This window comes from Kitasatospora sp. CMC57 (assembly GCF_045866025.2).
GTDB lineage: Bacteria > Actinomycetota > Actinomycetes > Streptomycetales > Streptomycetaceae > Kitasatospora.
This window is the reverse complement of sequence record NZ_AP035881.2, coordinates 2,739,951-2,796,679: the sequence shown is the minus strand read 5'-3', so window position 1 is coordinate 2,796,679 and position 56,729 is coordinate 2,739,951. Positions and strand designations below refer to the sequence as shown.

49 protein-coding genes (1 of these 49 only partly in view) are annotated in these 56,729 nt (G+C 71.5%); 20 read left to right on the top strand and 29 right to left on the bottom strand.

Features of this window, described 5'->3' with window-relative positions; translation table 11 throughout:
- The 3 genes from ACKUU6_RS12255 to ACKUU6_RS12245 form a co-directional block, all read left to right on the top strand.
- Window positions 1-1,207 carry the 3' portion of an extracellular solute-binding protein gene (locus tag ACKUU6_RS12255; protein ID WP_407988533.1) on the top strand. Its footprint begins 107 nt before the window's first position, so the window shows 1,207 of its 1,314 coding nt (coding positions 108-1,314); the start codon falls outside the window, past its left edge; its stop codon occupies window positions 1,205-1,207.
- Window positions 1,208-1,351: 144 nt separating this feature from the next.
- Window positions 1,352-2,410: an SIS domain-containing protein gene (locus ACKUU6_RS12250; protein WP_407988532.1), complete on the top strand. Its 1,059-nt coding sequence runs from the start codon at window positions 1,352-1,354 to the stop codon at window positions 2,408-2,410.
- 441 nt (window positions 2,411-2,851) lie between these two features.
- Complete coding sequence (locus tag ACKUU6_RS12245; protein WP_407988531.1) at window positions 2,852-4,372, top strand: sensor histidine kinase; 1,521 nt, start codon at window positions 2,852-2,854, stop codon at window positions 4,370-4,372.
- A gap of 267 nt (window positions 4,373-4,639) precedes the next feature.
- Here the strand turns inward: ACKUU6_RS12245 and ACKUU6_RS12240 are convergent, their stop codons facing one another.
- Complete coding sequence (locus ACKUU6_RS12240; protein WP_014138019.1) at window positions 4,640-4,891, bottom strand: WhiB family transcriptional regulator; 252 nt, start codon at window positions 4,889-4,891, stop codon at window positions 4,640-4,642.
- A 350-nt stretch (window positions 4,892-5,241) separates the two neighbouring features.
- Complete coding sequence (locus ACKUU6_RS12235) at window positions 5,242-6,210, bottom strand: diacylglycerol/lipid kinase family protein (protein ID WP_407988530.1); 969 nt, start codon at window positions 6,208-6,210, stop codon at window positions 5,242-5,244.
- Between the two features lie 50 nt (window positions 6,211-6,260).
- Here ACKUU6_RS12235 and ACKUU6_RS12230 point away from each other — a divergent pair, with 50 nt between their 5' ends.
- Window positions 6,261-6,677, top strand: coding sequence for a hypothetical protein (locus tag ACKUU6_RS12230; RefSeq protein WP_407988529.1), 417 nt, complete (start codon window positions 6,261-6,263; stop codon window positions 6,675-6,677).
- A gap of 231 nt (window positions 6,678-6,908) precedes the next feature.
- On the opposite strand, the gene ACKUU6_RS12225 is transcribed toward ACKUU6_RS12230, so the two are convergent.
- From ACKUU6_RS12225 to sodN, 4 genes are all read right to left on the bottom strand, one after another.
- Window positions 6,909-7,919 carry an RNA polymerase sigma factor SigF gene (locus tag ACKUU6_RS12225; protein WP_407988528.1) on the bottom strand — a complete coding sequence of 337 codons (1,011 nt, stop codon included), beginning with the start codon at window positions 7,917-7,919 and terminating at the stop codon, window positions 6,909-6,911.
- A 130-nt stretch (window positions 7,920-8,049) separates the two neighbouring features.
- Window positions 8,050-8,463: an anti-sigma regulatory factor gene (locus ACKUU6_RS12220; RefSeq protein WP_407988527.1), complete on the bottom strand. Its 414-nt coding sequence runs from the start codon at window positions 8,461-8,463 to the stop codon at window positions 8,050-8,052.
- A gap of 248 nt (window positions 8,464-8,711) precedes the next feature.
- Window positions 8,712-9,188 (bottom strand): GNAT family N-acetyltransferase, encoded by a 477-nt coding sequence (locus ACKUU6_RS12215; protein ID WP_407988526.1) that lies wholly within the window; start codon window positions 9,186-9,188, stop codon window positions 8,712-8,714.
- A gap of 105 nt (window positions 9,189-9,293) precedes the next feature.
- On the bottom strand, window positions 9,294-9,689 hold the full coding sequence (sodN, locus tag ACKUU6_RS12210) for a superoxide dismutase, Ni (protein WP_184914387.1): 396 nt from the start codon (window positions 9,687-9,689) through the stop codon (window positions 9,294-9,296).
- Window positions 9,690-9,772: 83 nt separating this feature from the next.
- On the opposite strand from sodN, the gene sodX reads away from it, so the two are divergent.
- The gene (gene sodX, locus ACKUU6_RS12205; RefSeq protein WP_407988525.1) at window positions 9,773-10,135 is read left to right on the top strand and encodes a nickel-type superoxide dismutase maturation protease; all 363 of its coding nucleotides are present in this window, start codon (window positions 9,773-9,775) and stop codon (window positions 10,133-10,135) included.
- Window positions 10,136-10,142: 7 nt separating this feature from the next.
- Here sodX and ACKUU6_RS12200 read toward each other — a convergent pair whose 3' ends face one another.
- The 5 genes from ACKUU6_RS12200 to ACKUU6_RS12180 all read right to left on the bottom strand — a co-directional run bounded on the left by ACKUU6_RS12200 (window position 10,143) and on the right by ACKUU6_RS12180 (window position 14,758).
- Entirely contained in the window at window positions 10,143-10,727 is a 585-nt protein-coding gene (locus ACKUU6_RS12200; protein ID WP_407988524.1) for a CGNR zinc finger domain-containing protein, read from the bottom strand.
- A 115-nt stretch (window positions 10,728-10,842) separates the two neighbouring features.
- On the bottom strand, window positions 10,843-11,595 hold the full coding sequence (locus ACKUU6_RS12195; RefSeq protein ID WP_407992103.1) for an amino acid ABC transporter ATP-binding protein: 753 nt from the start codon (window positions 11,593-11,595) through the stop codon (window positions 10,843-10,845).
- 35 nt (window positions 11,596-11,630) lie between these two features.
- Complete coding sequence (locus ACKUU6_RS12190; RefSeq protein WP_407988523.1) at window positions 11,631-12,590, bottom strand: amino acid ABC transporter permease; 960 nt, start codon at window positions 12,588-12,590, stop codon at window positions 11,631-11,633.
- 59 nt (window positions 12,591-12,649) lie between these two features.
- Window positions 12,650-13,579 carry an ABC transporter substrate-binding protein gene (locus ACKUU6_RS12185; protein WP_407988522.1) on the bottom strand — a complete coding sequence of 310 codons (930 nt, stop codon included), beginning with the start codon at window positions 13,577-13,579 and terminating at the stop codon, window positions 12,650-12,652.
- A gap of 261 nt (window positions 13,580-13,840) precedes the next feature.
- Window positions 13,841-14,758 carry an ABC transporter substrate-binding protein gene (locus tag ACKUU6_RS12180; RefSeq protein ID WP_407988521.1) on the bottom strand — a complete coding sequence of 306 codons (918 nt, stop codon included), beginning with the start codon at window positions 14,756-14,758 and terminating at the stop codon, window positions 13,841-13,843.
- Between the two features lie 662 nt (window positions 14,759-15,420).
- On the opposite strand from ACKUU6_RS12180, the gene ACKUU6_RS12175 reads away from it, so the two are divergent.
- Together ACKUU6_RS12175 and ACKUU6_RS12170 are read left to right on the top strand one after the other, a co-directional pair.
- Complete coding sequence (locus ACKUU6_RS12175; RefSeq protein WP_407988520.1) at window positions 15,421-16,617, top strand: NAD(P)-dependent malic enzyme; 1,197 nt, start codon at window positions 15,421-15,423, stop codon at window positions 16,615-16,617.
- A gap of 137 nt (window positions 16,618-16,754) precedes the next feature.
- The gene (locus tag ACKUU6_RS12170; protein WP_407988519.1) at window positions 16,755-17,717 is read left to right on the top strand and encodes a zinc-binding dehydrogenase; all 963 of its coding nucleotides are present in this window, start codon (window positions 16,755-16,757) and stop codon (window positions 17,715-17,717) included.
- A 97-nt stretch (window positions 17,718-17,814) separates the two neighbouring features.
- Here ACKUU6_RS12170 and ACKUU6_RS12165 read toward each other — a convergent pair whose 3' ends face one another.
- From ACKUU6_RS12165 to ACKUU6_RS12140, 6 genes are all read right to left on the bottom strand, one after another.
- Window positions 17,815-18,861 (bottom strand): helix-turn-helix transcriptional regulator, encoded by a 1,047-nt coding sequence (locus tag ACKUU6_RS12165; RefSeq protein ID WP_407988518.1) that lies wholly within the window; start codon window positions 18,859-18,861, stop codon window positions 17,815-17,817.
- 1 nt (window position 18,862) lies between these two features.
- Complete coding sequence (locus tag ACKUU6_RS12160; protein ID WP_407988517.1) at window positions 18,863-19,765, bottom strand: DUF4097 family beta strand repeat-containing protein; 903 nt, start codon at window positions 19,763-19,765, stop codon at window positions 18,863-18,865.
- A gap of 181 nt (window positions 19,766-19,946) precedes the next feature.
- Window positions 19,947-20,126, bottom strand: a complete 180-nt coding sequence (locus ACKUU6_RS12155) for a DUF6104 family protein (RefSeq protein ID WP_057226968.1) — start codon at window positions 20,124-20,126, stop codon at window positions 19,947-19,949.
- 176 nt (window positions 20,127-20,302) lie between these two features.
- Window positions 20,303-24,052: a multifunctional oxoglutarate decarboxylase/oxoglutarate dehydrogenase thiamine pyrophosphate-binding subunit/dihydrolipoyllysine-residue succinyltransferase subunit gene (locus tag ACKUU6_RS12150; protein WP_407988516.1), complete on the bottom strand. Its 3,750-nt coding sequence runs from the start codon at window positions 24,050-24,052 to the stop codon at window positions 20,303-20,305.
- A gap of 223 nt (window positions 24,053-24,275) precedes the next feature.
- Entirely contained in the window at window positions 24,276-25,490 is a 1,215-nt protein-coding gene (locus tag ACKUU6_RS12145) for a sensor histidine kinase (RefSeq protein ID WP_407988515.1), read from the bottom strand.
- 83 nt (window positions 25,491-25,573) lie between these two features.
- Window positions 25,574-26,311: a response regulator transcription factor gene (locus tag ACKUU6_RS12140; RefSeq protein WP_184914369.1), complete on the bottom strand. Its 738-nt coding sequence runs from the start codon at window positions 26,309-26,311 to the stop codon at window positions 25,574-25,576.
- Window positions 26,312-26,852: 541 nt separating this feature from the next.
- Here ACKUU6_RS12140 and ACKUU6_RS12135 point away from each other — a divergent pair.
- The 3 genes from ACKUU6_RS12135 to ACKUU6_RS12125 all read left to right on the top strand — a co-directional run bounded on the left by ACKUU6_RS12135 (window position 26,853) and on the right by ACKUU6_RS12125 (window position 30,645).
- Entirely contained in the window at window positions 26,853-27,488 is a 636-nt protein-coding gene (locus ACKUU6_RS12135) for a rhomboid-like protein (protein ID WP_407988514.1), read from the top strand.
- Between the two features lie 109 nt (window positions 27,489-27,597).
- Window positions 27,598-29,994, top strand: a complete 2,397-nt coding sequence (lon, locus tag ACKUU6_RS12130) for an endopeptidase La (RefSeq protein WP_407988513.1) — start codon at window positions 27,598-27,600, stop codon at window positions 29,992-29,994.
- Window positions 29,995-30,123: 129 nt separating this feature from the next.
- Window positions 30,124-30,645 carry a GtrA family protein gene (locus ACKUU6_RS12125; protein ID WP_407988512.1) on the top strand — a complete coding sequence of 174 codons (522 nt, stop codon included), beginning with the start codon at window positions 30,124-30,126 and terminating at the stop codon, window positions 30,643-30,645.
- A 7-nt stretch (window positions 30,646-30,652) separates the two neighbouring features.
- On the opposite strand, the gene xylA is transcribed toward ACKUU6_RS12125, so the two are convergent.
- Window positions 30,653-31,840, bottom strand: coding sequence for a xylose isomerase (gene xylA, locus ACKUU6_RS12120; protein WP_407988511.1), 1,188 nt, complete (start codon window positions 31,838-31,840; stop codon window positions 30,653-30,655).
- A gap of 71 nt (window positions 31,841-31,911) precedes the next feature.
- On the opposite strand from xylA, the gene xylB reads away from it, so the two are divergent.
- The gene (gene xylB, locus ACKUU6_RS12115) at window positions 31,912-33,342 is read left to right on the top strand and encodes a xylulokinase (RefSeq protein WP_407988510.1); all 1,431 of its coding nucleotides are present in this window, start codon (window positions 31,912-31,914) and stop codon (window positions 33,340-33,342) included.
- A 108-nt stretch (window positions 33,343-33,450) separates the two neighbouring features.
- A complete protein-coding gene (locus tag ACKUU6_RS12110; RefSeq protein ID WP_407988509.1) occupies window positions 33,451-34,620 on the top strand; it encodes an ROK family protein in 1,170 nt (389 codons plus the stop codon).
- A 4-nt stretch (window positions 34,621-34,624) separates the two neighbouring features.
- Here the strand turns inward: ACKUU6_RS12110 and ACKUU6_RS12105 are convergent, their stop codons facing one another.
- Window positions 34,625-35,659, bottom strand: coding sequence for a DUF3533 domain-containing protein (locus ACKUU6_RS12105; protein WP_407988508.1), 1,035 nt, complete (start codon window positions 35,657-35,659; stop codon window positions 34,625-34,627).
- Between the two features lie 97 nt (window positions 35,660-35,756).
- On the opposite strand from ACKUU6_RS12105, the gene ACKUU6_RS12100 reads away from it, so the two are divergent.
- Entirely contained in the window at window positions 35,757-36,230 is a 474-nt protein-coding gene (locus tag ACKUU6_RS12100) for a MarR family winged helix-turn-helix transcriptional regulator (RefSeq protein WP_407988507.1), read from the top strand.
- A gap of 109 nt (window positions 36,231-36,339) precedes the next feature.
- Window positions 36,340-37,866, top strand: a complete 1,527-nt coding sequence (locus ACKUU6_RS12095) for an MDR family MFS transporter (protein WP_407988506.1) — start codon at window positions 36,340-36,342, stop codon at window positions 37,864-37,866.
- 63 nt (window positions 37,867-37,929) lie between these two features.
- Here the strand turns inward: ACKUU6_RS12095 and ACKUU6_RS12090 are convergent, their stop codons facing one another.
- Together ACKUU6_RS12090 and ACKUU6_RS12085 are read right to left on the bottom strand one after the other, a co-directional pair.
- Entirely contained in the window at window positions 37,930-38,178 is a 249-nt protein-coding gene (locus tag ACKUU6_RS12090; protein ID WP_407988505.1) for a hypothetical protein, read from the bottom strand.
- A 19-nt stretch (window positions 38,179-38,197) separates the two neighbouring features.
- Window positions 38,198-39,367 (bottom strand): inorganic phosphate transporter, encoded by a 1,170-nt coding sequence (locus ACKUU6_RS12085; RefSeq protein WP_407988504.1) that lies wholly within the window; start codon window positions 39,365-39,367, stop codon window positions 38,198-38,200.
- 363 nt (window positions 39,368-39,730) lie between these two features.
- Between ACKUU6_RS12085 and ACKUU6_RS12080 the strand changes: the two genes are divergently transcribed.
- Window positions 39,731-41,218: a C40 family peptidase gene (locus tag ACKUU6_RS12080; RefSeq protein ID WP_407988503.1), complete on the top strand. Its 1,488-nt coding sequence runs from the start codon at window positions 39,731-39,733 to the stop codon at window positions 41,216-41,218.
- Between the two features lie 272 nt (window positions 41,219-41,490).
- Here ACKUU6_RS12080 and ACKUU6_RS12075 read toward each other — a convergent pair whose 3' ends face one another.
- Window positions 41,491-43,773 carry an FdhF/YdeP family oxidoreductase gene (locus ACKUU6_RS12075; RefSeq protein WP_407988502.1) on the bottom strand — a complete coding sequence of 761 codons (2,283 nt, stop codon included), beginning with the start codon at window positions 43,771-43,773 and terminating at the stop codon, window positions 41,491-41,493.
- 120 nt (window positions 43,774-43,893) lie between these two features.
- Window positions 43,894-44,271 carry a nuclear transport factor 2 family protein gene (locus ACKUU6_RS12070; RefSeq protein ID WP_407988501.1) on the bottom strand — a complete coding sequence of 126 codons (378 nt, stop codon included), beginning with the start codon at window positions 44,269-44,271 and terminating at the stop codon, window positions 43,894-43,896.
- Between the two features lie 159 nt (window positions 44,272-44,430).
- Here ACKUU6_RS12070 and ACKUU6_RS12065 point away from each other — a divergent pair, with 159 nt between their 5' ends.
- Complete coding sequence (locus ACKUU6_RS12065; RefSeq protein ID WP_407988500.1) at window positions 44,431-45,594, top strand: serine/threonine-protein kinase; 1,164 nt, start codon at window positions 44,431-44,433, stop codon at window positions 45,592-45,594.
- On the opposite strand, the gene ACKUU6_RS12060 is transcribed toward ACKUU6_RS12065, so the two are convergent.
- From ACKUU6_RS12060 to ACKUU6_RS12040, 5 genes are read right to left on the bottom strand one after another with little or no spacing between them, the layout of a single operon-like run.
- Entirely contained in the window at window positions 45,563-46,462 is a 900-nt protein-coding gene (locus tag ACKUU6_RS12060; RefSeq protein WP_407988499.1) for an STM4011 family radical SAM protein, read from the bottom strand. The two genes, ACKUU6_RS12065 and ACKUU6_RS12060, sit on opposite strands and share 32 nt — an antisense overlap.
- A complete protein-coding gene (locus tag ACKUU6_RS12055) occupies window positions 46,459-47,757 on the bottom strand; it encodes an STM4012 family radical SAM protein (RefSeq protein WP_407988498.1) in 1,299 nt (432 codons plus the stop codon). The genes ACKUU6_RS12060 and ACKUU6_RS12055 overlap by 4 nt, the downstream gene beginning before the upstream one ends.
- A complete protein-coding gene (locus tag ACKUU6_RS12050; RefSeq protein ID WP_407992102.1) occupies window positions 47,754-48,578 on the bottom strand; it encodes an STM4013/SEN3800 family hydrolase in 825 nt (274 codons plus the stop codon). Before ACKUU6_RS12050 ends, ACKUU6_RS12055 begins: the two co-directional genes overlap by 4 nt.
- 14 nt (window positions 48,579-48,592) lie before the next feature.
- Window positions 48,593-49,699 carry an STM4014 family protein gene (locus ACKUU6_RS12045; RefSeq protein ID WP_407988497.1) on the bottom strand — a complete coding sequence of 369 codons (1,107 nt, stop codon included), beginning with the start codon at window positions 49,697-49,699 and terminating at the stop codon, window positions 48,593-48,595.
- A complete protein-coding gene (locus ACKUU6_RS12040; protein ID WP_407988496.1) occupies window positions 49,696-50,640 on the bottom strand; it encodes an STM4015 family protein in 945 nt (314 codons plus the stop codon). The genes ACKUU6_RS12045 and ACKUU6_RS12040 overlap by 4 nt, the downstream gene beginning before the upstream one ends.
- 223 nt (window positions 50,641-50,863) lie before the next feature.
- Between ACKUU6_RS12040 and ACKUU6_RS12035 the strand changes: the two genes are divergently transcribed.
- On the top strand, window positions 50,864-51,715 hold the full coding sequence (locus tag ACKUU6_RS12035; RefSeq protein WP_407988495.1) for a fumarylacetoacetate hydrolase family protein: 852 nt from the start codon (window positions 50,864-50,866) through the stop codon (window positions 51,713-51,715).
- 27 nt (window positions 51,716-51,742) lie between these two features.
- Here ACKUU6_RS12035 and ACKUU6_RS12030 read toward each other — a convergent pair whose 3' ends face one another.
- Window positions 51,743-52,477 carry a TetR/AcrR family transcriptional regulator gene (locus ACKUU6_RS12030; protein ID WP_407988494.1) on the bottom strand — a complete coding sequence of 245 codons (735 nt, stop codon included), beginning with the start codon at window positions 52,475-52,477 and terminating at the stop codon, window positions 51,743-51,745.
- 116 nt (window positions 52,478-52,593) lie between these two features.
- On the opposite strand from ACKUU6_RS12030, the gene ACKUU6_RS12025 reads away from it, so the two are divergent.
- The 3 genes from ACKUU6_RS12025 to ACKUU6_RS12015 all read left to right on the top strand — a co-directional run bounded on the left by ACKUU6_RS12025 (window position 52,594) and on the right by ACKUU6_RS12015 (window position 56,700).
- Window positions 52,594-53,289, top strand: coding sequence for a rhomboid-like protein (locus ACKUU6_RS12025; RefSeq protein WP_407988493.1), 696 nt, complete (start codon window positions 52,594-52,596; stop codon window positions 53,287-53,289).
- 81 nt (window positions 53,290-53,370) lie between these two features.
- A complete protein-coding gene (locus ACKUU6_RS12020) occupies window positions 53,371-55,086 on the top strand; it encodes a DUF885 domain-containing protein (RefSeq protein WP_407988492.1) in 1,716 nt (571 codons plus the stop codon).
- A 123-nt stretch (window positions 55,087-55,209) separates the two neighbouring features.
- On the top strand, window positions 55,210-56,700 hold the full coding sequence (locus ACKUU6_RS12015; RefSeq protein WP_407988491.1) for an MFS transporter: 1,491 nt from the start codon (window positions 55,210-55,212) through the stop codon (window positions 56,698-56,700).
- Window positions 56,701-56,729 lie beyond the last annotated feature (29 nt).

The window sequence follows — 56,729 nt, the reverse complement described above, 5'->3', positions numbered from 1 at the left end:
CACCGACCCGAAGGCGGTCACCGGCTCGGTCACCATCTGGTTGATGAACGACGCGCAGGCGAACTGGCCCGAACTGGTCCAGCAGGTCAACGACGAGTTCGCCGCGAAGTACCCGAAGGTCGACCTCAAGCTCAGCTACCAGACCTGGGCCGACAAGATCGCCAAGCTGGACGCGGCGCTGGACGGCGGCACCGCTCCCGACGTGATCGAGCTCGGCAACACCGAGACCATGAAGTACATCCTGAACGGTTCGCTGGCACCGGTCGACAAGGCCGGCTTCGAGAACTCGGACACCTGGATCCCTGGCCTGGTCAACACCTGCAAGTACCAGGAGAAGCTCTACTGCGTGCCGTACTACGCGGGTGCCCGGGTCGCCATCTACAACGCCCCGGCCTTCCAGGAGGCCACCGGAAGCGCCGAGTTCCCGAAGACCGAGGACGAGCTGCGGGCCGCGCTCGACAAGGTGGCGGCCAGGCACAAGGGCGACAAGAGCTACTCCGCGCTCTACCTCCCCGGCCCGTACTGGTACGCCGCGATGTCGTACGTGACGGCTTACGGCGGTGCGATCGCCCGCTTCGACAGCACCGGCAAGTGGCACGGCACCCTGCACGACGCCAAGTCCCAGCAGGGCGTCCAGCACTTCGTCGAGCTGGTGAAGACGTACAACAAGGGCGACCTGGCGGTGAACGAGCTCAACCAGGCTGCCGTGCTGGGCCGTTCGAGGACCGCGATGCTCTACGGCAACGGCTGGGAGATCGGCACCGCGACCGCGCCGGTCGGTGGCGACCCCAAGCTCAAGGAGGCCCTGAAGGTGGTCGGCATGCCGGGTCCGAACGGCAAGCCGCTGCCCTCCTTCATCGGCGGCTCCGACCTCGCGGTGACCGCGAAGTCGCAGGCCCCGGAGGCGGCCAAGGACTGGATCAGGATGTTCACCAGCGCCAAGTCGCAGCAGGTGCTGGTCGACAAGGACACCCTGCCGAACAACCTCACCCAGCTCGACCCGCTGAAGTCCAAGCCCGCCACCGCCGCGGCCGCGAACGCCGTGCCGGACGCCTGGTTCACCCCGATCGCCCCCGGCTGGGGTGCGATCGAGAAGCAGAACGTGCTGGTGAACATGCTGAACGATGTCCTCAAGGGCAAGCCGGTCGACCAGGCCACCCAGGAGGCCGACGCGAGGATCGACGAACTGATCAACAACCCGTCCTGACGCCCTGTCGGCCGGTGCGCCGTCGGTCCTACCCGGACGGCGCACCGGAGGTGCCCGGCGGCGCACGTTGATCCGACGGGATCGCCCGGTCAGGGCCTAGCATCACGAATGGAGAGCGACCGTCCCGAGCGGAGGCACCGCCAGATGACCGACCCGCAGAACCCGCCGGCTCCCGGCCGGATCATGGCGGCGGAGATGGCCGAGCAGCCCGCCGTGCTGCGGCGCATCCTCGACCAGGGCGGCCCGAAGATCCGTGAGGTCGCCGCCGCCATCGCCGCCCGCAGGCCCCGTTTTGTGCTGCTGACCGCGCGCGGCACCTCGGACAACGCGGCGCTCTACGCCAAGTACCTGGTCGAGATCCTGCTCGGCAAGCCGGCCGGGCTCGCCTCGATGTCGACCACCACCGCGTACGGGGCGAGGCCCGACCTCACCGACGTGCTGGTGGTCACGGTCAGCCAGTCCGGCGGTTCGCCCGACCTGGTGGCCTCGACCAAGGCCGCCCGGGAGGCCGGCGCGGTCACCCTGGCGGTCACCAACAATGCCGACTCGCCGCTGGCCGAGGTCTCCGAGTTCCACATCGACCTGCTGGCCGGCCCGGAGAAGGCGCTGCCCGCCACCAAGACGTACACCGCCGAGTTGCTCGCGCTCTACCTGCTGGTCGAGGGGCTGCGCGGCGGGGACGGCGCGGCGGCGGAGGTGCTGCCCGACCTGGCCGCGCAGGTGCTCGGGCGGCGGGGCGAGGTCAGGACGCTGGCGGAGCGGTACCGGTTCGCCCAGCGGCTGGTGCTCACCTCGCGCGGCTACGGCTACCCGACCGCGCGGGAGGCCGCGCTCAAGCTGATGGAGACCACCTACATCCCGGCTTCGCCGTTCTCCGGCGCGGACCTGCTGCACGGGCCGCTGGCGATGGTCGACAACGTCTCGCCGGTGATCGCGGTGGTGCCCGACGGCAAGGGCGGGGAGGCGCTGCAGCCGGTGCTCGACCGCCTGCGGGGCCGCGGGGCCGACCTGATGGTGATCGGGCAGCAGGAGCAGGTGGACGCGGCCTCCGCGGGCTTCGCGCTGCCGCCCGGGGTCCCCGAGGAGGTCCAGCCGGTCCTGGAGATCCTGCCGCTCCAGCAACTCGCGTACGAGGTCGCCATCGCCCGCGGCCAGGACCCCGACGCCCCCCGCGCCCTCGCCAAGGTCACCGAGACGCACTGACCCTTTTGGCAGGCGCCAAGGCATCTACGGTCAGGGGCCCGGGGAACTGCGGAGCCGACCTCAGGAGCGTTCAACGCGCGTGCAGGGTCAGGCGCCTTGCATTGTGCCCGAGTGCCGGACAGCCGCACCGCCAAGGGCTGGACGCAGTCCGGAAAGCACTACGGGCCACGGCGCCGACACGGGACCCTCAACCCGTGCGGCACCGCAGCCCGGAGCTGTCGTCGGGCGCCGCTGCCGGCCGTCTGCTGTGCGGGGCAGGCGGGGTGTTGGGCGTCCCGACCGAGGAGCTGCCTCGCGCGGTCAGGGCAGGTGCGCGGGGACGGTTCCTTGGTGCTCCTTCATTGTGGACTAGACCAATCCGGCTTGTCCAGAGAGCTCCAGGGATTGGTCCGCGCCACAGCGGAGGAGCCGTCCCGGGCCCGCTGCGGATACGCTCGCCCTGTGCCCTCGCTGAACGAACTCGTCCGCCGCCACACCACCCTGACCGGTGCCGATGTGGAGTGGCTGCACATGCTGGTCTCGGAGTGGCAGCTGCTCTCCGACCTGTCCTTCGCCGACCTGGTGCTGTGGATCCCCACCTGGGACGGCATCAGGTACGTCTCGGTGGCGCAGATGCGGCCCAACACGGGCCCCACCTCGTACCAGGACGACATGGTCGGCCACCTGGTGCCGCGCGGCCGCCGGCCGCTGCTGGACGCGGCCTACGACGAGGGGCGGATCGTCCGGGAGGGCGATCCGGAGTGGCGGGAGGAGGTGCCGGTCCGGGTCGAGTCGATCCCGGTCCGGCGCGAGGGCAAGGTGCTCGGGGTGATCGCCCGGAACACCAACCTGCTCACCGTGCGGACCCCGAGCCGGCTGGAGCTCACGTACCTGCAGAGCGCCTCCGACCTGGCCCAGATGATCGCCGCGGGCACGTTCCCGTACCACGGGGTCGAGCAGACCGACATGGACGCCGCCCCCCGGGTCGGCGACGGTCTGATCAGGCTGGACGCGGACGGGGTGGTCACCTACGCCAGCCCGAACGCGCTGTCCGCCTACCACCGGATCGGTCTGACCACGGACCTGGTGGGCAGTCACCTCGGGCGCACCACAGCCGAGTTGGCGCCGCCGGCGCGGGCCGCGGTGCACGAGGCACTGGTCAAGCTGGCCAGCGGCTGGGCACCCCGGCAGACCGAGGTGGAGGCGCAGGGCGGGGTGGTGACGCTGCGGGCGATCCCGCTGAAGCCGAAGGGCACCCTGACGGGTTCGCTGGTGCTGGCCCGGGACGTCACCGAACTGCGCCGTCGTGACCGTGAGTTGATGACCAAGGACGCGACCATCCGGGAGATCCACCACCGGGTGAAGAACAACCTGCAGACGGTGGCCGCGCTGCTGAGGCTGCAGGCCCGCCGGATGGACTCGGTGGCCGGCCGGGCGGCGCTCGACGAGGCGGTCCGCCGGGTCGGTTCGATCGCCATCGTGCACGAGACGCTCTCGCAGACCCTGGACGAGCAGGTCGCCTTCGACGAGATCGCCGACCGGGTGCTGGCGATGGTGATGGAGCTGTCCCAGGACGGCAAGGTCGCCACCCGTCGGACCGGCAGCTTCGGCATCCTGTCGGCCGAGGTGGCCACCCCGCTGGCGATGGTGCTGACCGAGGTGCTGCAGAACGCGCTGGAACACGCCTTCGACCCGAAGGACGGCGGAAGCGTCGAGGTCAGCGCCCTGCGCGGGCGCGCTCCCGCGACCGGTACGGGCTGGTCGGAGAGCTGGAACGGCGGTGCCAAGCCGGAGGAGTACCTGCTGATCACGGTGCAGGACGACGGCAGGGGCGTGCCGGAGGGGTTCGACCCGCAGAGCTCGGGCAACCTCGGCCTGCAGATCGTCCGGACCCTGGCCACCAACGAGCTCGGCGGCAGCTTCGACATGGTGGCCAACCCGGAGGGCGGCACCAAGGTGGTCCTGGAGATCCCGGTGCCGTAGGCGTCCGGAGAGGCAACGAGGCCCTGTCGACCGGGGGGGTGGGTCGACAGGGCCTCTCAACCCGTTCCGGCCGTCGGGGGGAGTCGGCCGGAACGGGGGCTCTGTGGTGTCGCTCGACGCTCGCCTCACGTGTTGCACACGGTGAGCGTCACAGCTCCACGGTATTGCTCTCAGTGAACACTATCAAGTGTCCGTGCCGTGGAAGGCTCGGCCGAAAGTGCGGCCAAGCCTTTGATCATGTGTTGATCAGGCGTTGCTGACGGAATGTCAGGCGGTGCGGGCCCGGTTGCGGGCGGCGCGGCGCTTCATCGCACGACGCTCGTCCTCGCTCATGCCGCCCCAGACGCCGGCGTCCTGGCCGGTCTCCAGCGCCCACTGCAGGCACTGTTCCATGACGGGGCAGCGGCGGCACACGGCCTTGGCTTCCTCGATCTGCAGCAGAGCAGGACCGGTGTTCCCGATCGGGAAGAACAGCTCCGGGTCCTCTTCGCGACAGACAGCGCGGTGGCGCCAGTCCATGTTCGTCCAACTCCTCCGGTCGGCGGACTGTGGCCCGGCCGACGCAATCGTGGTGGCTTGTGAATGTGAACGCTTTCACGAATCCCGCAACAGCAAAAGGGACCAAAGGCCCATGAGGCCCGGGTGGTCTGTGCAGAAGTGGGGTTCGGGCGGATCAAGGGAACTGTCGCGGTATGTCCCGCTGCGACGTGTCCCGATCGCCATGTAGAGGTTCGCAAACCTCAGGCTCGGATACAACCCCCTTCGGCGAGGAATTTTTGATTCTTCGGTGTCGCCTAGCTCACAGCCCGTACTTCTATGGGGTGAAGGGGGCTTGTGCGTTCGAGAAGAAGGGTCATGGCCCCTTCTGGTCACACAATCACACGCAGTGCCCGCCGAACGCCTGTGAAACTGACGCGACTCCTGTCTCCAAGGTGGTCCCCGTCGACCTGAAACGGGGCAGGTTCCTGTGAAACCAAGGTGAAGTGCCGGACGTCGTGATAGGAGACGAGGTGCTTCCCGGTAGGGCCGACCGGCCCTGCGGCGCCGTCCGGAGGTGTGTGCGAACGCAGGATCTGACGGACCGTTCGAGCCGTGCCGAACGCGGTCATTCGAGTGATGCCGAAGATGTCGAGGTCGCTGTCGAAGGACGCCGCGGGCGACGGGAAGACCGGCCGGTTGCCCAGAAAGGTCCACGGCGAGGTGTTGGAGACTATGGCCAGCACCAGTCCTGGCACGGAATCCCGGCCGTTCAGCTCCAGCGTGATGGGGCCGTTCCTGCGGTGCTCACGCTCCGTCACGTAGTGTCTGAGCGCCTGGCTGACGTAAAGCCCGTGGGTGGACCTCCGTCCGGCCCTGCGCTGGGCCTCCACCCGCCCGACCACGCCCGCGTCGAAGCCCAGGCCGGCCGTGAAGGTGAACCAGCGGTCCGGCAGGCCCTCGGTCATCGCCTTGCCCAGGCTGACCGCCCGCTCGCGCCGGTGCTCCAGGGCGTCCAGGAGCGCGCCGGTCGCCTCCACCGGGTCGTTGGGCAGGCCCAGGGTGCGGGCGAACACGTTGGTCGAGCCGCCCGGGACGACGGCCAGCCGGGGCACCCGGTCCGACGGTCCGTGGGTGAGCAGCCCGTTGACGATCTCGTTCACCGTGCCGTCCCCGCCGAGCGAGACCACCAGGTCGAGCCCGCGTTCGGCGGCGTCCCTGGCCAGGTCACCGGCGTGGCCGCGGTACTCCGTGTGCACGACCTCCAGGGCCAGGTCACTGCGCAGCGCGTGGGTCAGCACGTCGCGGGTGCGTCCACTCGTGGTGGTCGCTTTCGGGTTCACGACCAGGAGAGCGCGCATGGCGTCAGCCTACGGGTCGGTGATCGGGAGACGGCGGCTACCCTGCTGGAGTGACCGCAGAATCCATCACCCCAAGCCCTGCCCGGCCCACCGCGCTGCTCGTCGGCGCCGCGATCACCGCGCTGCAGGGCGCGGCGCTGGCCGGCTGGGGTCTCTACGACATCGTGGCCGGCTTCCTCTGGGACGCCCCGGCGCAGGGCCGCAGCGAGCTCGGCGGGGTGATCCTGTTGCTGATGGGGGCGCTTCCGCTCCTGGCGGGGCGCGCGCTGCTCAAGGCGCGCCGGTGGGGGCGCAGCCCGGCGGTGCTGACCAACTCGATCTGCCTGCCGATCGCCTACTACATGTGGCAGAACGGCGGCGCGATGCAGGCCGCAGGGGTGGCCGTCGGCGTGCTGGGCCTGGTCGGGATCGGCTCGCTGCTCAACCCGAAGGTGACCGAGGCGCTCTACGGGACCACCGCCGAGTAGGCCCTGCCCGGGCGGTCTCGCCGGGCGGCTGACGCCGGACCATCCGGGCCGGACACGCGGGCCGGAACGCCCGACCAGGGCCCGGTACGAGGCCGTCGCGGGCGCAGGCCCGGCCGGACGCCCGACGCCCCGAGCCGACCAGGCCGGCCCGACACGCCCTGACAGCACAGCACAGCACGGCCCGGTCCGGGCACCCCGTCGAACGGGGGCCGGACCGGGCCGTGGGCGTTTCTACTCCTCGACCAGCAGCTTCTCCCGGAGCTGGGCCAGCGTCCGGGCCAGCAGCCGGGAGACGTGCATCTGGGAGATGCCGACCTCGGCCGCGATCTGCGACTGGGTCATGTTCCTGAAGAACCTGAGCACCAGGATCTTCTGCTCCCGGGGCGGGAGTTGGGCCAGCAGCGGCTTCAGCGACTCCCGGTACTCCACGCCCTCCAGCGCCTCGTCGGTGGCGCCCAGGGTGTCCGCGACGGCCGGCGACTCGTCGTCGCTGTCCGGGACGTCCAGCGAGAGCGTGGAGTAGGCGTTGGCCGACTCCAGGCCCTCCAGCACGTCCTCCTCCGAGATGCCCAGGTGCTCGGCCAGCTCGTGCACGGTGGGGGAGCGGCCGTGCCGCTGGGAGAGCTCGCTGGTCGCGGTGGTGAGCGAGAGCCGCAGCTCCTGGAGACGGCGCGGTACCCGGACCGCCCAGCCCTTGTCCCGGAAGTGCCGCTTGATCTCGCCGACGATGGTCGGGGTCGCGTACGTGGAGAACTCGACCCCGCGCTCGTGGTCGAAGCGGTCCACCGACTTGATCAGGCCGATGGTGGCGACCTGGGTCAGGTCGTCCAGCGGCTCACCGCGGTTGCGGAACCGCCGGGCCAGGTGCTCGACCAGTGGGATGTGCATCCGGACCAGCTGGTTGCGCAGCTCGACCCGCTCCGGCGAACCCTCGGGCAGCCCCGCCAGTTTGACGAACAGCGCCCGCGCGGCCTCCCGGTCCGGCGCGCCGGAGCGGTGCACCTGGACGGGAACCACCGGGCGCACCTCCTCGGCGCCGGCCGAGGCCGGCTGTTCCGGCGTCGGCGACGGATCGGTCGGCGGATCGGTCGGCTGGCTCATCCGATGGGTGTCCTTCGGGTGCACGTCGGCTGTGTCGGTTCGGGCAGGCTGCGGGGGGACGCCACCCACCTGGGGCGGCAGCGTCACGTCGGCGGTGGCGGCCGGGCTTCCGGCAACGCCTGTGCGGTCGAGATCACTCACGGCGGTCACCCGTTCCGTTCCGGGAGCACTTCACATGGGGTGTACCGCGGTGCGGTACGGGGGAGCCGTACGCGCGGCACCTGGAGTGCCGGGCGTACGGCTGCGCGGGTGGGCCTCACAGCGGCGGCTGTCACACCGGTGCCGGTGCTCCGCCGCGCTTCTTGTGCAGGCTGATGCTCACCGTCTTGTCGGCGCCGACCGAGGACTCCACCTCGCCGGCCAGCGCGGAGAGCACCGTCCAGGCGAAGGTGTCCCGTTCGGGGGCCCGGCCGTCCGTGGTCGGGGCCGCCACGGTGACCCGCAGCGAGTCGCCCACCAGGCGGAACTCGCAGCACAGCACGGAGCCCGGGACCGCCTGCTGGAGCAGGATGGCGCAGGCCTCGTCCACCGCGATCCGCAGGTCCTCGATCTCGTCCAGGGTGAAGTCCAAGCGGGCCGCGAGACCGGCGGTCGCCGTTCGCAGCACCGAGAGGTACGCGCCTGCCGCGGGCAGCCGGACTTCGACGAAGTCCTTCACTCCGGGATCGCCGTCGATCTGGGACACCCCCACCTCCTGGGTGACGCACGGTGCTTGCGGCTCGCGAGCCGCGGCACTTCCTGTTGCTCGGTTCAACTGCTTCGCCCCAACTGTCCAGAGGGGTGGTGCGGTACGTACCGGTCATACCCATACCGGAGAGGTCGGAACGCCACGCATCCGCCCGTGACGTTACCGCTATCGACCGACGCTTGTCGCGATCCGGGACCGTCATCACGGGAACGAGCTAACCTGTTCGAACTCCGGTGGGCCGTGCGCTACTCGGCGCCGAGCGTGGTGAGGGCCCCGTCGGTCAGCCGGAAGACCGACCAGCCGTCCATCGGGACCGCGCCGAGCGACCGGTAGAAGCCGATCGAGGGCTCGTTCCAGTCCAGCACGGACCACTCCAGCCGGGAGTATCCGTTGCGCACGCAGATCCTGGCCAGCTCGGTCAGCAGGGCCTTGCCGTGGCCGCCGCCGCGCGCGTCCGGCCGGACGTAGAGGTCCTCCAGGTAAACGCCGTGGGTGCCGCGCCAGGTGGAGAAGTTCCGGAACCAGAGCGCGAAGCCGACCGCCTCGCCGCTCGCGTCGTCCTCGGCGATCAGGCCGAAGACGGCGGGGTTCGCCCCGAACAGCGCCTCGTTCAACTGTTCCGCGGTGGCGACGGCCTCCTGCGGTTCCTTCTCGTACTCGGCCAGCTCGCGGATCAGGTCGAGGATCAGGGGGACGTCGGTGGCTACGGCGGTGCGGATCATACGGCGAGCGTACTCGGCGGACCGGCCGGTCGGGCAAGGAGTTCCGAAGCACGCGTGCCCGGCCGCTCGGAAGAGCGGCCGGGCACAGGAGCGTGGGCTCCGGGATCAGGCGGCGGCCTTCTTGGTCTCCCAGAAGATGCTGTCGATCTCGGCGATCAGGTCCAGCAGCGCCTGGCCGGAGGCCGGGTCGGTGGACGCCTTGGCGGCCGAGGCCGCCTTGCCCGCGTTGTTGAACAGCTCGTGCAGCTGCGGGTACTTCTCGAAGTGCGGGGCCTTGAAGTAGTCGGTGTGCAGCACCGAGAGGTGGTGCTTGACCAGCTCGGCCCGCTCCTCCTTGATGACGATGGCCCGGGCCCGGAAGACCGGGTCCTCGTTGGCCTGGTACTTCTCCTGAGTGGCCTTCACCGACTCGGCCTCGATGCGGGCCTGGGCCGGGTCGTACACGCCGCAGGGCAGGTCGCAGTGGGCGTGCGCGGTGACGCGCGAAGCAAACAGACGCATTGGGAGTCCTTCCTTAGATCGTCTTCCCGCGCCTGAGATTACCCTCAGGGAGTTGGTTTGGGTGTGCGGAGGGGGGAGTCGGGGTGACGGGGCGACAGCAGGGCGGCGGGCTGGTGCCGTTCGGGCTGGCCAGGGTGGCCGGGCCGTCGATGCGGCCCCGGCTGTGCGACGGCGATCTGGTGCTGGTCCGGTACGGGGCGCGGGTGCGGCCGGAGGCGGTGGTGCTGTTCCGGCACCCCCGGCGGCCGGAGCTGCTGGTGCTCAAGCGGGCCGCCGAGCGGCGCTCTGAGGGCTGGTGGATGCTCTCCGACAACCAGGGCGTGCGCAGCGACAGTCGCGAGTACGGGCCGGTGGCCGAGGCGTCGGTGCTCGGCCGGGTGGTCTGCCGGCTGTGGCCCCGGCCGGGGCGGCTCGGCCCGTACCGGCCGATCGACCTGGAGCTCTGACGCTCCCTCAGGCCGCCGGGGCGGCCCGGCGGGCCTCCTCGCGCTTGCGGGCTCGGTAGGCGGCGACGTTGGCGCGGGTGGCGCAGCGGTCGGAGCAGTACCGGCGGGAGCGGTTGGTGGAGGTGTCCAGGTACGCGTTCCGGCAGGGGGTGGCCTGGCAGATGCCGAGCCGGTCGGCGCCCAGCTCGGTGAGGTGGATGGCCAGGCCCATGCAGGCCACCGCGGTGAAGTTGGCGGCGGCGGTGGGCGCGTTGTCGGCCAGGTGGAGGTGCCAGCGCGGCCGCCCGGCGTCGTCCAGGTAATCGTGGCCGGAGACCAGCGGGCTGACCGGGTACTCGATCATCAGGCTGTTCAGCAGGTCGACGCCGCGGATCTCGTCGCCCTCGGCGGCCGCCTCGAACACCCCGCGCAGCCTGGTCCTGACCGCCCGCAGCCGGGGCAGGTCCGCCTCGTCCGCCAGCCTGGCGGCCTGCGACGAGGGCCCGAACAGCGTCCGGACCGCCTCGACCGAGGTGAGCGAGTCGGTGCCCCGCTCGGGCTCCTCGCTGTTCACCAGCCGAACGGCGAAGTTGGCGTACGCGGCGAGCTCCACGGGGGGTCCTTCCAGGGCCAGTAACGGGTGAGCTGCTCCCAGGGTATTACCTCCGGCGGAAACGCGGCAGGCGCCCGTGCGATCCGGGGGATCGTACGGGCGCCTGCGCGCCGGATCAGAGCACCTTGGAGAGGAAGGCTTTGGTCCGTTCGTGCTGCGGGTTGGTGAGCACCTCGCGCGGGTGGCCGGACTCGACCACCACGCCGCCGTCCATGAAGACCAGCGCGTCGCCGACCTCGCGGGCGAAGCCCATCTCGTGGGTGACCACGATCATCGTCATGCCCTCCCTGGCCAGGTCGCGCATGACGTCGAGGACGTCACCGACCAGCTCGGGGTCGAGCGCCGAGGTGGGCTCGTCGAAGAGCATCAGCTTGGGCTTCATGGCGAGCGCCCGGGCGATCGCCACCCGCTGCTGCTGGCCGCCGGAGAGCTGCGAGGGGTAGTTGTCGGCCTTGTCGGCCAGACCCACCCGCTCCAGCAGGGCCATCGCCCGCTCCTTGGCCTCGGTCCGGCTCTCGCCCTTGACCTGGACCGGCGCCTCGATGATGTTCTGCAGCGCGGTCATGTGCGGGAAGAGGTTGAAGCGCTGGAACACCATGCCGATGTCCCGCCGCTTGAGCGCGACCTCACGGTCCTTCAGCTCGTACAGCCGGTCACCCTTCTGCCGGTAGCCGACCAGTTCGCCGTCGACCGACAGGAAACCACCGTTGATCTTCTCCAGGTGGTTGATGCAGCGCAGGAAGGTGGACTTGCCCGATCCTGACGGACCGATCAGGCAGAACACCTCGCCCTGCTTCACCTCCAGGTCGATGCCCTTGAGCACCTCGACCTGGCCGTAGGACTTCCGGACACCCTCGGCCTTGACCATCGGGTGGCCGGGACGGTCCTGCTTGCTCAGCTCGGTCATGAGAGGTTCCCTCCGCCGTGCACCCCGGAGTTGGTCACCGGCGGAACCGGCGGGGGAGTGGGTCGGCCCTGGAACAGTGCCCTTATCCGCTGGATCGGGGTAGGCGGCAGGGCCCGGTTGCTGCCCCGGGCGTAGTGCCGCTCGATGTAGTACTGACCGACCGTCAGCAGCGAGGTGAGCAGCAGGTACCAGACGCTGACCACGATCAACAGGGGGATGGTCTGGAAGGTCCGGGAGTAGATGTTCTGCCCGGCCCGGAAGAGCTCCTCCAGCGCGATCACCGAGACCAGCGAGGTGGTCTTGAGCATCGAGATGGTCTCGTTGCCGGTCGGCGGGATGATCACCCGCATCGCCTGCGGCAGCACGATCCGCCGCATGGTGACGAACCGGCTCATGCCGAGCGCGTGGGAGGCCTCGGCCTGGCCCTCGTCCACCGACTGGATGCCGCCGCGGACGATCTCCGCCATGTAGGCGGCCTCGTTCAGGCCGAGGCCGAGCAGGGCGGCGACGAACACCGGGATCAGGGTGTTGGTGTTCTCGGACCAGAACGCGGGGCCGAACGGGACACCGAGCGACAGCGACGGCCAGAGGGCGCCGAGGTTGAACCAGATGACCAGCTGCACCAGCACCGGAGTGCCGCGGAAGAACCAGATGTAGATCCAGGCGGTGCCGGAGAGCAGCGGATTCGGCGAGAGCCGCATGACGGCCAGCAGGATGCCGCCGACCACGCCCATCAGCATGGCGAGCGCGGTCAGCTCCAGGGTCACGGTCAGGCCGTGCAGGATGCTGGAGTCGAAGAAGTACTTGGCGAAGACATCCCACTGGAATGCCTTGTTCTGGAAGAGGGCGTGGAGCAGCATCGCCAGAAGAACCAGGATGACGACTGCTCCGGCCCAGCGTCCGGGGTGGCGGACCGGCACGGCCTTGATGTTCTCGGGCCGTGCCGGCTGCTTCACCACCCCTTGGTCGGGAGAATTCACAGGGGACCTTCGGTGGGGTGTGGTCTGACGACGGGTCAGCTGGTGGCGCCGTTGATCACGGACTTGTCGATCGCACCGGCCTCGACGCCCCACTTCGACAGGATCGACTTGTAGGTGCCGTCCGCCATCAGCGCCTGGAGCGCACCCTGCACGGCCTTGGTGAGGTCGGAGCCCTTGGACACCACGACGCCGTACGGCGCGCTGTCGGTGGTGCCGCCGAGCTTCTCCAGCTGGCCGTTGGTCTGCTTGAGCGCGTAGTCGATGACCGGCGAGTCGGCCATCATGACCTGGTCGCGGCCGGAGACCAGCGCGGTGGTCACGTCGGTCTGCAGGTCGAACTTGTCGCCGTCGTTCGGGATGGTGGGCTTGCCCGCCTTGACGCAGGCCGGGTTGATGATGTCCTTGATCGCGTCGGCCTGGGTGGTGCCGGTCTGCACGGCGATCTTCTTGCCGCACAGGTCGTCGGCGCTGACCTTGTCCGGGTTGCCCTTCTTCACTGCGGACGAGGTGCCCGCGGTGAAGTAGGTGACCATGTCGACGGTCTGCTCGCGCTCCTTGGTGTCCGTGAAGGAGCTCATGCCGAGTTGGAACTTCTTCGCGGCGATGCCCGGGATGATCGCGGTGAACGGCGAGTTCTCGACGGTCGCGCTCAGGCCGAGCTTCTGCGCGATGGCGTTGGCCAGGTCGACGTCCATGCCGACGATGTTGCCCTTGTCGTCCTTGAACTCGTTCGGCGCGTAGGACGCGTCGACCGCGACGACCAGCTTGCCGGAGGACTTCACGTCGGCCGGGACCAGCGCGGCCAGCGAGGGGTCGGCGGTGACGGCCTGGACGGATCCACTCGGGCTCGCGGCACCGCTCGGCGACGAGCTGCCGCTGCTACCGCAGGCGGTGAGCAGCAGCGAGCCGGTGGCCAGGACGGCACCGGCGGCGAAGAGGCGGGTGCGCGGGTTACGGACGGTCATGGGGGGAGTCTCCTCCTGTGGGAGAGGCTGGGCGGAGCGCGCCGCGGGGGCGGCGTACGGGTGCCGGGGCTTGTCGCCACCCTCCGCCGAGGTGGGCTGAAGCGATCCGAGTTGGTGGGAATCCTGCCATCAGGGGTCAGGGATCGGGTCACTATTCAGATCAAAATCGGATAACGAGGGGTCAGAGTGTCCGCTATCCGGACCAATCCCGAGCCCCTGTCACTCCGCGTATAAGTATGCAGACCGTAGGGCCGAAGCCGGTCAGAACCCGCCGTTGGCCACGGCGTTCTGCACCGCACCGTCCGTGACGTTCCACTTGGCGAGGATCTTGTCGTACTCGCCGCTGCGGATCACCCGGTTCAGCGCCTTCAGCAGGGCGTCCCGCAGCCCGGTGCTCTCCTTGGTCAGCGCGATCCCGTACGGGCCCGGCTGCAACTGGGCGCCGGCGATCTGGAAGGTCCTGCCGTCGTCCCGCTGCTGCGCCACGTACGCGGCCACCGGGTAGTCGTTCAGGTCGGCGTCCGCCCGGCCGGCGGCCAGCTCGGCCAGGGCGAGGTCGTCGTTCTCGAAGAGCTTCACCTTGAGCGGCTTCCCGACCTTGGTGCAGGCGGCGGTCTGCCGGTCGATCACGGTCGCCTGGGTGGTGCCGCGCTGGAGCGCGACGGTGTGCCCGCAGAGGTCGTCCAGGCTGCCGATCGCCTTCGGGTTGCCCTTGCGGACCAGGATCGAGGATCCGGCGATGAAGTAGTCGGCGAAGTCGAGACCGGGTCCGGACGGGCCGCCCGAGTCGTCGGTGCCCTCGCGGCGCTGGCGGTTGTCGCTCAGCGCGGACATCACCACGTCGTACTGCTTCGCGTGCAGACCGGGGATCAGCTTCTCGAACGAGGTGTCGACGAACTCGACCCGTAGGCCGAGCTCCCTGCCGACCGCCTCGGCGATCTCCGGGTCGAGGCCGACCGCCTGCTGGTCGGGGCCCTTGAACTCGACCGGCGCGTAGTTCAGGTCGGAGCCGATCCGGAGCACGCCGGCGGCCTTCACGCCGGCCGGGAGCAGCGCGCGCGGGTCGTCGCCGTTCTGCTTCTCCTGCTCGGTGCCGCACGCGGTGAGCAGGAGTGCCCCCGCCGCCACGGCCGCTCCGCAACGGCCGATCTGACGAGGTATGAGGGTGGTTCGCTGCATGGGTGACGCTCCTCCTGTGGGAGAGGGGGTGCACGGGCCACCGAGCCGGGCGCGGGTCTGCGACGGACCGGAGGGACCGCGCTCACATGTGCGCGGACGGTCCTGGTCGGTGGTCGGAACAGGGATCCTGCCATCCCGCCCTGCCGGAACGGGTCTCGGATGTGTCAGAATCGGGTATCGGGTGACCCCCGAGCAGAACTCAGACCGCCAGGTCGCGACAGGCCTGGGGCGCGCAGAACCGGAAGTCGAAGACGCCGACTCCGGATTCGAGGCGCCACCTCCCCTCCGTGTCTGGTGTTCACTCCTGCGGGTGTGCGTGCATGCTCGCCGTTGTCGGTGCAGGACCCCCGGAACTTCCGAATTCAGGGGTCGTCAAGTGCCCCTACCGGCGAATGACATGCGCGTTAAAAGGACAAGAAGGCATAGGTGCGATGCCTGAGTCCGACCTAGGCTCATGATCCGGTACCGACCGGACGACGCCTCGGCAGACCGGAAGCACAGCGCAGAGACACCCAAAAACCCTCAATCGAGGGCGTTGCCCGACGGCAGTGCCCCGACCCCGTTCCGGGTCCGCTTCAGCGGGTCCCGGGACTTTCGGTATCTCCGAACGGGTCGGACGTCCGCCGGTGCGCGCTCTCGCTGATCATGACGAAGAGGTCATCGTGGCAGCGGAGATCATCCACACCAGCACACAAGACACCGACGACCCGGTCGACGCCGTGTTCGCGCTCCACCGCGGCGGCAAGATGGAGATCCGGGCCACGGTGCCGGTGCGCGATGCGGACGACCTGTCCCTCGCCTACACCCCCGGTGTCGCCAAGGTCTGCACGGCCATCGCCGAGCAGCCCGAGCTGGTCAACGACTACACCTGGAAGTCCAATGTGGTCGCGGTCGTCACCGACGGCACCGCGGTGCTCGGACTCGGCGACATCGGCCCGGAGGCCTCGCTGCCCGTCATGGAGGGCAAGGCGATCCTGTTCAAGCAGTTCGGCGGCGTGGACGCGGTGCCGATCGCGCTGGCCTGCACCGGCGTCGACGAGATCGTCGAGACCGTGGTGCGCCTCGCCCCGTCCTTCGGCGGCGTCAACCTGGAGGACATCTCCGCCCCGCGCTGCTTCGAGATCGAGCGGCGGCTCCAGGAGGCCCTGGACATCCCGATCTTCCACGACGACCAGCACGGCACCGCGATCGTCTCCACCGCCGCGCTGTGGAACGCCGCCAAGGTGACCGGCCGGGAGATCGGCTCGCTCCGCGCGGTCATCTCCGGCGCCGGTGCGGCCGGCATCGCGATCGCCAAGATGCTGGTCGCGGCCGGCATCGGCGACGTGGCCGTCTGCGACCGCCGCGGTGTCGTGTACGAGGGCCGGGGCGACCTGACGGACGTCAAGGCCGAGATCGCCGCCGCCACCAACCGGACCGGGCTCAAGGGCTCGCTGGCCGACGCCCTGGCCGGGGCGGACGTCTTCATCGGCGTCTCCGGCGGCACCGTCCCGGAGGACGTCGTCGCCACCATGGCCGAGGGCTGCTTCATCTTCGCGATGGCCAACCCCAACCCGGAGATCCACCCCGAGGTCGCGCACCGCTACGCGGCGGTGGTGGCCACCGGGCGCTCCGACTTCCCGAACCAGATCAACAACGTGCTCGCCTTCCCGGGAATCTTCGCGGGTGCGCTCCAGGTGCGGGCGACCCGGATCACGGAGGGCATGAAGCTGGCCGCCGCGAAGGCGCTGGCCGCCGTGGTCGCCGACGAACTGACGCCGCAGAAGGTGATCCCGTCGCCGTTCGACGAGCGGGTCGCGCCTGCGGTGACCAAGGCCGTCGCGGAGGCTGCGCGGCGTGAGGGTGTCGCACGGCTCTAGGCACAGGCTGGTGAACACAGGGGCCCGGGGAACGGCGACGCTCCCCGGGCCCCTGTCCGCCGGTGCGAGTGCCAGTAGTGGGCGTCACACCGTTGGACGGTTCCGGTTAGTGCGCGTTCACCGCTATCGTCCGGGGCATGTTCGCCGCCTATGCAGCCCGTATCGACGCCGATGACCCGCTCAGCGCACTGGAGTTGGGCGAGCTGCCCGAGCCCGGGGCCAGACCCGGGTGGAGCGTGGTGACGGTGCAGGCCGCCACGCTCAACCACCACGACCTGTGGTCGTTGCGCGGAGTCGGACTGCCGGCCGAGCGGCTCCCGATGATCCTCGGCTGCGACGCGGCCGGCATCGACGAGCACGGCAACGAGGTGGTCATCCACTCGGTGATCGGCCAGAGCGGACACGGCGTCGGCCCGGACGAGCCGCGGTCCATCCTGACCGAGCGGTACCAGGGGACCTTCGCGGAGCGGGTCGCCGTGCCGACCTGGAACCTGCTGCCGAAGCCCGCCGAACTCTCCTTCGCCGAGGCGGCCTGCCTGCCCACCGCGTGGCTGACGGCCTACCGGATGCTCTTCACCAAGGCGGCCGCCCGGCCCGGCCAGACCGTGCTGGTCCAGGGTGCGGGCGGCGGCGTGGCGACCGCGCTGATCGTCCTCGGCAAGGCCGCGGGTCTGCGGGTCTGGGTCACCGGCCGGGACGAGGCCAAGCGGGACCGGGCGCTCGGGCTCGGTGCCGACGCCGCCTTCGAGAGCGGTGCCCGGCTGCCCGAGCGGGTCGACGCCGTGATGGAGACGGTCGGCGCCGCCACCTGGTCGCACTCGGTGAAGGCGCTCAAGCCCGGCGGCACCATCGTGATCTCCGGCGCCACCTCGGGCCCGAGCCCGAAGGCCGCCGAGCTGAACCGGATCTTCTTCCTCGAACTCACCGTCCGGGGCTCCACCATGGGCACCAAGGACGAGCTCGCCGCTCTGCTCGCCCTCTGCGCCAACTCCGGCATCCGCCCGGTGGTCGACACCGTCCAGCCGCTCACCGAGGCCCGGGACGCCTTCGCCCGGCTCGCCAAGGGCGAGGTCTTCGGCAAGCTGGTTCTGACACCGTGACACGCGGAAGGGGGCGGTACCGGTGACCCGGTACCGCCCCCTTCGTCCGTCGTGACCCTCCCAGGCAGCACGCCCGGCAAGATCCGCCGGACAGGCCCTAGCGGCTCAGCGCGCGGCGGAGCTGGTCGGCGGCCGCCGCCAGGACGTGCTGGGCGGAAGCGAGTTGAGCGGGCGTCACGCCGGTGTCCCGGGCGGTGTCGCGCGCCTGGTCGCGGAGGCGGTCGAGGAGGCGCTCCAGCTCGCGGGCCGGGTCGGCGGTGGGGTCGACGGCGGCCCAGGCGGGGAGGTCGGCCGGGGGGCGGTCGGGGTCGAGCCGGTCCAGGTCGATCTTGTCGAGGTCGATCCGGTCGAGCCTGACCTCCTCCTCGGCCGGGGCGTCGGCGCCGTGGCCCCACTTGGCGGCGTCGGCCAGACCGGCCAGTGAGCGGGTGAGCTCGGAGAGGCCCTCGGCGATCCCGGCGGACCAGTCGCCGCCGGCCGCGGCGTCCCTGACCTGCTGCTCGATCCGGCGCTTGATCCGCAGCGCCTCCTGCTGGGCGGCCGTCCGGGAGGCCTTGGCCTCGGCGCGCAGCCGACGGGCCTCGTCCTCGGCGGCCTTGGCCTTCTGCTTGGCCGCCCGTTCCTGCTCCTTGGCCCGCTTCGCCTGCTCCTTGGCCTGCGCCTTGAACTGGACGAACTCCTCCTTGGCGCGCTGCCAGGACTCCTTGTCGCCCCACGGCCCGGCCCACGGGTCGCCGCCGTCCCCGGACTTGGGGCGCGGAGCGTCCTTGGCGGCCCCCCAGAGCTCGTCCCGCAGCTCCTTGGCGCTGTCCCTGACGTCCTCCCGGATCGCCCCGGCGAGCTGGGCGACCGACTCCCGGATCTCCACCTCGAGTTCTGCCAACTCGCTCTGCCGGGCCGCCACTTCGGCGTGACCGGCGTCGGTGAGCCGGTAGACCTTGCGCCCGCCCTCGGTGCTGTGCGCGACCAGCCCCTCCTGCTCCAGCTTGGCCAGCCGGGGGTACACGGTGCCGGCGGAGGGCGCGTACAGGCCCTGGAAGCGCTCCTCCAGCAGGCGGATCACCTCGTAGCCGTGCCGGGGCGACTCGTCCAGCAGCTTGAGCAGGTACAGGCGGAGTCGGCCGTGGCCGAAGACGGGGGTCATGTCAGCTCTCCTGGGAGGTGGTGTCGGTGGGGGCGGCCGGGAGTTCCTTGACCAGGTCGATGTGGTCCGGCTCGGCGTCCGGGCGGCGGAGCACCGTGACCGCGCCGGAGACGGTGGTGACCTGGAGCCGACCGGTGCCGGAGCCGAGCTGGCCGCTGAGCTTCTTGGTGCCCCAGCTGCCGCCGACCTTCAACTCCTCGAAGGTGCTGGAGAGTTCGCCGCCGGTGCTGCCCGCCTCGACCTTGGTGTCGGCCTGCGAGGGCAGCCGCACGGCGACCGAGCCGCTGACCGTGGTGACGTGCAGGTCGGTCGGCGTGGCGGTGTCCACGTCCAGGGTGACCGAGCCGCTGACCGACTTGGCCAGCAGGCGGTCCGCCGTACCGGCGACCACGGTGAGGTGGCCGGAGACGGTGTTGACCCGGAGCTCGCCGGCCACCGCCTCGGCGTTCACGTCACCGGTCACGGTGTTGACGTCGGTGCGGCCCGCCAGGCCGGCCAGCGTGGTCTCGCCGCTGGCGCCGTGCACCGTGACCCGGCCGGAGGTCCCCGAGACGGTGGCGTCGGCCGAGACCGAACCCACCTTGACCTCGGCGCCCGCCGGGACGGAGAGCGAGACCACGGCGCGGCGCTTGCGGCGCAGACCGCCGAAGAATGCCTTCACGGTCTCCACGGACTTGACCGAGTCGGCCAGCTCGCTCCAGGCGAGGTCCTGGTAGGTGACCGTCAGGATGCCGTTCTCCAGGGTGACCTGGAGCGGCTCGCCGTCCAGCTCGGTGACCTCCAGGCGGGCGGGCCCGTCGGTGGCGACCACGTTCACCGCACCCGCGACCACCCGTACGTGCAAGGTCTCGACCGGCTCGTCCAGGATGATCCGGTCCGGCTTGTCGATCGTCCACTTGCCCATGATTGTGTCCGCCTCCCGTTGTCGGATCGCGATGTATCGCGTCTCCCTGAACAACACGATATATCGCGTAACGGCGAAGTCAAGGCGCTCCCGGGGGAACCTCAGGGTCGACTCAGGGTCGCCTCGGGGAAAGCCGAGGGCCCGACGGCGGTCGCCGTCGGGCCCTCGTTCGGGAGCTGGATCAGTCCTCGTCCTCGTCGTCGAGCCTGGCCAGCCAGGTGGCCAGCCGCTCGACCGGGATCTCGAAGTCCGGGTTCAGGTCGACGAACTCGCGCAGGCGCTCGGCCAGCCACTCGAAGGTGACCTCCTCGTCGCCGCGCCGGCTCGCCAGCTCCTCGATGCCGCGGTCGGTGAAGTACACGGTGTGCTCCGGTCGGTTGGGGTGTGACCGGCCCAGGATAGTCGGGGCCGCTGGTCCGTGGCCTTGGCGTCGTCCGCGGCGAAGTCGCAGCGGCAGGCCACTGGGGACCCGGGACGACCACGGGCCCCGCCCGCCGCCGGAGCGGAGGACGGGGCCCGTGGCCACCGGACGGAGCGTCAGATCGCGAAGATCTCGTCGAGCAGCGCCTGCTGCTCGGCACCGTGCCGCTTGGCCGAACCGACCGCCGGGGCGGACGAGGCGGTGCGGGCGACCCGGCGCAGGCGGGCGGCGCCGGCGCTGCGGCCCACGACGACCTGGAGGTGGTCCACCAGGTTCATCGCGATGAACGGCCAGGCACCCTGGTTGGCCGGCTCCTCCTGCGCCCAGACGAACTGGACGTTGTCGCCGTACTTGGCCAGCTCCTCCTGGAGCTCGGCCACCGGCAGCGGGTAGAGCCTCTCGACCCGGACGATCGCGGTGTCGGTGACCCCGCGCTCGGTACGGGCCGCCTCGACGTCGTAGTAGAACTTGCCGGCCGTGATGACCACCTTGCGGACGTTCGCCGGGTCGACGGTGGTGTCACCGATGACCGGACGGAACGAGCCCGAGGTGAACTCCGAGGTGGCCGAGGCCGCCGCCTTCAGACGCAGCATCGACTTCGGGGTGAAGACGATCAGCGGCTTGTGGTGCGGGTTGTGCGCCTGCCAGCGCAGCAGGTGGAAGTAGTTCGACGGCAGGGTCGGCATCGCGACCGTCATGTTGTCCTGCGCGCACATCTGCAGGAAACGCTCCGGACGCGCGGACGAGTGGTCCGGGCCCTGGCCCTCGTAGCCGTGCGGAAGCAGCAGGGTGACGCCCGAGTGCTGGCCCCACTTCTGCTCGGCGGAGGCGATGTACTCGTCGACCATGGTCTGCGCGCCGTTGACGAAGTCGCCGAACTGCGCCTCCCACATGACCAGCGCGTTCGGCCGGGTCAGCGAGTAGCCGTACTCGAAGCCCATCGCCGCGTACTCGCTGAGCAGCGAGTCGTAGACGGTGTAGCGGGCCTGGTCCTCCGTCAGGTACAGCAGCGGGGTGTAGTCCTCGCCGGTGACCCGGTCGATCAGCACCGCGTGGCGCTGGCCGAAGGTGCCGCGGCGGCTGTCCTGGCCGGCCAGCCGGACCGGGTGACCCTCCATCAGCAGCGAGCCGATGGCGAGCGTCTCGCCCATGGCCCAGTCGATGGTGTTGTCCTCGACCGAGGCGGTGCGGCGCTGCAGCTGCGGCAGCAGGCGCGGGTGCACCGTCAGCCACTCCGGCAGGTTGCTCTGCGAGGCGGCGATCCGCTTGACCATCTCCTCGGAGATGCCGGTCTGGATGTTGACCGGGAAGTCCGCCTGCGGCTTGCCGTTGGCGGCCGGGGCCTGCGCCGAGGCCGCGTCGCGGACCTCGGAGAAGACCTTCTCCAGCTGGCCCTGGAAGTCCTGGAGCGCCTGCTCCGCCTCTTCCATGGTGATGTCGCCGCGACCGATCAGGCCCTCGGTGTAGAGCTTGCGCACCGAGCGCTTCTTGTCGATCAGGTCGTACATCAGCGGCTGGGTGAACGACGGGTTGTCAGCCTCGTTGTGACCGCGACGGCGGTAGCAGATGAGGTCGATCACGACGTCCTTGTGGAACTCCTGACGGAACTCGAAGGCCAGCCGCGCGACGCGGACCACGGCCTCCGGGTCGTCGCCGTTCACGTGGAAGATCGGCGCCTCGATCATCCGCGCCACGTCGGTGCAGTACATCGACGAGCGGCTGCTGGCCGGGGCGGCGGTGAAGCCGACCTGGTTGTTGACCACCAGGTGGATGGTGCCACCGGTGCGGTAGCCGCGCAGCTGCGACATGTTCAGGGTCTCCGCGACGACGCCCTGGCCGGCGAAGGCCGCGTCACCGTGGATCTGGATCGGCAGCACCGGGAAGGTGGTGCCGCCCTGGTCCAGCACGTCCTGCTTGGCGCGGACGATGCCCTCGACCACCGGGTCGACGGCCTCCAGGTGCGAGGGGTTGGCGGCCAGCGAGACCTTGATGGTCTCCCCGTCCAGACCGGTGAAGGTCCCCTCGGAGCCCAGGTGGTACTTGACGTCGCCGGAGCCGTGCATCGACTTGGGGTCGAGGTTGCCCTCGAACTCGCCGAAGATCTTGCCGTACGGCTTGCCGACGATGTTCGCCAGCACGTTCAGCCGGCCGCGGTGGGCCATGCCGATCACGGCCTCGTCGAGACGGTGCTCGGCCGCCGCGTCGATGGTCGCGTCCAGCAGCGGGATGAGCGACTCGCCGCCCTCCAGCGAGAAGCGCTTCTGGCCGACGTACTTCGTCTGCAGGAAGGTCTCGAAGGCCTCGGCCGAGTTCAGTCGGCGCAGGATACGCAGCTGCTCCTCGCGCTCCGGCTTGGTGTACGGCTTCTCCAGGCGCTCCTGCAGCCACTTGCGCTGCTTCGGGTCCTGGATGTGCATGTACTCGATGCCGACGGTGCGGCAGTACGTGTTGCGCAGCAGGCCGAGGATGTCGCGGAGCTTCATCATCTTCTGGCCGCCGAAGCCGCCGACCGCGAACTCGCGCTCCAGGTCCCACAGCGTCAGCCCGTGCTGGACCACGTCCAGGTCGGGGTGCTTGCGCTGCTTGTACTCCAGCGGGTCGGTGTCGGCCATCAGGTGACCGCGGACCCGGTAGGAGTGGATCAGCTCCATGACGCGCGCGGTCTTGTTGACCTCGTCGTCGTGGGTGGTGGCGACGTCGGTGGCCCAGCGGACCGGCTCGTACGGGATCCGCAGCGACTCGAAGACATCGTCGTAGAAGTTGTGCTCGCCGAGCAGCAGCTGGTGGATCGTGCGCAGGAACTCGCCCGAGGCCGCGCCCTGGATGACCCGGTGGTCGTAGGTCGAGGTCAGGGTCATGATCTTGGAGATGCCCAGCTTGGCCAGGGTGTCCGGGGACGAACCCTGGAACTCGGCCGGGTACTCCATCGCGCCGACGCCGACGATGGTGCCCTGGTTCTGCATCAGGCGCGGCACGGAGTGCACGGTGCCGATGCCGCCCGGGTTGGTCAGTGAGACGGTGACACCGGTGAAGTCGTCCATCGTCAGCTTGTTGGCGCGGGCCCGGCGGACGATGTCCTCGTACGCCTGCCAGAAGCCGAGGAAGTCGAGCGTCTCGGCCTTCTTGATGGCCGCGACGACGAGTTGGCGGTCGCCGTTCGGCTTCACCAGGTCGATGGCGAGGCCGAGGTTCACGTGCTCGGGCTTGACCAGGTAGGACTTGCCGTCCTCCACCTTGTAGCTGTGGTTCATCCCGGGGCTGGCCTTGATGGCCTGCACCAGGGCGTACCCGATCAGGTGGGTGAAGGAGACCTTGCCGCCACGGGCGCGCTGCAGGTGGTTGTTGATGACGATGCGGTTGTCGATCAACAGCTTGGCCGGCACGGCGCGCACCGACGTCGCCGTCGGGACCTCCAGGGAGGCGTCCATGTTGGTGGCCACGGCCTTGGAGGGGCCGCGCAGCGGGATCAGCTCGGGGCCCGACCCCGCGACCGGCGCGGCAGCGGCCGCAGGGGCCGCCTTCGGCGCGGGCGGCGCGGCCGGAGCGGCTGCCAGTGGCGCGGGCGCCGACTGGACCGGCGCGGCCACGGGGGCGGCGGCCGGTGCAGCGGGGGCGGGCGCCGCCTGAACAGCAGCAGGGGCAGGGGCGGCAACGGCGGTCGGCGTGGGGCCGACCTGGGTCGCGGCCTGGGTCACTGGAGTCACCTCGGTACCGGGCTTGTAGTCGGCGAAAAAGTCCCACCAGGCTCGGTCTACCGAGTTCGGATCCTGGAGGTACTGCTGGTAGATCTCGTCGACGAGCCACTCGTTGGGGCCGAAGCCAGTGGAGCTTGCCGAGCTGACGGGGGTTTCAGGGTGTGGCGACACGGGGCAACCGCCCTCTTCCGCTTCCTTTTGGGATGGTGGACAGCGGGGATTAAGGCTACGCCTACGATCACTGATCGCGCAGTCCTCCTGGGCCAGGCGTCACCCAGATCACAGTGCCGGCCGGTGGTTTGGCTGAAACTGTGCGTTAGAAAGTTCCAACGACGGGGAAGCGATCGCTTCCCTGAACGGTGGAAATCCCCTCATACAAGGACATTATTGCAGGTCAGTGCAGGCGCGCTGGACCAGCTGCAGTCCCCGCTGCGGGAATGTCCCAGTTCGGTGACAACTCCTGGTCGGACGGTACCCCGCCGGGCAGCGTGACCACGATCCGGCAGCCCCTGGCGGTCTCGGCCACGCCGATCCGCCCGCCGTGCAGATCCACCGCCCAGCGGGCGATCGCCAGCCCCAGGCCGGTGCCGCCGTCGCTGCCGGGGCCGAGCGCGGTGGCCGTGCCGCTGCGGCCGAACCGCTCGAAGACCCGCCCGCGGTCCTGCTCGGGGATGCCGGGCCCCTCGTCCTCGACCTCCAACTGCAGGGCGCCCGGGCCCTCGCCCGCCATCGCACGCACCGTCACGGTGCCGCCGATGGGGGAGTGCTTGCAGGCGTTGTCGACCAGGTTGGCCACCACCTGGTGCAGTCGTTCGGGATCGGCCACCGCGGCCAGCGCGGGCGGGCGGACCTCCAGCGCCAACCGGACGTCCTCGCGCCGCCCGTACGCGCCGCCGGCGGTCGCGCCGTCCACGGTGAGCCCGCGCAGCACGCCGTCCAGGAACGGGCGGACCTCGAAGCTGCGGGCGTCCAGCGGCACCACGCCGTCGTCCAGCTTGGACAGGTCGAGCAGGTGGCTGACCAGGCGTCCGAGCCGCTCGGTCTGCTCCAGCGCGGCACCGAGGGTCTTCGGATTGGGCTGGACCACGCCGTCCACCACGTTCTCCAGGACGGCGCGCAGCGCGGCGATCGGTGTGCGCAGCTCGTGCGAGACGTTGGCGATCAGCTCGCGGCGGTGCCGGTCGGCGGCCTCCAGGTCACCGGCCATCCGGTTGAAGGTGGTGGCCAGCTCGCCGATCTCGTCCCGGGAGGTCACCACCACCCGGCTGCTGTAGTCGCCCTCGGCCATGGCCCGGGCGGCGGCGGTCATGTCGCGCAGGGGCGCGGTCAGACCGTGGGCCAGGAGCTGCATGAAGAGCAAGGAGGCGATCATCGAGAAGATCATGATGATCCGGATCTGGGTCTCGGACCGGATCGCGACCACCACCATCAGGCTGGCCAGGAAGACCGAGACGATCACCAGCAGGGTCAGCTTGCCCTTGATCGAACGGACCGGGTCCAGTGGTCTGATGTCGGCCCAGAGCCGAGTCGCGGCCCGGCTGGCCAGGCCGCGGCGGGCCGGATCGTTCGCACTGCGCGGTGCGCCGTTGCGTTGCTGTGGAAAGGTCATGTCGCCTCTGCGTCGTCCCCCGCGAGACTCGCCGGTCGTGCTGACGAAGCGTGGGCCCCCCGGTGGCCCTGCTCCGTGCGCGACTAGGAGAGCGGTGCTTCCAGGGCGTACCCGACGCCGTGGACGGTTCTGATCCAGCTGGCACCGATCTTCCGGCGCAGCGCCTTGACGTGGCTGTCCACCGTGCGGGTGCCCGAGGCGTCGGTCCAGTCCCAGACCTCGGCGAGCAGCTGCTCCCGGGTCAGCACCGCTCGCGGCTGGGCGGCCAGGCAGGCCAGCAGGTCGAACTCGGTCGGCGTCAGGTGGACGTCGCCACTGCCGATCCTGACCCGGCGCTGCACGTGGTCGATCTCCAGCTCACCGAACCGGAGGCTGCCCAGGGCCGGTGTGCGGGCGGCCTGCTGGGCCCGCTCGACCCGGCGCAGCAGCACGTTCACCCGCGCCGCGAGCTCGCGCATCGAGAACGGCTTGGTCATGTAGTCGTCGGCACCGACCCCGAGGCCGACCAGCAGGTCGGTCTCGTCGTCGCGGGCCGTCAGCATCAGCACCGGCACCGGGCGCTGGGCCTGGATCCGACGGCAGACCTCCAGGCCGTCGAAGCCGGGAAGCATCACGTCCAGCACCACCAGGTCGGGCTGCCAGGTGTGGAAGCCGTCGACCGCGCCGGGGCCGTCGTGCGCCACCGCGACCTTGAACCCCTCGGCACCGAGCCGGGCCGCGATGGACTCCGCGATGGTGGGCTCGTCCTCGACGACGAGTACTCGTCGCTGAGTGCTCACCGCAGTGCTGCTGTTGATGGTCTCTTGCTGAATTTCAGTCACGGTCACGCCACCGCCCCCAGGGCTGCGGCCCGGCTGCCTGTGGGGACAGCGGGGTCCGCTCGTAGTCGTCTTGTCTCCGTCGTGACGGACCTGTGTCAGGCCCGCCCGGGTCACCCGGACCGTCCGCCGAGGTCTCGGGTTCCGAAGGGATGCACGGGTGTGGTCCGTGCACCGCTCGGCACTGTTCGCAGCGTACGGACACCGCGAGCATCCCGGCAGGTGAACCGGGTGGAACCGGCCTGTGGGCCGGTGCCGGTCCTGCCGGGGGTGAGGCACGGGGCGATACCTTACCCGGCGAAAATATCGCCCGTAACGGTGCGTATGCCGTCGAAGGGATGGCAGACTCCTCAGGACAACGGCTGCTTGTCCGTAAACAAAGGGATGGTCCGGACCAAGGGGTGTGCTGGTTCGAACCATGTTCACAGCGGATTCACAGCGCGCTCCCAGGACTGCGAAGTACCGTGAGCACGACAAGTCACATGGTGACACGAGTCGGGTGGTGGGTGGAATGGCGGATCTGCGGTCACGGTTGCGCAGTTTCGTGCCCACGCCCCGCCGCAACCCCTTCGCACTCGGGTACCTCGCCGTGCTGCTGGCCACCACGCTGTACGCCCGGGTCGGCGATCCGGAGCTGGTGCACCGGCTCCAGGCGTTCTCCAGTTCCGATGCCCACAACCTGCTCGACCACCCGGTCCGGGCGCTGCTCCTGAGCGGGCTCTGGGTGGCCGGGCCGGTCTGGATGCCGTACTTCTGGGCCTTCGCCCTCACCGTCGCGCCGCTGGAGCGCCGGATCGGCGCCGCGCGCACGGTCGGCGTGCTGGCCGCCGGGCACGTGCTGGCCACCCTGCTCTCGCAGGCGGCGGTCGGGCTCGCGGTCTCCACCGGCCGGCTCGCCCCCGGGGCGCTGGACAGTGTCGACATCGGTGTCAGTTACGGCGTACTGGCCAGTTTGGGCGCGCTGGCGTCGCTGCTGCCGGGGCGTGCCCGCCCGCTGGTGCTGGCCGGGGCGGCCACCATGACGGGCTACCAGTTCCTCTCCGAGACCGAGCTCGTCAGCCGGGTCGGCCACCCGTCCGCGCTGCTGATCGGCGTGGCCGTCGGGCACTTGCTGCGCGGGGGCGGGGGGCGGCTCCCGGTCCGTCGCCTGGTCCGCCGGCTGGCGCCCTCGCGGGCCTGAGTCCGGCTCGGCCCCCGCTGATCGCTCAGGGCGAACAGTGGCGGGGGAACAATCGACCGGTGCCAAACCTTAGTCAGGTCAACTCAACTTCACTGACTGGGGAGAGATCATGGCATCGACGTCCACACCGCTCGCTCTGCCCGTGCTGCCGCTCGACGACGAGGTGGTCCTGCCCGGCATGGTGGTCCCGTTGGACCTGTCGGACACCGAGGTGCGGGCCGCTGTCGACGCAGCCAGGGCCGGTGTCGGCGGCGGGGCCAAGCCCCAGGTGCTGCTGGTGCCGAGGCTGGACGGCTCGTACGGGGCGGTCGGCACGCTGGCCACCGTCGAACAGGTCGGCCGGCTGGCCGACGGCGACCCGGCGGCCCTGGTCCGGGCCGTCCGCCGGGTCCGGATCGGCGCCGGGACGACCGGTCCGGGGGCGGCGCTCTGGGTGGAGACCGGGCCGTTCCGCGAGTCCGACCCCGGGCTGCCGGTTGCCGGGCGGGCCGCAGAGCTGGTGAAGGAGTACAAGGCGCTCTCCACCCAGTGGCTGCGCAAGCGCGGCGCCTGGCAGATCGTCGACCGGGTGGCCCAGATCGAGGACGTCGGTGAGCTGGCCGACAACATCGGCTACGCCCCCTTCGCCACCACCGAGCAGAAGCTCAAGGTGCTGCTGGAGGCCGACCAGCTGACCCGGCTCGAGTACGCGCTCACCCTGCTCCGCGACCACCTCGCCGAGGAAGAGGTCAACGACACCATCCGCAAGGACGTCGAGGAGGGCGTGGCCAAGCAGCAGAAGGAGTTCCTGCTCCGCCGTCAGCTGGACGCCGTCCGCAAGGAGCTGGCCGAGCTGAACGGCGACCCGGCCGACGAGGAGGACGACTACCGGGCCAGGGTCGAGGCGGCCGGGCTCCCTACGAGGGTCCGCGAGGCGGCCCTCAAGGAGGTCGACAAGCTGGAGCGCTCCTCCGACCAGTCGCCCGAGGGCTCCTGGATCCGCACCTGGCTGGACACCGTGCTCGAACTGCCGTGGAACACGCGGACCGACGATGCGTACGACATCGCGGGTGCCCGCGCGGTGCTGGACGCCGACCACGCCGGGCTGGGCGACGTGAAGGACCGGATCGTCGAGTACCTGGCGGTCCGCAAGCGGCGGGCCGACCAGGGCCTCGGCTCGGTGGGCGGGCGCCGTGCGGGTGCGGTGCTGGCGCTGGTCGGGCCGCCCGGGGTGGGCAAGACCTCGCTCGGCGAGTCCGTGGCGCGGGCGATGGGGCGCGAGTTCGTCCGGGTGGCGCTCGGCGGTGTACGGGACGAGGCGGAGATCCGCGGGCACCGGCGCACGTACGTCGGCGCGCTCCCCGGGCGCATCGTGCGGGCGATCAAGGAAGCCGGTTCGATGAACCCGGTGGTGCTGCTGGACGAGATCGACAAGGTCGGCTCGGACTACCGGGGCGACCCGGCGGCCGCCCTGCTCGAGGTGCTCGACCCGGCGCAGAACCACACCTTCCGGGACCACTACCTGGAGGTCGAGCTCGACCTCTCCGACGTGGTGTTCCTCGCCACCGCCAACGTGCTGGAGTCCATCCCCGAGCCGCTGCTCGACCGGATGGAGCTGGTCAGGCTGGACGGGTACACCGAGGACGAGAAGGTCGTCATCGCCCGCGACCACCTGCTGCCGCGCCAGCTGGAGCGGGCCGGGCTGACGGCGGGTGAGGTGACGGTCGACGAGAGCGCGCTGCGGAAGCTGGCCGGGGAGTACACCCGGGAGGCCGGCGTCCGGAACCTGGAGCGGTCGATCGCCCGGGTGCTGCGGAAGATCGCGGCACAGAGCGAACTCGGCGAGCGCGAACTGCCCGCCGCGATCGGTCCGGACGAGCTGCGCGCGCTGATCGGGCGCCCGCACCACACCCCCGAGGCGGCCCAGGAGCCGGAAGAGCGGCGCACCGCCGTGCCCGGTGTGGCGACCGGCCTGGCCGTGACCGGCGCCGGAGGCGACGTGCTCTACATCGAAGCCTCGCTGGCGGACGCGGAGACCGGTTCCACCGGCCTGACGCTGACCGGGCAGCTGGGCGACGTGATGAAGGAGTCGGCGCACATCGCCCTCTCCTACCTGCGGTCGCGCGGCGCCGAGCTGGAGCTGCCGGTGACCGGGCTGCGCGAGCGCGGCATCCACCTGCACGTCCCGGCCGGGGCCGTCCCCAAGGACGGGCCGAGCGCGGGCATCACCATGACCACCGCCCTGGCCTCGCTGCTCTCCGGCCGGAAGGTGCGGACGGACGTCGCGATGACCGGCGAGGTGTCGTTGACCGGGCGGGTGCTGCCGATCGGCGGCGTGAAGCAGAAGCTGCTCGCGGCCGACCGGGCCGGGGTCACCACGGTGATCATCCCCAAGCGCAACGAACCCGACCTGGACGACGTCCCGGCGGAGGTGCTCGCGCGGCTCACGGTGCACCCGGTGGCGGACGTGCGGGAGGTGCTGCGGTTGGCCCTGGAGCCGGCTGAGGTGCTGGTGGCCGCCGCGTAGGGCTGGTGCGGCCGCACGGGCCGTAGGGAACCGGCCGGCTACGGCCCGGGGGCCCGGACTCGCACGAGTCCGGGCCCCCGGCGTGTGCCGGGCCGGGGTGACGGGACAGATGCGTGCGAAACTGCCGAAATGCCGTCACCTACCCAACGGGTGCTGTCCCGGGTCCCGCTCCGGTTCCGGCCGTTCCTGGTCCGGTACCGCAGGCCGGTGAAGTTCCTGCTGGTGGGCGGGACGTGCTTCCTGCTCACGATGGGTCTCAACTACGGGCTGCGGCAGACCGTGTTCGCGGGGAAGCCGGTGGTCGCGCTGACCGTCGCGACCGTGGTCGCGACGGTCGTGTCGTACGTGCTGAACCGTCAGTGGTCGTTCCGGGCGTACGGGCGGCAGCGCGAGGCGGCGCTGTACCTGCTGGTCAGCGGGCTGGCGGTGCTGGTGAACGATGCGCCACTGGTGGTCTCCCGGTACCTGTTGGAGCTGCGGGAGCCGCACGTCACCGCGTCCGTCGAGGAGACCGCCGACTTCGTCAGCGGGATGATCGTCGGGACGTTCCTGGCGATGCTCTTCCGGTACTGGGCGATGAAGCGGTGGGTCTTCACCCGTCGGGCCGATCTGCTGCCCGCCGACCGGCCCCGGTCGGGGGCCGGTCGGTGACGGGTGGTCAGAGGCCGAGCAGGTGGTCCAGGGCGAGCTGGTCGAGCTGCTCGAAGGCCATGCCGCGCTTCGCGGCCGCCTCGACGTCGAAGTCCTCGAACGCGGAGCGGTCGGCGCGCAGGGCGGCGAGGCCGTCCTCGGCGGTCGGCCGGGCCAGCTGGTCCAGACGGGAGGCGGTCAGCGCGGCCCGGACGGCGGGGTCGCTCCGGAACGCGGCGGCCTTCTGCTTGAGGGCCAGGTAGTTGCGCATGCAGCCGGCCGCCGAGGCCCAGACGCCGTCGAGGTCCTCGGTGCGCGGCGGCTTGAAGTCGAAGTGCTTGGGGCCGTCGTAGCCCGCGCTCTCCAGCAGGTCCACCAGCCAGAACGCCTGGCGCAGGTCGCCCGCGCCGAAGCGCAGGTCCTGGTCGTACTTGATGCCGGACTGGCCGTTCAGGTCGATGTGGAAGAGCTTGCCGTGCCACAGCGCCTGCGCGATGCCGTGCGGGAAGTTCAGACCGGCCATCTGCTCGTGGCCGACCTCCGGGTTGAGGCCGACCCGGTCCGCGTACTCCAGCTCGTTGATGAAGGCCAGCGCGTGGCCGATGGTGGGCAGCAGGATGTCGCCGCGCGGCTCGTTCGGCTTGGGCTCGATCGCGAACCGGATGTCGTACCCCTGCTCGGTGACGTACTCGCCGAGCAGGTCGAACGCCTCCTTCAGCCGGTCCAGCGCGACCCGGACGTCCTTGGCGGCGCCGTGCTCGGAGCCCTCGCGGCCGCCCCAGGCGACGTAGGTGGTGGCGCCGAGCTCGGCCGCCAGGTCGATGTTGCGGATGGTCTTGCGCAGCGCGTACCGGCGCACGTCGCGGTCGTTGGCGGTGAACGCGCCGTCCTTGAAGACCGGGTGCGTGAACAGGTTCGTGGTGGCCATCGGCACCTTGAGGCCGGTGGTCTCCAGGGCCTGCCGGAACCGCTTCACGGCCTGGTCGCGGTCGGCCTCGCCGGAGCCGAACGGGATCAGGTCGTCGTCGTGGAAGGTCACGCCGTACGCGCCCAGCTCCGCCAGCCGGTGGACGGTCTCCACCGGGTCCAGGGCCGGACGGGTGGCGTCTCCGAACGGGTCGCGGCCCTGCCAGCCGACGGTCCACAGTCCGAAGGTGAACTTGTCCGCAGGGGTGGGGGTCAGAGTGCTCACGGTGGCCTCTCCTCTATTCGTCATGGCAGAAAACAAACTAGTATCCGGGCGCGCCACCGGGAAGAGGTGGCGGACGACTAACAAGGGCGGGCGGCATGGCGGCACGGCAGATCGCGATCGGGATCGACAGCTCCACCCAGGCGACCAAGGCCCTGGCCGTGGACGTCGCCACCGGTGAGCTCCTGGGCGAGGGACGGGCCCCGCACACCGTCCGGGGTACCGGCGGCGCACGGGAGAGCGACCCGGAGCAGTGGTGGCAGGCGCTGTGCACCGCCGTGGCCGCAACCGGTCACGCCGACCGGGCCGACGCCGTCTCGGTGGCGGGCCAGCAGCACGGCCTGGTGACCCTGGACGCGGCGGGCTCCCCGGTGCACCCGGCGATGCTCTGGAACGACACCCGTTCGGCGCCCGAAGCGGCCGCACTGGTCCAGGAGCTGGGACGGGACGAGTGGGCCCGCCGGGTCGGCAGCGTGCCCGGCGCCTCGTTCACGGTCACCAAGTGGGCCTGGTTGCGGGCCCAGGGGCTGACCTCGGGGGTCGCGGCGGTGCGGCTGCCGCACGAGTACCTCACCGAACGGCTCACCGGGAAGGCGGTGGCGGAGCCCTCGGACGCCTCGGGCACGGGGTGGTGGGGCCCTTCGGGGTACGACGCCGACATCCTGGAACTGGTCGGCCTGCCGTTCGGTCTGCTCCCCGAGGCCGCGGACCGGAACCCGAAGTCCCTGGCCGCGCACGCGGGCGCGGCGCACTCCACCGGGCCGCTGGCCTCCGGACGTGCCCTGGTGGCGGTCGGGGCCGGGGACAACGCGGCGGCCGCGCTCGGGCTCGGGCTGACGCCCGGTCAGGCGGTGGTCTCGCTCGGGACGTCCGGGACGGCCTACGCGCTCACCCGGGGACGCCCCACCGACCCGAGCGGCGTGGTGGCGGGGTTCGCGGCGGCTGACGGTACGCACTGGCTGCCGCTGGCCTGCACGCTCAACTGCACCCTCGCGGTGGACCGGCTGGCCGCCCTGCTCGGCCGGGACCGGGAGGCCGTCGAAGCGGGTGGCAGCGCCGTCGTGCTCCCGTTCCTGGACGGCGAGCGGACCCCCGACCTCCCGTACGCCTCGGGCCTGCTGCACGGCCTGCGCCACGACACCACCGGCGGCCAGCTGCTCCAGGCGGCGTACGACGGAGCCGCGTACGCCCTGCTGACCGCGCTCGACCAGGTGCTGGAGGCCGGTTCCGAGCCGCCGTCCGACGCGCCCCTGCTGCTGATCGGTGGCGGGGCCAGGGGCCGGGCCTGGCTGGAGACGGTCCGCCGGCTCTCCGGCCGCCCGGTCCAGCTGCCCGCCGCCACCGAGCTGGTGGCGCTCGGCGCCGCCGCCCAGGCCGCCGCCCTGCTGACCGGCGAGGAGCCGGCCGCCGTCGCCCGCCGCTGGCAGACCTCGGCGGGACCGGTGTTCGACCCCGTCCCCCGCGACCAGGAGACGCTGGACCGGATCGGTGTCACCCTGGCGGCCGCCGGGGGGTTGCTCGGGGCCTGAACGCCCGGGCCGTTACGCTGACGGATCGTCGCGCCGCGAGGACCGGCGCGCGGACGGTACGGACATCGGGGGTGGCGGGTGCGGGCCGGACCGGCGAGTCAGCAGGGGATGCGGTGGGCCAACCTGGCCCTGGTGCTGGGCGAGATCGCGGCCGGGCCGTGCTCCCGCGCGGCCGTGGCCGGGGCGACCGGCCTGACCCGGGCGGCGGTCTCCTCACTGGTCGAGGAGCTGCTGACGGCCGGGTTGCTGACCGAGGCCGGCCCGACCGCACCGAACGGCCGGGTCGGCCGACCGGGCAGTGAACTGACGCTCAATCCGGACGGGCCGGCCGGGATCGGCGGCGAGATCGGGGTCGAGCACCTGGCCGCCTGCGTGGTCGACCTCCGGGGCGAGGTGCGCAGCTGGCACCGGCTGGAGACCGGCAACCGGGGCCGCAGTCCCGCCGCCGTCCTGGCGGACCTGGCCCAGCTGCTCCACCGGGCCGCCGCCGAGGCGGGGCTCAGGCCCGCCGGGCTGACCCTGGCCGTGCCCGGACTGGTCGGCGCGGCGACCGGGGTGATCGCGGGCGCGGCCAACCTGGGGTGGACCGACGTGCCCGCCACCGCCGAACTGCGCTCCGCCCTCCGGGCCGTGGGCGCCGCCGAGCTGGCCGCACTGCCGATCGAGGTCGCCAACGAGGCCAACCTCGGTGGCCTGGCCGAACTCTGGCTGGCCGGCCGCCCCGACGACTTCTGCCACCTCTCGGCCGAGGCCGGGATCGGCTCGGCCATCGTGATCGACGGTCAACTGCTGCGCGGCGCCCGGGGCTTCGCGGGTGAACTGGGCCACGTGACGGTCTGGCCGGACGGCCCGCCCTGCGCCTGCGGCGCCCGGGGGTGCCTGGAGCAGTACGCCGGCGAGACCGCCGTCCTGCGGGCGGCGGGCCTGGAGGGCGTCGGGGGCGACTGGGTCGCCCTGCTGGCAGAACGGGCCGCCGCGGGGGACCCGGCGGTGCTGGCCGCACTGGCGGGCGCCGGGTCCGCCCTTGGCATCGCGGCGGCGGGGGCGGTGAACCTGCTCGACCCGCAGGCCGTCGTGCTCGGTGGCGGCTACGCCGAGCTGAGCGACTGGCTGCTCCCCACCATGCGGGCCGAGCTCACCGCCCGGGTCACCGTCCGCCCCTGGAACGAGGCCTGGCTCTCCGTCTCCCCCCTCGGCCGCAGGGGCCCCCTCCTGGGCGCCGCGGTGGGCGTCGTCCGCCGCATCATCGCCAACCCGGGCGCGTACGCGGGCGCCTGACCGCTCAGACGGTCACGTGCTCCCGCCCGTACCGGGGGCGCCGGATCACCGCTGCCATGGTGACCCCGACCCCCACCACGGCCCAGGCGGCGAGGACGAGCAGGGGTACGAGAACGTTGGTGCCGCCGAAGTACGCGATCGAGCGGGCCACGTCGGTGCCGGCGCCGTTCGGGATCCAGGCTCCGATCGCGCGCCAGAAGGCGGGCATCATCGGCGGCGGGAACACCCCGCCCGCACTCGGATTGCCGAGCACGACGAAGATCAGCACCGCCAGCCCGATCCCGATCACGTCGAAGAGGCACTCGAACGCCATGGTGATCGCTCCGACCGCGAACACCACCAGGCTGCCCAGGCCGATCAGTCCCCAGCTGGAGCCGGGCAGTGCGCCGAGCACGGGCCCGATGATGACCGCGCCGCCGATCCCGGCCGCGACGGAGTACAGGGCGAGCGTGCCGAGCCGGATCACGGCGCGGCTCGGGTTGGCGGGGCGGGAGCCCGCACTGATGCCGAGGATCGAGGCGACCAGGTAGCCGCCGACGCACCAGCCGACCACCAGGTAGAACGAGGACAGGCCCTCGGCGTCGCCCTTGGCGAGCGGGACGACGTCCTCGACCACGACCGTCCGGCCCTGGCTCTTGTCCACGGCGCTGACGACGGTCTCGGCGGCCCTCGCGGCGGCCGGGCCACGGGCGTCGGCGACCAGCAGAGTGTCCTGGGTGCCCGACGGGTCGAAGAGCCAGGCGGCGTAGATCTTCTGGTCCTTCATCCTGGCGACGGCGTCGTCCCGGTCGGTCGCGGTGCTGGCGCGGACGGCGTCGTCCGGTACGCCCTCCAGCGCGCCGACCAGCTTCGGGCTCACCTGCGGGGGCGCGACCACCGCGATCGACAGCTCGTGCGGGGTCGGGTGGTGCAGGGCCCCGACGTACGAGGTGATGAACCCGAGCTGCAGCAGCAGCACCGCGATCACCAGTATTGCGGCGCGGGGGGTGACCGCGTCCTTGAGTTCCGCGACGAATCCCTGGCGGCCTGGGTCGGCCATGAAGCTCTCCTTAGAACGCAAACGGGTGCGAAACGGATACTTCATATCATGAAACAGTTGTGGATCACCGGAGGCTCGACTGCGGGATACTGGCGCCATGACCGATCGGGCAGCTGACCACCGGACCGCCGAGCAGGCGTTGATCGCCGTGGAGCGCGAGGTCGCGGTGCTGTTCCGGCGGGGCCGGGCGCGGGCGGCGGAGATGTCCCGGGAGGTGCATCCGGCGCTGGAGGGTGTGGCGTACAGCATGCTCGGCTTCATCCAGGAGCGCGGGCAGGTCCGGCTGACCGACATCGGGCTGCACTTCGGTGTGGGCAAGGCCACCATCAGTCGGCAGGTCAAGGTGCTGGAGGAGCTGGAGCTGGTCACCCGGGAGACCGACCCGCTGGACCGGCGCTCCTCGCTGGTCTCGCTCACCCCGGACGGCGAGGCCCGCTACGTGGCCGCTCGGAGCGGTCGGCTGGGCCGGTTCCGGGACATGCTGGACAGCTGGGAGAGTGCCGACGTGGCCCAACTCGCCGATCTCCTCAAGCGGTTCAACGACGCGATCGGCGAGCCCAAGCTCGGCTGACCCCGAGGCCAATTGTTGCCTATGTCAACCATCTCGTCCTATGGTTGCTCAAGGCAACGAAAATCCAGGCCGAAGGACCCGCATGACCACACCGTCAGAACCCGCGCCCATGACCCACCGTCAGGTCCTCGAAGCCCTCTCCGGGCTGCTGCTCGGCCTCTTCGTGGCGGTGCTCTCCTCCACCGTCGTCGCCAACGCGCTGCCGCACATCCTGACCGACCTGCACGGCGGCCAGACCGCGTACACCTGGGTGGTCACCGCCGCGCTGCTCTCGCTCACCGCGGCCACCCCGATCTGGGGCAAGCTCTCCGACCTGGTCAGCCGCAAGCTGTTGGTGCAGATCGCCCTGGTGATCTACATCGTCTCCTCCGCGCTGGCCGGGCTCTCCCAGAACACCGGCCAGCTGATCGCCTGCCGGGTGCTCCAGGGCATCGGGGCGGGCGGCGTCACCGCGCTGGCCCAGATCTGCCTGGCCGCCATGGTCCCGCCGCGCGAACGCGGCCGGTACAGCGGCTACTTCGGCGCGGTCTTCGCGCTGGCCACCATCGGCGGCCCGCTGATCGGCGGCGTGGTGGTGGACACCAGCTGGCTGGGTTGGCGGTGGTGCTTCTACCTGGGCATCCCGTTCTCGCTGATCGCCATCGTGGTGCTGCAGCGGACCCTGCGGCTGCCGGTGGTCCGCCGCAAGGCGAAGATCGACTACCTCGGGGCGACGCTGATCACCGCCTCGGTCAGCCTGCTGATGATCTGGATCTCGCTGGCCGGTGACAGCTACCCGTGGCTCTCCTGGCAGACCCTGGCGATGGTCGGCGGTGGGTTCGCACTGGCCGTGCTGTTCGTGCTGGCCGAGCGCCGGGCGGCCGAGCCGATCATCCCGCTGGACCTGTTCCGGCACCGCACGGTCACGCTGTCCGCGATCGCCAGCGTGCTGATCGGGGTCGGGATGTACGGCGCGACCACCTTCCTCAGCCAGTACTTCCAGCTGGCCCGGCGGGAGTCGCCTACCATGGCCGGCCTGCTGACCCTGCCGATGATCCTCGGCCTGGCGGTCTCCTCCACCGTCGCGGGCCGGCTGATCACCCGGTACGGCCGCTGGAAGGCGTACCTGGTGGCCGGTACCGGCATGCTCGCGGTCGGCTTCGCCCTGCTCGGCACGGTCAGGGACGACACCCCGTACGCGATGCTGGCGGTGGCGATGGCGATCACCGGTATCGGCCTCGGGCTGACCATGCAGAACCTGGTGCTGGCCGTGCAGAACACCGTGCCCCGGCACGAACTCGGCACCGCCAGCTCCACGGTCACCTTCTTCCGGACCATGGGCGGGGCGATGGGCGTCTCCGCTCTCGGCGCGCTGCTCTCGCACCAGGTCACCCGGCACCTGACGGACAGTCTGGCCGCCGCCCACCTGCCGACCGGGGCCGTCGGCGGCGGCATCCCGGACCTCCGGACCCTGCCCGCCCCCGTGGTCCCGCTGGTCACCGACGCCTTCGGCCACGGCGTCGCCACGGTCTTCCTCCTCGCCGCGCCGCTCGCTCTGCTGGCCTTCCTGGTGGTGCTGCTGATCCGCGAGGTGCCGCTGCGCACCACGCAGGACGACGCCCCGGCCGAGCGGCCGCGCGAGCTCGCCCGCGACTGAGTACCGACACGCCGCTGCCCTCCCCGTTGGCGGACGGGGAGGGCAGCGGCGTATCCGTACTTGCTAGCCCGCGATCAGGTAGAGGCCGTAGCCCACCACCGAGGCGCAGGCGGCGAAGCAGACCGAGGCACCGGCCAGCGCCAGGTTGGCGCGGCCAGATCCGCCGGCGCCGGCCCCGGCGGCCTCCTGGGCGGCCTCGCGGCGGGACAGCGCCAGGATGCCGAGGGCGAAGACGGCGACGGTGGCGACGGTGATGACGAAGCTGGCGCCGGCGGTCTGGGCCAGGGCGGCCCACTTGATGCTCATGGTCATGAGGGGAAGCCTTCCGGGCTCAGGCCGCGACGGTGGTCGTGGCGGGGGTGGGGAGCGGGGCCTGCGGGACCTCGACCGGGGTGACGTCGGTGTCGTTGACGTTGTCGGCATGCACCGGCTGGCGGCGGGAGAGCATCCACATCGCGCCGGAACCGGCCACCAGCGCGGCGCCGACCAGTACGACGCCCCAGGTGCCCTGGTCCGCGACGAAGGCGGCCAGACCGGCCACGGTGGCGGCGGCGGGCAGCGTCAGCCCCCAGGTGTAGACCATCCGGCGGGCCATGCTCCAGCGCACCTCGCCCTTCGGGCCGCCGAGACCGGCGCCCATGATGCCGCCCGAGCAGACCTGGGTGGTCGACAGGCCGTAGCCCATGTGCGAGGAGGTGAGGATCACGGTGGCGGCCGCAGCCTCGGAGGAGAAGCCCTGCGGGGGCTGGATGTCGGTGAGGCCCTTGCCCATCGAGCGGATGATCCGCCAGCCGCCCATGTAGGTGCCGATCGCGATCGCCGCACCGGCGCTGACGATGACCCAGGTGGGGGGCAGCGCGCCCTTCGGCAGGGCGCCGACCGAGACCAGGGTCAGGGTGATGATGCCCATCGTCTTCTGGGCGTCGTTGGTGCCGTGGGCGAGCGAGATCAGCGAGGCGGAGAAGATCTGCCCGGTCCTGAAGCCCTTGTTGGTGGCCTTCTCGCGGCCGCCGCGGGTGATCCGGTAGGCCAGCTTGGTGGCGCCCCAGGCAGCCAGGCCGGCCACGATCGGCGAGGCGACCGCCGGGATCAGGATCTTGGAGAGGACGACGCCGAAGTTCACGCCGTTCAGCCCGACGCCGACGACGGTGGCGCCGATCAGGCCGCCGTACAGCGCGTGCGAGGAGCTGGAGGGCAGGCCCCTCAGCCAGGTCAGCAGGTTCCAGAGGATCGCGCCGACCAGGGCGGCGAAGATGATCGAGGGCTGGAGGCCTGCCTTCTCGTTGACGATGCCGCCGGAGATGGTGGTGGCGACCTTCACCGAGAGGAAGGCCCCGGCGAAGTTGAGGACCGCAGCGATGGTGACCGCGACCTTCGGGCGGAGGGCTCCCGTGGCGATGGAGGTGGCCATCGCGTTAGCGGTGTCGTGGAAGCCGTTGGTGAAGTCGAAGGCGAGCGCCGTGATGATCACAACGGCCACCAGGAACGTGATGTGTTCCATAACCCAAACAATCGTCGTAGTTGTCGGACTGACGCTGGTGTCACGGGTGACGGTAGGGAGGGTTGGTGAACGGAAGGTGAACTCAGACGGGAGCTGTGGTTCCGAGAGTGTCGCCGAGGTGTCCGGAGCGCTTCCGTTGTGTGGCGGCGGGGCCGTGGGGCAGGCGATTTGGGGGACAAGCTCCGGCTTGGTGATGGTTTGTTGAGAGCTGTCTCACATCCAAGCTGAACTTGCCCTGAGAATTCTTCCGACTGCCCGGTAGCCCCCTGTCTGGATCCGGGGGGCGCGTGGCAGGATCGGGAGCGAATTGCCGGGTGGGACGCGGCAAGGTCAAGGTCGGGGACTACGGGGAGGGGCGAGCTGATGCGCGCTGGGGTTCGGACGACGGAGAACGGCGTGCGGCCCTGGGTGCGAGCCGCGCTGCGTTGCGGGGCGGTGCTGGCCCTGGCCTCGCTCGCGTTCGGCACGGCGGGTACGGCGTTCGCCGCGCCCTCGCCGCCTGTCCCGGTCGCCTCCGGAGCGGACCCACTGGCCCAGGCCAAGGCCACCCTCGGTCCGATGCTGGACCGGCTGCACGAGCTGTACCGGGAGGCCGAGGCGGCCACCGAGCAGTACAACGGGACGGTCGCCAAACTCGCCACCCAGCAGGCCACCGTCGCCGACCTCAAGGTCCGGCTGGAGCACCAGCAGGCCGCCGTGGACGCCGGTAGCGACCTGGCCTCCCAGCTGGCCGCGGCCCAGTACCGGAACGGCAACGCGTCCGACCTCGCCGAGCTGCTGCTCAGCGACTCCCCGTACGAGGCGGCGGTGGTGGTCGAGCTGATGAACGCGGCCGGCCGGTCGCAGAGCGAGTTCCTGGACCGGTTGAAGGGCGACCGGGCCACCCTGACGGTGCTTCAGCAGCTCGCCGAGGCGACCCTCGCCCAGGCCCAGGCGCTGGCCACCCAGCAGGAGGCCGGCAAGGCCGACGTGGCGCGACGGCTGGCCGAGGTCGAGCAGATGGTCAGCTCGCTCACCGGGGCCCAGCGCAGCGAACTGGAGCAGCTGGAGAAGAACCAGGCGGACGAGGCGCAGCTGGCCTTCCTCGCCTCGGGCGCGCTGGGCAAGGGGGAGCGCACGCCCTCGCAGGCCGGGCGCAAGGCGGTCGCCTTCGCGCTGGCCCAGCTCGGCAAGGACTACCTCTGGGGCGGCACCGGGCCGGACAAGTTCGACTGCTCCGGGCTCACCTCGCAGGCCTGGCTCGCCGCCGGGGTGACCATCCCCCGGGTCAGCCAGGACCAGTGGTCCGAGCTGACCAAGGTGCCGCTGAACCAGCTCCGCCCCGGCGACCTGGTGGTCTACTTCGCCGGTGCGTCGCACATCGCGATGTACATCGGCGGTGGTCTGGTGGTGGTGGCGCCCCGTACCGGTGCGGTGATCAAGGTCGCGCCGATCGGCGCGCTGCCGATCCTCGGCGCGGTCCGGCCCGACCCGCAGTCGGCCTCGGACGACCCGGGCGGCAGCTGGAAGGTGCCCGAGCTGCCCAAGGAGGCGGACGCGGTGACGCCCATTCAGCCGTCCAAGCCGGAGAACCTGCCGAAGCCGCCGGTCACCACCTCGCCGACCACCCCGACCGTGCCGCCGGTCACCACCTCGCCGACCACCCCGACCGTGCCGCCGGTCACCACCTCGCCCACCGGCACGCCGTCGGACAGCTCCTCCCCGAGCACCGGGACGGGCTCGCCCTCGCCCTCGGGCTCCACCTCGCCGACCGGTACGCCCACCGGCTCGGCGTCGGCCTCGGCATCCGCCGCCGCCTCGGTGTCCGCCTCCAGGAAGGACGCGCTCAGCTCGCCGAGCACCACCGGCTGACGGCGGCCCCGCAGGGGTCAGGCCGCCGCAGGCTCGGGCCGGACCACCATCTCCGGACGGCCGGTGACGATCAGCCAGGCCGGCAGCGCCGCGACGCAGAGCAGCGGAAGCAGCTCCAGGTCGGGCACGATGACCCCGGCCGTGAACAGGCTGAGCCGGTGTCGCCCATGGCGCAGGGTACCTCCGGCAGTGGGGTGAGCCGGTGTCGGATCAGGTGCAAATCGGACATGTCGGTCACTCGCGGGCGGAGTGTCGGCCAAGGAACCTGACGGTCAGCCGGTGCTGTCGGGCTCGAACCGGATCAGTACCGCCTTGGAGGTCGGCGTGTTGCTGATCTCGGCGGTCGAGTCCAGCGGCACCAGCACGTTGGTCTCCGGGTAGTACGCCGCCGCCCCGCCCCGGGCCATCGGGTAGTGCACCACCTGGAAGTGCGGGGCCCGGCGTTCGCTGCCGTCCACCCACTCGCTGACCAGATCGACGTACCCGCCCTCGACCAGACCGAGTTCGGCCGCGTCGGCCGGGTTGACCATGACCACCCGGCGGCCGCCGCTGATGCCCCGGTAGCGGTCGTCCAGGCCGTAGATCGTGGTGTTGTACTGGTCGTGCGAGCGGAGCGTCTGGAGCAGCAGCCGTCCGGCGGGCACCTCCGGGGCGGTCAGCGGGTTGACGGTGAAGTTGGCCTTCCCGGTGGCGGTCGGGAAGGTGCGGCTGTCGCGCGGACCGTGCGGCAGGGCGAAGCCGCCGGGGCGGTGGACCTTGGCGTTGAAGTCGTCGAATCCGGGCACCACCCGGGAGATCCGGTCCCGGATGGTGTCGTACGACTCGGCGAACCGCTCCCACGGCACGTCGTTCTCCTCGCCGAGGGCGGCCCTGGCCAGCCGGCAGACGATGGCCACCTCGGAGAGCAGCTGCTCGGACGGGGGCTGGAGGCCGCCGCGCGAGGAGTGCACCATGCCCATCGAGTCCTCGACGCTGACGAACTGGGCGCCGTCGGCGGTCCGGTCGCGGTCGGTCCGGCCGAGCGTGGGCAGGATCAGCGCCCGGGCGCCGGTGACCACGTGCGAGCGGTTCAGCTTGGTGGAGACGTGCACGGTCAGCGCGCAGCGGCGCATCGCGGCCTCGGTCACCTCGGTGTCCGGGGTGGCCGCGACGAAGTTGCCGCCCATCGCGAAGAACACCTTCACCCTGCCGTCGCGCATCGCCCGGATGGTGTCGACCGAGTCCAGCCCGTGGTGGCGCGGCGGCTCGAAGCCGAACTCCTTGCCCAGCGCGTCCAGGAAGGCCGGGGCCGGGCGTTCGAAGATGCCCATCGTGCGGTCGCCCTGCACGTTGCTGTGCCCGCGCACCGGGCAGACGCCCGCGCCCGGGCGGCCGACGTTGCCGCGCAGCAGCAGGAAGTTGACCACCTCGCGGATGGTCGGCACCGAGTGCCTGTGCTGGGTCAGGCCCATCGCCCAGCAGACGATGACCTTCTGCGCGTTCAGGGTCAGCTCGGCCAGCTGCTCGATCTGCTCCCACGGGAGGCCGGTGGCGGCGAGCACCTCGTCCCGGCCGGTGGCGGCCGCCTCGGCGGCGAACTCCTCGAAGCCCAGGCAGTGTTCGGCGACGAAGTCGTGGTCGACGCCGTCGTCGGCGGCCAGGATCAGCTGGTTCAGCGCCCGGAACAGCGCGAGGTCGCCGCCGAGCCTGATCTGCAGGAACAGGTCGGTCAGCTTGGTGCCCGCGCCGGCCAGGCCACGCGCGTTCTGCGGGTTCTTGAAGCGTTCGAGACCGGCCTCGGGCAGCGGGTTGACGCTGACGATCTTGGCGCCCGCCCGCTTGGCCCGCTCCAGTGCGGAGAGCATCCGGGGGTGGTTGGTGCCCGGGTTCTGCCCGGCCACGATGATCAGATCGGCCTGGTACAGGTCCTTCAGGCTGACGCTGCCCTTGCCCACCCCGAGGGTCTCCACCAGCGCCGAACCGGAGGACTCGTGGCACATGTTGGAGCAGTCCGGCAGGTTGTTGGTGCCGAGCTGACGGGCGAACAGCTGGTACGCGAAGGCCGCCTCGTTGCTGGTCCGGCCCGAGGTGTAGAAGGCGGCGGCGTCGGGGGTCGGCAGCTGCTTCAGCTCCTCGGCCACGATCGCGAAGGCACGCTCCCAGGAGACCGGGGTGTAGTGCTTCGCGCCCGCCTCCAACAGCATCGGCTCGGTCAGGCGGCCCTGCTGGCCCAGCCAGTAGCCGGACCGCTCGGCCAGTTCGGCGACCGGGTGCTCGGCGAAGAACGCGGCGGTGATCCGGCGTTCGGTGGCCTCCTCGGCGACGGCCTTGGCGCCGTTCTCGCAGAACTCGGCGGTGTGGGTCCTGCCCGGTTCGGGCCAGGCGCAGCCGGGGCAGTCGAAGCCGTCGGGCTGGTTCACCTTCCGCAGGGTGGCCAGGGTCCGCCCGGGGCTCATCTGCTCGTGCGCCATCCGCAGACTGTGGGCCACCGCCGGGAGGCCGGCCGCCGCGTGCTGCGGGTCGGTGACCTTGGCCCGGTCCTGCGCCGGGTCGCTCTGCGGCGCCTGCTTCGCCATGACAGCCCTACTTCCTCGTACGGATCCGGCCCCAACCTTACGCAGGGCCGCACGGCGGGACGGGCGCCCGGGCATCCACCGCTACCTGCGCCGACGCAACACCAGCGACAGAAGGACGACTCAGGAGGCGGACGGCTCGATCTCCCCCGCGAAGACGATGAACTGGTCGATGAGGCTCCGTCGCAGATGTACGACGTCCGTTCCCGCCAGCCGGGGGCCGCCGTCAGGCGTGGTGAAGACCCACTGGTACCTGGCCCATTCGTCCGGCATGTCCACCGCTGAGCAGCGCACCATCGTGCCGGGCCCCGCCGGGTGACGCCGGATGTCCAGTACGAACCGCTCGACCGCCGCGATTCCCTCGCTGCGGCCCAACGGTCCCCAGAAGACCACGTCCGAGGTCAGGGCCTGGGAGAGCAGGGCAGTCACGTAGCTGTCGTCCGAGGCGTTGAACGCGGAGATGAACGTGTCGATCGCGGAGCGTGCGGTCTCTTCCTGCATGCCCCAGTAATACCAGCCGTTCCGCGCGCGCTCGTCCCCACGAGCCGCTTTCCGCCGTCGCCGAACCGACTGCCGAAAGGTTGGTCACTGTTCCCCTCCAGGCCACCGCCGTGTGGTGAACTCTCCTCGACGGGGCGGTAGTCGGGGGGAGCAGGGCTGATGCGGGCCGGGGACGTACTGGACGGCAAGTACGAGTTGATCGCGGAGATCGGCCGGGGCGGCTTCGGGGTGGTGTGGCGGGCCGTCGACACCCGGCTCGGCCGGGAGATCGCGGTCAAGGTGATCTCGGACTCGGCCGAGCTGGGCGCCGGTGACCTCGCCCGGTTCCGCCACGAGGCGCGCGCGGTGGCCAAATTGAACCACCCGCACATCGTCACCCTGCACGACCTCGGCGAGACCGTGACCGGCAGTCCGTACCTGGTAATGGAGCTGGTGCAGGGCCGCTCGCTGGCGGCGGTGGTCAAGCGGTCCAGACCCGGACTGCCGCAGGTGCTGGACTGGCTGGGCCAGGTCTGCGTGGCGCTGGCCGCCGCGCACCGGGCCGAGGTGGTGCACCGGGACATCAAGCCCGAGAACATCATGATCACCGACTCCGGCAGCGCCAAGGTGCTGGACTTCGGCATCGCCCGGCTGGACGGCCGCCCGGGCGGCCTGACCACCGTCGGGACGGTGATCGGCAGCCCGGTCTACCTGGCGCCGGAGCGCTGGGCGGACGGGCCGGTGGACGGCCGGGTGGACCTGTACGCGGTCGGCTGCATGCTGTACGAACTGTGCGTCGGGCAGCGGCCGTTCAACGCCGGGACGGTGGTCGGCCTGATGCGCCAGCACGTCGACCTGGACCCGCCGAGACCCCGGCAGCTCGCCCCGGAGCTGCCGCTTCCGCTGGAGCGGTTGATCCTCGACCTGATGGCCAAGAACCCGGCCGACCGCCCGGCCGACGGCCTTGAGGTGGCCCGGCGGCTGGCCGAGATCCGGCCCGGCAGGGTCGCCGAACTGCGGGCGCGGGCCGACGCCGTCTGGGCCCTCGGGGCGGCCGGCTCGCCCGCCGAGGCGGCCCGTCGACTCCCGCCGCTGATCGGCGCGTTCGCCCGCGAGTGCGGCCCGGACGACCCGCGCACCCTGCGGACCTGTCACGACCTGGCGCTCTGGCTCGCCGCCGACGGGCGGGTGCCCGAGGCGGTGGGCCTGCTCGGTGAACTGCTCGCCACCGGCCTCGACGGTCAGCAGGCCGAGGACGCCGCCCGCGACCTCGCCCGGCTGACCGTGCGGCTGCCGCCGAGGGCCGCCCCGGTCACCGGTCAGTTGGCGCCGCTGGTCGGCTGAGCCCGTACGGGATGCGCTCCAGCACCCCTTCGGTGAACAGCTCGTACAGCGGCAGCGTCTCCAGGTGCACGTACCCGATGTGACAGTCGCAGACCGGCAGGGGACAGGGTCGCTCGGCCAGTCCGGCGAGGTAGGAGCCGTCGTGGATGTTGCCGAGCGGGGTCCGGACGAAGTGGCAGCGCTGGACCGAGCCGTCGCCGAAGACCGAGATCACCGAGGAGCCCGTCCGGCAGCGGCGGCCCTCGCTCGGATGCGGCTCGCGGCTCCAGCCGAACAGCGGGTCCAGCGCCGTCCAGTCGGCGGCCTCGGCGTCGGTGTAGCTGCGGCCCTCGGCGGCGTTGATCCAGAGGTAGACCTCGGGGCGCAGCGCAGCCCTGAACTCCCGGGCCGCCACCAGGTGTTCCGGCTGCCCGACCACGCCGACGCTGTACCGGACGCCGAGCGCGTCCAGCTCCCGGCACTTGGTCAGCAGCCGGTCCTGCGCGACCTGCCCCGGGTGGTACGTCACCCAGAGCGCGAGGCTCGCCGGGTCGCCCTCGGCCAGCCAGTCGGTGCGGCAGCTCAGGTTGGTCTGGATCGCCACCCGGCGGACGTTCGGCAGCAGGCTCAGCCGCACCATCGCCCGGCGGTACCAGGACCGCACCAGCCCTTCGCCCCAGGGGGTGAACAGCACCGAGACGGCAGGCTGTTCGGCCACCCAGTCGCAGAACCGCTCCAGCGCGGCGCGGTCCTCCCGCAGGGTGTCGGGGCTGTCCCGGCGCTTGGCGAACGGGCAGTACGGGCAGTCGTAGTCGCAGGAGGCCAGCGGGCCCCGATACAGGACGGTCAACTCCGGCTGAGTGCCCGGGAGTCCGAGGTAGGTGCTCACCGGGCGATGTGCCCGTCCATCCGTCCCCGCACGGCGGGGGAGAACAGCGCAGGGCCGACCGCGTCCGAGTACGCCAGCCCCTCGGCCGTCAGCGCCAGCCGGTCGGGGCCGTCCGCCAGCCAGCCGCGCTCGGCGAAGCGGGCCAGCTCGACCGGGAAGTCCTCGGCCGGGGTGGAGCCGAACCGGCTCCGGTAGTCGGCGAGTTCGAGTCCGTCGGCCTGCAGCAGCGACTGCAGCAGGTGCCGTCGGCGGGCCTCGTCCCGGTCCATCGGCCAGCCCCGTTCGGCGTGCGCGAAGTCGGTGGTGGTCACGTAGTCGTCGATGATGCCGCGCACCTCGGTGGCGTTCACCGCGTAGTCGAAGGAGTAGTGCAGCCCGGCGGTGTACGAGCGGGCGCCGCAGCCCAGGCCCACCATGCCGTCGGTCTGGCAGCTGTACTCGCCCGTCACCTCGGCCGCCGCGCCGGCCCGGCGGAACATCCGCATCGACACCTGCCGGTACCCGTGCGCCAGCAGGTGATCCCGGCCCGAGCGGTAGAGCGCCAGCCGCTGGTCGTCCCAGTCCTGCGGCGTGGACCGGCGGGCCAGTCCGGTCAACGGCCGCACGTAGAGCGGGTAGAGGTAGAGCTCCTCCGGTCGCCAGGCCAGTGCCGCGTCGATCGAGCGCAGCCAACTCGCCCCGGTCTGGCCGTCGATGCCGTAGATCAGGTCGATGTTCAGCACCGGGAAGCCGGCCGCCCTGATCCGGCCGAGCGCCGCCTCGACCGCCGCCCGCTTCTGCGGACGGACGGCGGATCTGGCCTCCTCGTCCAGGAAAGACTGCACCCCGAGGCTGAGCCGGGTGGTGCCCCGGTCCGCCAGCACCTCCAGCCGGTCGGTGGTGGCGGTGTCCGGAGAAGCCTCGACCGACAGCGGGACGGCCCGCAGGTCCACCCCCATCCGCTGCTCCGTCAGATCGCAGAGCCGCTCCAGCTCCCGCGCCGTCAGGTAGGTGGGCGTGCCGCCGCCGAAGGCCGCCACCGCGAACCGGGCATCCTCGTCCAGCGCGGCCCGGACGGCGACCGCCTGGCGCTCCAGCGCGTCCAGGTAGGCGGTGGTCAGCCCGTCAGGGCTGCCGATCCGGGTGAACAGGTTGCAGAACCCGCAGCGTACCTCGCAGAACGGGATGTGCAGGTAGAGGGAGAGCGCGTCCTGTGGCTCGCCCGCCCAGAGCTCGCGCAGGGCCGGCCGGGGTGCCAGCGGCCGGTACGCGGTTTTGTGCGGGTAGGCGTAGACGTAGGACTCGTACGGCCTCATGAGTCGATCCCCTGGCTTCCGGCGGGCAGGACGAAGTGCGCGTACGGGACGGTCCAGACCACCTCGTGGCCGATCCGGTGCCCGGTCCAGCCGTCCTCGCCGTAGGCGGTGCCGTGGTCGGAGCAGACGATGGCGAAGCACGGGCGGCGGCGGCTCATCGCCGCGAACAGCCGCCCGATGTGCGCGTCCACGTACTCCAGCGCGGCGGCGTGGCTGGCCCGGGTGTCGCCGTCCTCCTTGGTGGCGCCGGGCAGGTGGAACCAGTTCGGCTGGTGCAGTGCCGAGACGTTCAGCAGCAGGAACAGCGGTTGCCCGGGCGGTCGTTCGGCCGCCACCTGCTCGACCCTGGTCACCTGCGCCTCGAAGGAGGTCGGCGAGGGGACGCCGAACTCGGGCTCCCAGTGGCTCTCCTGGAACATCCCGGGCAGGACCGAACCGAGCGGGCCCTGCCTGTTGAAGAACCCCACCCCGCCGACGCAGACCGTCCGGTACCCGGCGGCGGCCAGCGCGGAGGGCAGATCGGGGGTGTCGAAGACCCAGGTCCGCTCCGCGGTGGTCTCCGAGCCGCCGAACCGGGCCGCGAACAGCCTCGGATGCGGCCCGGTCGGCGTGGCCGGGGTGGGCAGGAACCCGGCCAGGATGGCCTGGTGGGCGGCGTACGTGAAGCTGCCGGGGGAGTGCCTCCGCTCCCACCGGCCGCCCGGCAGTACGGCGGCGAGGTTGGGCAGCCGTCCGGCGGCCGTCAGTTCCTCGGCCACGTCGAAGCGGAGGGTGTCCAGGGTGACCAGCAGCAGGTCGTGGCTGCCGATCACCTCGTTCATGTCGGGGATCGTGGTCATCGTTCCGCTCCGGGTTCGGTGCCGAGTCGCGTGCCGGGTTCCGCGCCGAGCAGCGCTCGGACCTGTGCGCCGTAGGTGTCCAGTCCGGCGGCCGGACCTTCGGGCAGGCCGGGGAGGTTGGGGAGTAGGTCACCGAAGGCGTTCACCTCGCCCACGTACCAGCGGCGCCAGCCGGCGCCGGGGAGCACGTCGATGCCCACCATCGGGGAGCCGGGGAAGCAGCCGGCGACCCGTTCGCCCAGCTCCAGCAGCCCGGCCCAGTGCGGTCCTGCCGCTGCCCGGACCATGGCCAAGTCCCCCCGGGAGCCGCCCAGGTGAAGATTGGTCAGAGGACCGGGGCTGGTGCGGACCACCACGTGCGTGACCCTGCCGTGCACCGCGACCACCCGCAGGTCGGCCGACCGGCCGTGCTGGGACGCCTTCGGTATCCACCGCTCCACGTGCAGCCCGTCGGGGGCCAGCGCGTCCACGACGGCGGCGATCTCCGGCTCGGTGGTGTAGCTCCGGACCCGGAGCGAGTTGTGCAGGCCGGTGGGGGTCAGCTCGACCGAGGTGGTCGCCCGGAGCCGGCCGCCGGGGCCGAACTCCAGCGCCAGGACGCCGGCGGCGGAGGACGAGTGCGCGGGCTTCACGAACACCCGCCGGAGCCCGGCCCCGGCCAGCAGCGCCCGGAGCTCGGCCCAGCTCCCGGCCGTCCGGTCGAGCGCCTCGGGGACGGGGAGACCCGCGGCGGCGAGGCGCGCGTGGGTGCGGCGCTTGTCGAACATCACCGCGGTCTCGGCCGGATCGGCCAGCAGCCGGGCGCCGGGCGCCCGGTCGACCGCGGCCGTCAGGGTGGCGAGCCCGCCGAGCAGCCCCGCGTACCAGGCGGCCGAGCCCTCCACCCGGGTCGGCTGGTAGCCGGGGCCGCGCAGCAGCGCGTCCACGGCCGGGTCCTCGCCGGGAGAGTCCACCCTGACCAGGGCCCCGGCGGGGACGGCGACCTCGCCGCGCAGCACGTCCACCCAGGGCAGCACGGTCGGCGACGGCAGGCCGAAGGACCGGACCGCCGCCGCGAACAGCTCCACCCGGCGGTGGCCCGGGTGGCCGACGACGGCGATCACTCGCCGTTCGCCACGTAACGCCAGTCGTCGTCGGGCTGCTCCGGGTCCGAGAGGTCCAGCTCGACCCCGGCCGCGCCGAGGGTGTCGCGCAGGCGCTGCTGCATCCCCTCGGTGAGGTAGTGGTGGTGCAGGTCGAGGCGGCGCAGACGGGTCAGCCCGAGCAGTGCCTCCGCCCCGGCGTCGGTGAGGGTGCCGAGGGCCAGGCTGAGGCTCTCCAGCCGCTCGACCACGGCCGAGCCGGCCACTGCGGCGGCCAGCTCGTCCTGCATCTCGCTGTTCTCCAGGCCGAGCCGGCGCAGCGCGGGCAGCCGCTCGCCGCTCAGCACGGGAGCGAGGTCGGCCACCCCGGCGTCGCCGCCGTACTCGTCCACCCCGAGCCAGAGCTCCAGGCTCTCCAGGGCCGGGAAGTCGGACTCGCCGACCGCCCGGACCACCGAGGCCGGCAGACCGCCGGCCTCGAAGCGCAGCGCGCGCAGGCTCTCGTGACGCAGGGCCCGCAGGGCCAGCCCGCCCTTGCCGTCGTAGTCGGCGGAGGCGCCGCGCACCACCAGCTCCTCCAGCGCGGGGAAGGACTCCAGCAGCGGCGTCACGTCGGCGAGCTGGAGCCAGGAGATCTCGCACTCCTCGAAGGTGACCTCACCGAGGAACAGCGCCCGCAGCCCAACGAGCCGGCCGGCACTGCCGGTCAGCGCGGTGATCACCGGCTCGACCAGCTCGTACTCCTCCTCCCACCACGGCCCGATCACCAGCGCCCGGACCCGCTCCACCGGCACCGCCGCCAGGAACGCCGCCCAGACCGCGGCGAAGTCGCGGCCGCCCTCGTACTCGACCTGCACGCGCCAGGCCACCGACTCCGGGGCCGGCAGCTCGGTGCCCTCGGTGCCCGGGAAGTCGAAGACGGGCAGGCCGTGGAATTCGCCGATGTGTTCGCTGATCGCCATACCGGACTGTCTATCAGTTCGGCCGGACAACACCGGGCGGCCGGGGTGTCAACCGTGCGGGACGCCGATTCCGGGCCCCGGTGGCTTGGATGAATTGATAGGAACTGGCCGAGCGGTCCCCCCTGGTTCGCAGGACAAGCCCTTGATATACCTCGGATGTATAGGGCGGGAGAGGTGTGCGGCCTCCCTCGATGGCATGCGACGAACCAGGTGGTGATGGGCAGTGAAGCTCCTCCGTGTCGGCCCCCAGGGTGCTGAACGCCCTGTGGTGCTGAGCCAGGACGGCACCGCTTTCGACCTCTCCGGCCGGACCGGGGACATCGACGGGGCCTTCCTGGCCGGGCTCGACCCGGCCGAGCTGGCCCGGGCGGTGGCGGCCGGTGAGCTCCCGGCGACCGACATCACCGGCGAGCGCATCGGTGCACCGGTGGTGCGCCCGGGCAAGGTGATCGGCATCGGGCTCAACTACCGGGACCACGCGGCGGAGGCGGGTGCCGCGATCCCGGCCGAGCCGGTGGTCTTCCTGAAGCCGAGCAACACCGTGGTCGGCCCGTACGACGAGGTGCTGATCCCGCGCGGCGGCGAGAAGACCGACTACGAGGTCGAGCTGGCCATCGTGATCGGGCGGACCGCGCGCTACCTGGACAGCGAGGCCGAGGCGGCGACCGTGATCGCCGGGTACGCGGCGGTCAACGACGTGACCGAGCGGGCGTTCCAGTTCGAGCGCGGCGGCCAGTGGGACAAGGGCAAGTCCGCCGAGACCTTCACGCCGCTCGGCCCCTGGCTGGTGACCCCGGACGAGGTGGGCGACCCGCAGCGGCTGGAGCTCCGGCTCTGGGTCAACGGCGAACTCCGGCAGGACGGCCGCACGGCGGAGATGATCTTCCCGGTGTACGAGGTAGTGCGCTACCTCAGCCAGTTCATGGTCCTCGAACCGGGCGACGTCATCGTCACCGGCACCCCCGCCGGCGTCACCCTCGGCCGTCCGGGCACCCCCTTCCTCCAGCCCGAGGACGTGGTCGAACTGGAGGTCACCGGCCTCGGCCGGCAGCGGCAGGTGCTCGGCAAGGCCTGAGGATTTGGCCCTGGTCGACCTCTCTGCTCAGGGCGTCAGCAGCTGACCCAGTCGCGCCGTCAGGCCGGCCGCGCGCCCGCCGGGGCCCTCCTGGCCGAGCAGGCGAGTGAGGACTTCGGCGGTCTGGGGGTCGTGCAGGGCGGTGGCGGCGGTCATCACCACGAACTGGTCGAGCAGCCAGTCCCGGAGCGAGGCGGGCGGGATCTGCCGGCCCTCGTCCAGCCAGCTGAGCGCGGAGGCCTCGACCACCGAGATCCAGGAGCGGACCAGCAGGGTCAGCCGGGGCCCGGCGGCCTCCCGGACGCCGAGGTGACGGACCGTCCGGCGGAGGGCGGCCCGCCTGACCTCGTCCACGATGGCGCCGGTCCTGGCGGTCTCGACCACCGAGCCGCCGCGGAGCAGCGCGCCGTACCCGGTGTGGTGCTCGGCGACGAAGTCGAAGTAGCGGTCCAGGACGGCCGAGAGCTGCTCGGTCGGGGTGCCCTCGGGCGGGACGGTGAACCGGCTCGCCAGCTCCTCGGCGGCGCTGCGCAGGGCGGCCTCGTACAGCTGCTGCTTGCCGGCGAAGTAACGGTAGACCAGCGGGCGGGAGGCCCCGGCCGCCTCGGCGACGTCGTCCAGGCTCACCTCTTCCGGCGGCCGGGAGGCGAAGAGCTCCAGGGCGACGCCGATCAGCTGTTCGCGTCGCTGCTGCACCGGAAGCCGCCGGTAGCCGGGGCGCCGGGCCGCCGGATCGGACGAGGTCGTTGCGCTGACTGCCATGGCGGCCAGGGTAGCCGCCCGGTCGCCGTTTGCCGTCGTGCCCGGCGGGTCCGGTCGTCGAACCGCGCATATCCCAGCATCATGTGACCAGATGTCAGCGGCGTCCGGGAGCGTAGATGCAGGAGACCGTGGGGGAGCCGGTGGTGACGAGCCGTCCGGTCAGGGCGCTGCGGGCGGTCGGGAGGTACGTCAGGGCGGCGCCGGGCACGTACTGCTGGCTGGCCCTGCTGGCCCTCACCAGCTTCGTGGTGGCCAGGATCGACCCGGCCAACCTGGACTGGTTCCTGGGCCGGCGCAGCAGCAACATCGACCAGCTCCGCTCGCACCCCGTGCACGCGCTGCTGGCCAGCGCCATCTGGACCGAGCAGTCGGCGTTCCTCTTCTACTTCGTGATCTTCAACGTGTTCCACGTACCGGTCGAACGCTGGCTGGGCACCTGGCGGTGGCTCACGGTCGCGCTCACCGCGCACGTGCTGGCCACTTTCATCAGCGAGGGCGTGGTCGCCTGGGGCGTGGACGCCGGGCGGCTGCCGGCGAACATGGCGGACACCGTGGACGTCGGCGTCAGCTACGCGCTGGCCGGCGTCGAGGGCGTACTGACGTACCGGTTCGCCGGGCGCTGGCGTTGGCTCTACGCCGCTGGGCTGCTGTTCTTCTACCTGCTGCCGCTGGTCACCTCGCACACCTTCACCGACCTCGGGCACTTCTGCGCGGTGCTGATCGGCCTGAGCTTCTACCGCTTCGCCCGGGGCCGTCCCACGTGGGACCCGCTGGTCGTGTGGCGGCGCGGGCCGTGGCGGCGCGGGTCCTGACGGTGCGGGCCATCACGGTGCGTCGGCACAAGCCTCGGCAAAGAGGCTTGCAAACCCGGCCACCTGCGGAAGGATGGCCGAATGGTTGAAGCATTCATCAACGCCCCTGCCGACGGCACCACCCCCCGCCGCATCGCCGACGCGTACGTCCACGCCCTGGCCCAGCTCGACCCGCTGACCGCGGTCTACCTGGGGCTCGGTCCGGACGACGACGACCGTCTGCCGGACCTGTCGCCGGCCGGACAGGAGGCGGTCGCCGAGCTGGCCCGCCGCACCCTGGCCGAGCTGGACGCGGCGGAGGCCGCCGGTGCCGTGACGGACGACGCCGAGCGCCGCTGCGCCCGGCTGCTCCACGAGCGGCTCACCGCCGAACTCGCCGTGCACGACGCCGGCGAGAACTTCCGGGCGGTCCGCAACCTGGGTTCGCCGCTGCACGGCGTGCGCGAGATCTTCACCATGCTGCCCACCGAGACGCCGGAGCACTGGACCCTGATCGGCCGCCGGATGAGCCGGCTGCCGGTCGCGCTGGCGCAGTACCGCGAGCTGCTCACCGAGGGCGTCCGGCGCGGGCTGCTCTCCGGCCCGCGCCAGGTGGTCACGGTGGCCGGCCAGATCGACGAGTGGCTGGCGGGCGACCAGCCGGGGGGCTGGTTCGGCGAGTTCGTGCAGGAGTCGCCCGAGGCGCAGCGCGCGGAGCTGACCACGATCGCGGTCAGCGCGGCCGAGGCGTTCGGCGAGCTGCGGGACTGGCTGCGGGACGTGTACGGGGCGGCGGCGGCCGGCCGCCCCGACACCACGGGCCGGGAGCGGTACGCCCGCTGGGTCCGGTACTGGACCGGGTCCGACCTGGACCTGGACGAGGCGTACGGCTGGGCCTGGGAGCAGTTCCACGAGCTGGACGCGCAGATGCGGGCCGAGGCGGAGAAGGTGCTGCCGGGCTCCACGCCGATGGAGGCGATGGCCTGGCTGGAGAGCGACGGCCCGGCGATCAAGGGCGAGGAGAACGTCCGCAGCTACCTGCAGGGCCTGATGGACACCGCGATCGCCGACCTCCAGGGCGTCCACTTCGACCTGGCCGAGCCACTGCTCAAGGTGGAGTCCAGAATCGCCCCGAGCGGCAGCGCCGCGGCTCCCTACTACACCGCCCCGTCGCTGGACTTCTCCCGCCCGGGCCGGACCTGGCTGCCGCTGCTCGGCCGGGACAGCTTCCCGGTCTGGGACCTGGTCTCCACCTGGTACCACGAGGGCGTCCCGGGCCACCACCTCCAGCTGGCCCAGTGGACCTACGTCGCGGACCGGCTCTCCACCTACCAGGTCACCCTCGGCGGGGTGAGCGCCAACCTGGAGGGCTGGGCGCTGTACGCCGAGCGCCTGATGGACGAGCTGGGCTACCTGACCGACCCGGGGCACCGGCTCGGCTACCTGAACGCCCAGATGATGCGGGCGCTGCGGGTGATCGTGGACATCGGCATGCACGTCGGCCTGGACTTCCCGGCCGACTCCCCGTTCAAGCCGGGCGAGCCGGTGCTTCCGGACGACGCCCGGGAGTTCTTCGGCCGGTACTGCGGGCTCTCGGCCGACTTCCTGGACAGCGAGCTGATCCGCTACCTCGGGCTGCCCGGCCAGGCGATCGGCTACAAGCTCGGCGAGCGGGCCTGGCTGCGCGGCCGGGCGGCGGCCAGGGCGGCGGCCGAGGCCAGGGGCGAGACGTTCGACCAGAAGGCGTGGCACATGGCGGCGCTCTCGCAGGGATCACTCGGCCTGGACGACCTGGTCGAGGTGCTGGCCGCGCTCTGATTCGTCCAAACCCGGACATAAACCTTTAAATCGTCTTGCTTGTCGCCCTTTTGGGGGATCTCCTGGAGAGAGTGTTGGCCCAGACAGCTCTCTCCAGGAGATCCCCCGGAAGGCGGCAAAACGGTGTCCCAGCAATCCGCTCCCGCAGACCAGGCGGTCGATCCACGGCGCTGGTGGGCGCTGGCCGTGATCGCCATCGCCCAGCTGATGATCGTGCTGGACGCGACCATCGTGAACATCGCCCTCCCGTCCGCGCAGAAGGCACTCGGGATCTCGGACGCAAACCGGCAGTGGGTGATCACCGCCTACACGCTGGCCTTCGGAGGTCTGCTGCTGCTCGGCGGCCGGATCGGCGACCTGTTCGGCCGCAAGCGCACCTTCACGGTCGGCCTGCTCGGCTTCGCGGTCGCCTCCGCGATCGGCGGGTTCGCCACCGAGCCCTGGATGCTGTTCGGCGCCCGCGCGCTCCAGGGCGCCTTCGGTGCGGTGCTCGCCCCCTCCGCGCTGTCGCTGCTGTCCAACACCTTCACCGATCCCAAGGAGCGGGCCACCGCCTTCGGCATCTTCGGCGCCATCGCGGGCGGCGGCGCCGCGATCGGGCTGATCGCAGGCGGTCTGCTGACCGAGTACCTGAACTGGCGCTGGTGCCTGTTCGTCAACATCCCGATCGCCCTCGGCGCCGCGACCGGCGCGTTCTACCTGCTCAAGCGGGACCACATCGACAAGAGCCACCGGGTGAAGCTCGACCTGCCCGGCGCGGTGCTCGGCTGCGGCGGTCTGCTCGCCATCGTGTACGGCACCTCGGAGGCGACCAGCCGGGGCTGGAGCGACTGGCTGGTGATCGGCTGCCTGCTGCTCGGCGTGGTCCTGCTGGTGGTGTTCGCGCTGTTCGAGCGCCGGACCACGCACCCGCTGCTGCCGGTGCACATCGTCGGCGACCGGAATCGCGGTGGTGCCGCGATCGCGGTCGGCATGGCGATGATCGGGATGTTCGGCCTGTTCCTGTTCCTCACCTACTACCTCCAGGTGATCAAGGGCTACTCGCCGGTGATGGCCGGTGTCGCCTACCTGCCGATGACCGCCGCGATCGTGCTGAGCGCGACCGGCATCGCGGCCCGGCTGATGACCCGGGTGCCGTCCCGCAACCTGGTGGTGCCCGGACTGCTGCTCGGCGCCTCCGCGATGGCCTGGCTGACCCAGCTGGAGGTGGGCAGCTCGTACGTCACGATGGTGCTGCCGGCCGAGCTCCTGCTCGGCTCCGGGATGGGCCTGATCTTCATGCCGACCATGAGCCTGGCCACCCTGGGGGTGGCGCCGAGCGAGACCGGCGCGGCCTCCGCCATCATCAACACCGCCCAGCAGGTGGGCGGTTCGATCGGTACCGCGCTGCTCAACACGATCGCCGCCAGCATCACGGCCACCTATCTGGTCACCCGGAACGCGGCCGACCCGGCGGTGCGGGCGGCCGGGGCCGTGCACGGCTACGCGATGGCGACGGTGGTGGCGATGGGGATCATGTTGGCGGCGGCGGTGATCGCGTTCCTGATGATCGATCACCGACCGGCCCCGGGGGAGGCGGAGTCCGCCGACTCGACGGCGCACGCGCTGGCCTGAACCGGCCTGCAATCCCTTGCAGAATATTT

Bases quoted from the DNA above. Each gene is read 5' to 3' on its own strand.
- ACKUU6_RS12250 (WP_407988532.1), top strand. From the start codon at position 1,352: ATGACCGACCCGCAGAACCCGCCGGCTCCCGGCCGGATCATGGCGGCG.
- ACKUU6_RS12240 (WP_014138019.1), bottom strand. From the start codon at position 4,891: ATGGACTGGCGCCACCGCGCTGTCTGTCGCGAAGAGGACCCGGAGCTG.
- ACKUU6_RS12235 (WP_407988530.1), bottom strand. From the start codon at position 6,210: ATGCGCGCTCTCCTGGTCGTGAACCCGAAAGCGACCACCACGAGTGGA.
- ACKUU6_RS12215 (WP_407988526.1), bottom strand. From the start codon at position 9,188: ATGATCCGCACCGCCGTAGCCACCGACGTCCCCCTGATCCTCGACCTG.
- sodN (WP_184914387.1), bottom strand. From the start codon at position 9,689: ATGCGTCTGTTTGCTTCGCGCGTCACCGCGCACGCCCACTGCGACCTG.
- ACKUU6_RS12195 (WP_407992103.1), bottom strand. From the start codon at position 11,595: ATGGTCAAGGCCGAGGGTGTCCGGAAGTCCTACGGCCAGGTCGAGGTG.
- ACKUU6_RS12185 (WP_407988522.1), bottom strand. From the start codon at position 13,579: ATGACCGTCCGTAACCCGCGCACCCGCCTCTTCGCCGCCGGTGCCGTC.
- ACKUU6_RS12180 (WP_407988521.1), bottom strand. From the start codon at position 14,758: ATGCAGCGAACCACCCTCATACCTCGTCAGATCGGCCGTTGCGGAGCG.
- ACKUU6_RS12170 (WP_407988519.1), top strand. From the start codon at position 16,755: ATGTTCGCCGCCTATGCAGCCCGTATCGACGCCGATGACCCGCTCAGC.
- ACKUU6_RS12165 (WP_407988518.1), bottom strand. From the start codon at position 18,861: ATGACCCCCGTCTTCGGCCACGGCCGACTCCGCCTGTACCTGCTCAAG.
- ACKUU6_RS12160 (WP_407988517.1), bottom strand. From the start codon at position 19,765: ATGGGCAAGTGGACGATCGACAAGCCGGACCGGATCATCCTGGACGAG.
- ACKUU6_RS12145 (WP_407988515.1), bottom strand. From the start codon at position 25,490: ATGACCTTTCCACAGCAACGCAACGGCGCACCGCGCAGTGCGAACGAT.
- lon (WP_407988513.1), top strand. From the start codon at position 27,598: ATGGCATCGACGTCCACACCGCTCGCTCTGCCCGTGCTGCCGCTCGAC.
- ACKUU6_RS12125 (WP_407988512.1), top strand. From the start codon at position 30,124: ATGCCGTCACCTACCCAACGGGTGCTGTCCCGGGTCCCGCTCCGGTTC.
- xylA (WP_407988511.1), bottom strand. From the start codon at position 31,840: ATGACGAATAGAGGAGAGGCCACCGTGAGCACTCTGACCCCCACCCCT.
- xylB (WP_407988510.1), top strand. From the start codon at position 31,912: ATGGCGGCACGGCAGATCGCGATCGGGATCGACAGCTCCACCCAGGCG.
- ACKUU6_RS12110 (WP_407988509.1), top strand. From the start codon at position 33,451: ATGCGGTGGGCCAACCTGGCCCTGGTGCTGGGCGAGATCGCGGCCGGG.
- ACKUU6_RS12105 (WP_407988508.1), bottom strand. From the start codon at position 35,659: ATGGCCGACCCAGGCCGCCAGGGATTCGTCGCGGAACTCAAGGACGCG.
- ACKUU6_RS12100 (WP_407988507.1), top strand. From the start codon at position 35,757: ATGACCGATCGGGCAGCTGACCACCGGACCGCCGAGCAGGCGTTGATC.
- ACKUU6_RS12095 (WP_407988506.1), top strand. From the start codon at position 36,340: ATGACCCACCGTCAGGTCCTCGAAGCCCTCTCCGGGCTGCTGCTCGGC.
- ACKUU6_RS12090 (WP_407988505.1), bottom strand. From the start codon at position 38,178: ATGACCATGAGCATCAAGTGGGCCGCCCTGGCCCAGACCGCCGGCGCC.
- ACKUU6_RS12085 (WP_407988504.1), bottom strand. From the start codon at position 39,367: ATGGAACACATCACGTTCCTGGTGGCCGTTGTGATCATCACGGCGCTC.
- ACKUU6_RS12080 (WP_407988503.1), top strand. From the start codon at position 39,731: ATGCGCGCTGGGGTTCGGACGACGGAGAACGGCGTGCGGCCCTGGGTG.
- ACKUU6_RS12075 (WP_407988502.1), bottom strand. From the start codon at position 43,773: ATGGCGAAGCAGGCGCCGCAGAGCGACCCGGCGCAGGACCGGGCCAAG.
- ACKUU6_RS12070 (WP_407988501.1), bottom strand. From the start codon at position 44,271: ATGCAGGAAGAGACCGCACGCTCCGCGATCGACACGTTCATCTCCGCG.
- ACKUU6_RS12065 (WP_407988500.1), top strand. From the start codon at position 44,431: ATGCGGGCCGGGGACGTACTGGACGGCAAGTACGAGTTGATCGCGGAG.
- ACKUU6_RS12055 (WP_407988498.1), bottom strand. From the start codon at position 47,757: ATGAGGCCGTACGAGTCCTACGTCTACGCCTACCCGCACAAAACCGCG.
- ACKUU6_RS12050 (WP_407992102.1), bottom strand. From the start codon at position 48,578: ATGAACGAGGTGATCGGCAGCCACGACCTGCTGCTGGTCACCCTGGAC.
- ACKUU6_RS12040 (WP_407988496.1), bottom strand. From the start codon at position 50,640: ATGGCGATCAGCGAACACATCGGCGAATTCCACGGCCTGCCCGTCTTC.
- ACKUU6_RS12030 (WP_407988494.1), bottom strand. From the start codon at position 52,477: ATGGCAGTCAGCGCAACGACCTCGTCCGATCCGGCGGCCCGGCGCCCC.
- ACKUU6_RS12025 (WP_407988493.1), top strand. From the start codon at position 52,594: ATGCAGGAGACCGTGGGGGAGCCGGTGGTGACGAGCCGTCCGGTCAGG.
- ACKUU6_RS12020 (WP_407988492.1), top strand. From the start codon at position 53,371: ATGGTTGAAGCATTCATCAACGCCCCTGCCGACGGCACCACCCCCCGC.